Origin of the sequence: Vibrio tapetis subsp. quintayensis, from assembly GCF_030409945.1 — a bacterium.
Taxonomy (GTDB): domain Bacteria; phylum Pseudomonadota; class Gammaproteobacteria; order Enterobacterales; family Vibrionaceae; genus Vibrio; species Vibrio quintayensis.
This window is the reverse complement of the sequence record NZ_JAUFQV010000028.1, coordinates 288,357-346,027: the sequence shown is the minus strand read 5'-3', so window position 1 is coordinate 346,027 and position 57,671 is coordinate 288,357. Positions and strand designations below refer to the sequence as shown.

Here is a 57,671-nt window from a genome sequence, read left to right as displayed (position 1 = left end):
AATGTAGATGAAACCGAACATGTTTATCCTATGCAAATCAAAGGCGAAGCGATGAACAACATGTGGCTAAGTAAAACGGAGAGAACCTAATATGAGACATATCATTTCATTATTACTTGAAAACCAACCGGGTTCTTTGTCACGAGTAGTTGGGCTGTTTTCTCAGCGCGGTTATAACATTGAGTCTTTGACGGTTTCACCAACCGAAGATGAAACACTGTCCCGTTTGAATATTACGACGGCCAGTGATGCCATGGAGCTTGAGCAAATTCAAAAACAACTGCATAAGTTGATTGATGTGCTAAAAGTTCAAGAGGTTACGGATGTCGAGCACGTAGAGCGCGAATTGATGCTAGTGAAAGTGAAAGCTGACGGCTTTGCTCGTGCTGAAGTTAAACGTACTGCCGATATCTTTAGAGGACAAATCGTGGATGTCACTGCATCTCAATATACTGTGCAGTTAGCGGGTACAAGCGAAAAGCTCGATGCCTGTGTGACGGCGTTAAATGAGGTGACCGATGTTATTGAGGTTGCTCGTAGTGGTGTCGTTGGCATTGCTAGAGGTAAGCACGCCTTAAAAGCCTAGTTAGGTATCATGTAGAACCACAATTTCTATCATAAATTTAGTCAAATGCCATTTCCTAACCGAAGTGGCTTTTTTATTGAGCGTGATTCAAGGGTATAATGTCATCTTTGTTATTTTGGAGTGGTAAGTGAAACTGAAGAATGTATTAATATACTTAGTGCTCGCCTGCCTGCTATCTGGGTTGTCAGTGGCTACTTATAGTTACTACCGCTATCAAAACATCATTGAACAACATCAAGCCCAACTAATTAACGATAGCCTCAATCAACTTACGTATAGCAAACGTGAATTTCATGATATTCAAGCTCAGCTTTCTTCGACGATGGAATTGCTGGGCAATAGCCACTATTTGTTTGATTACCTAAAAGCACCCAATGAGCATAATAAGACTTTAGTCGAAGATATGTGGATTTCGGTGGCCGGTGCACAAGAGTGGTTCACCGATATACGCCTTGTTACATTAGATGGTAAGTCTGAATTGGGGGTAAGCTATGCCAATGATCTTAAGCTCACTCCGCGAAATGAATCCGACTTAGAGATCGTACCGGAGGCTTTTTTTAGTTTTGCAATGCCAACAAAAAAAGGACAGGTTGGAAGTTGGGGCGTTGACTTAAAAAGAGTCAATGGCGAATTACTCCGTCCATATCAACCTGTTTTAACGGTATTCACACCGGTTCACTACAATGGTCAGCGCTTAGGCTACATCCTGGTTAACTTGGATGTGTGGTACGTCAGTACTATTTTAGATTTCTCCCCTAAAAGTGAGTTCATTCCTGAAGTACTCACCACCAAGGGTGACTACTTGATTAGCCGCCAGCGAAATAAATTATTTGGTTATTTGCTACCAGATAGGAGTGAGCATAACTTTGCTCTTCAGAGACCAAAAGTTTGGGATGAAATGCTGCACGAACCGAGTGGCCACTATTTTGAACAAGGATCCCTGTATGTGTTTAGCAATGTAGAGTTTATGGCAGGGCACAAAGTTTATTTACTCATCAGCTTTGATGAACGAACGCTGAAAAAAGGGATGCAGCGTGAAATCGATAACCTTATGCATAAAGCTCTGTTGACGTTGTTGGGAATGCTGTTGTTCGCTTTTCCCATGACCTACATTATCCACGTATATCGAAAGCGAAGCCTTGAAAGTAAGCTAGCCAGAGCGGCGCTTCATGGTATGTCTGCTGTAATGATTTCTGATAGTCGTCATAGAATCATTAAAGTAAACAAAGAGTTTGAAAGCATGACGGGCTTTGAAAACGACGCCATTGTTGGGTGCAATGCGTTAAAACTATTGATGGAAAAACACAAGCAGTCACAGTTGATCGATCTTGCAACCGGTTTAAAGAATGGGGGGTTCTGGCAAGGTGAATTGTCGAGCATTAAAGCATCAGGCGAATCGTTTACTGCCATTACTCGCATTCAAAAAATGGTTAACTTTAAATTGCGTAGCCGATACTTCGTGACTTCGATTGTTGATATTAGTGAGCGAAAAGCATTGGAAGAACGGTTACGTCATTTAAGTGAAAGAGACGAACTAACAGGTTGCTGGAATCGACGTAAATTTGATAGTGAGTTGCAAAAGCAATCCAACTTGGTTGAGCGTTATGGTAATAAGTACCACAGCTGTTTGGTGCTGGTGGATATCGATCACTTTAAACGAGTAAACGATCAGTTTGGTCACGATGAAGGAGACAGAGTGATCCACAAAGTGGGCGATGTTCTGGGCAAACAGCTGCGTGATACGGACTTCCTCGCCCGAATTGGCGGTGAGGAATTTGCTATTATTCTGCCCAATACTGAACTCAAGTCGCTTGATGTGATGCTTAATCGCTTAAGAATCGCCGTGGAAATTGAAAAGACGATTCATGTAACCGTCAGCATTGGCGTGACAGATATTATTGGAGACACCAAACGCAGTTATAAGTTTGCGGACATTGCCTTATATGAGTCTAAGGCTGCTGGACGTAATTGCGTATCAACTTGCTTGAGTAGTAGTGATGTCGCTTAGGATTTTAGCGTTTAATAAATGAGCAAAAATGTCACAAAATGTGTACAGTTAGACTAAAGTCTAATGCTGTTCAAAATTTGAACTAAAATAATGAATGAGTACACTTACTCACCCATTTTAGTGACAGCCCATTTTTGCAACGGAAATAGCGAACGACATAAAAAGGATGTGGCATAAGAGGTTTTATTATGTACGCGCATTTTTTGGTGAGATTGACGATCGGTCTTTTGATGGTGTTAGGCATAAAGCTTAGTGCTATCTACTTCTTAGCGATGATCGTATTGCTTAATACGCATCACAAAGAGTTCTTTGGATGGTAAAAACCGAGGCGAATGCCTCGGTTTTTTTATTCAGCTTCAGCCAATTCTACTTCAATGACTTGCTCGATTTTGGCCATTGTCTCTGCAAGGTGCAATTCCAAAGTCGTTAGAGCTTGTTGCTCGTCTTTTGCCAAAACCGATTTCATCAGCTTTTCGTTCTCATCAATATTAATGAAATCTTGGCCTTCAAACTGGTTAGAGTTAAGGACGAGATGTCGGTAACGTTTAAGTTGTTGATTGATTTCTGTGAAAAAGCTAAACATTGTGTGGGCATTTGAGCCTTCAAGAAGTGCGGTATGGAAGTTGTGGTGACGTTCTTCCCATTCATGATTGTTATAGTCGCTTTGTGCGTGTTGAATTCTAGAGAGTTTATGGAAGGAAGACAGAACATCTAATTCCCAGCTTTCGTCTCCAACTTCTATAGCTTTGCGAAGTAACACTGAAGATACGACCTTAAGGCTTTCGAATAGGTCAAACAATTCGGTTTTTGAAATAGGAGCAACCCAACAGCCTTTTTGTGGTTCTAAGCGCACGTACTTGCTCCACGATAGTTGTACTAACGCTTCGCGAATTGGTGAAGCACCAACACGGTACTTATCTTTTAGCTCAGCAACAACAAGCTTTTGGCCTGGTGCTAGTTTGCCATTCAAAATATCCTCGCGGATCATTTTCGACACTTTGTCAGTAAGAGTAGGGCTCGACACGATTTCCTCGTTATTCTTTCTTTTGTATGGATTCCATTCACACTGAACATATTACGGGACAATAGATTAATAAATATGATGTCTTATCATCCTACGCTCAGTAACTTGATAATACGCCATGCGGAATATGTGGACAAGCCGTTTAATAAAAAAAGTGGGTAGGCCCTTTATATTTTTTGTCTTTATGTATAAAAGTGAACACAATTAACGATCATTTAGGCGCAGGTCACGTAGAGCAAGATATTAGAAAGAAAAAGAGGCTCACATCCTTATGATCTAATGTTGATTTCATGAGGAAGTCAGTGCTATGTGGACGTCGAAGGGAGAGGGAAATGCGACGAATAAATAAGAGGCTGGCAGCAACGTATCAGCCTCTTTTTATCTATTGAACAATGAGATTAGAAGTTGTAGGCCACCGTGGCTTTGAAGTTACGACCAACTTCATAGCTTGTGTATTTTTTTGACCCCCAAGAAATACCAAAACCTGTATGTTCTGCATATAACTTATCAAACAGATTATCAATACCAACGTTAACGCTTAAGCTCTTTGCAAAGGTTGGATTATAGGAAGCCCAGATGTTATGAACACCGAAACCTGCGCGTGAAATGGTTTCACCATCCGTGTCATCATACTCATTGCCAGGGACAAACCTTGAATCCCAACCAAATACGACTTCTTCAGTGGCTCGATACTTAGCTCCTGCCTTAACGTTGTGAATCCCAGTTTTATTCATATGGCTTGTTTTATTGTTGCTAAGAGATGTCTTGTTACCTTTGGAATAAGAATGGTTGGCGTATAAATTGATGTCATTCCAAATGTAGTTAAAAACGGTTTCTACACCCCAGACTTCGACATCATACTGATTGGCAAGTGTGGTATTGTTTTTCGTTGGGTGCATTTGATTATCGAGGTTGTAATTGAAGGCAGTAAAACCGAGTACGGCACTGTCTGATACTAACAAACTCGTTAGGTCGTAATCAAAACCACCTTCATAGTTATGGCCTGTCATTGCCTCAGTATCAGATTGTTTTACATCACTGGCTGCTTTCATCGTCAATGTTTCAGGCAACGCAGCCCCTTTAAACAAACGGCCATAACCAACGCGTAGAGTTAGGTCATCAGTTGCTTGATATTGACCTTTGAACTTAGGTGACAATTGATTGAAATTGCCTTCAAATACACCACCAAGGACGTGGGTATCATAACGCAAACCGGTAGTCAGAATAAAATCACTGATTTCGAAACGGTCTTGGATGTAAAGGCCATATGCCGTCACTGTTCCGCCATCCATACCGTATTGTTTTGTCTGGCCTTGCATTGAGCCTGAAAGGATCTGGCCTTCACCGGAGTTGATCCATTGCTTTGCTTTATAACCATCTAATCCATACGTTAATTCGTGCTCGCCAAGCCAGGAAATATTTCGGATGTCGCCACCTATTGTCGTGACGTTATATTCACGATCTGGAATAGAGATGGTGCCATCTTTTGTCCATTTACCTCCTGGACGAGTCCAATTGACGGCCACTTGAGCGTCACGATTCATATACTGGCGATTGTAGTAAACATTGGTTTTCAGGTTTACTAGATCGCTGCTCGCGTCGTAATGGTGTTGTAAGGTAATGGTGTCTCGATTGACAGAGTTAAATTTGTGTTGATCGTCTGCGTACAATGCACCGCTCTTCTCACCAGATAGCTGTCGTTCCCCACCATCACTGTATCGATTTAATGTCAGTTTGAATTCGTTGACATCATTGGGCATAAATACCACTTTGGCCATGCCTGATTTGAGTGTGCCTTGCTTTGACGTTACCGCATCTTGGTCAGGAATATGCAGTTCGCCATCTTTTGAATAGTTTGCGATACCGAGAAATTCAAGTTTGTCGTTTAATTGAGCATAGAGAGCGACGTTAGTTGTGAAACGTTCGTACCCTGTTTGGTAGCCGGTCTTCACTCGCGCTCCAATTTTTTCCCCATTTTTAAGTAAGTCGCTGGGGTCCTTAGTTTCGTAGCTAAATGTGCCGTTAATTGCTCCAGAACCAGATAAGGCAGAGTTACCTCCCAGTTCTATTTCAGCGACTTTGAGCATTTCTGGGTCAATGCTTTGATCGCCATTATGGTGGAACAATTGTCCCTCTTGTCTTGCGCCATCAATGGTGACAACGGAGAACTTGTCTTCCAAACCACGGACAAAAACCTTGCGTGAGTATCGGGCGTTACCATCGACGGTAACACTAGGCATGGTATTTAGAATGTCTTTTGTGTCAGATGCTTGCTTTTGTTCAAGAGTTTCAGAGTTAATCTGAGTTTGAACCAGTTGCTCCAAAGCTGAGCCTTTAACGACCATAGTTTCATCTGCTTCCTCTTGAGCAGATATAGCGTTAAGCGAAGTAAGAGCCAAGGAAATGGCCACTGCAAGATATTGAACTTTCATAATTATTGTGAATCCTTGAGTAAACTATCAATAATTGTATGAATGCTGAAACATTTTGTAAATGATAATTGATATCATTTACAAAATTTACATTGAGATATGCAGTGAGAACAAATGACCTTATGTATTTACTACTTAGATAAGCCAAGTGTTATTTTTCTCGAGACGACGATTTACAGGCTATCAGTTGTGGTTGAACGCTTATGCTGGGATGTATTACTGGTGCGGTCGATGAAGTGGAAGGAAAAGCAGTTTGACACAATGCAGGCGTAAAAAAAACCGAGTGAATGACACACTCGGCTTTGCTGTTTCGGCTTACGTGTTCTTATTCTTATAGAACGTGAACAGACGCAGTATTAGTTGTACCTGAAGCAACAAGTGCACCAGAAACCATAATTACGATGTCACCCTTCTTGCCTAGGCCAGAAGTTAGAGCAATTTCTTTACCGTTAACGTAGAACGCATCAGTGCTTTCGATTGAATCGACAAGTACTGGAGTTACGCCTTTAGTAAGAACAAGCTGAGCTGCCGTTTTTTGGTTCGTTGTTACAGCGATGATGTTTGCTGTTGGGAAGTACTTACGAACAGAACGTGCAGATTTACCTGCTTCAGTAGCAACAACGATAAGCGGAGCAGCCAATTTCTCAGCTGTGTCTACTGCACCTTTACATACTGCTTCAGTGATACGTAGGCGAGGGCTGTCTAGGCGAGAACCAAGTTCTGCTTTAAGAGCACCGTCAGTACGAGCACAGATTTGAGCCATGATAGTTACAGCTTCTACTGGGTATTTGCCTTTAGCTGTTTCGCCAGAAAGCATTACTGCATCAGTACCGTCCATTACTGCGTTAGCAACGTCGCCTGCTTCAGCACGAGTAGGACGTGGGTTGCTGATCATAGAATCAAGCATTTGAGTTGCTGTGATAACCATCTTACGTGCACGGTTACACTTCTCGATCATCATTTTTTGAGCGAAGATTACTTCTTCAGCTGGGATTTCAACACCAAGATCGCCACGAGCAACCATGATACCGTCAGAAGCTTCAAGAATTGAATCGAAGTTATCTACACCTTCTTGGTTCTCAATTTTAGAGATGATGTGGATGTTCTCGCCACCGTTAGCATTTAGAAGCTCACGGATTTCTTTAACGTCTTCTTCTTTACGGATGAAAGAAGCAGCAACGAAGTCAACGCCTTGCTCACAACCGAATTTAAGGTCAGCTTTGTCTTTCTCAGAAAGAGCTGGAAGTTGAACAGAAACGCCAGGAAGGTTAACACCTTTGTTTTCGCCTAGAGCACCGTTGTTAAGAACTTTACACTTAACTTCAGTTTCAGAAGTTGAGATAACTTCCATTTCAATTAGGCCGTCATCAACAAGGATAGTGTTACCAGCCGTTAGGTCTTTTGCAAAACCAAGGTAAGTTACCGCTACTTTATCAGTGTTACCAACTACCGTTGCATCAGTAGTGAAAGTGAACTCTTGACCAGCTACTAGATCAACGTCATCGCCGCCTTCTAGTTTGATAGTACGGATTTCAGGACCTTTAGTATCAAGCAGGATAGCGAGTTGCTTACCTGTTGCTTCCATTACAGAGCGGAAGTTAGAGATACGAGTACCGTGTTCTGCGAAGTCACCGTGAGAAAAGTTCAGGCGCATTACGTTCATGCCTGCATTTACTAGTTCAGTCAGCTTTTCTACAGATTCAGTTTTAGGGCCAATCGTACATACGATTTTGGTCTTTTTCATGGAAGATACTCTCCGATAAGTATAGTTTTAATTCAATTTGTGTGCTTGGCCGGTAACCGACAAAAGAAAGAAAATTACAACAAATCATAAATGTTGTATTTCTTTACTATTTTGTTATCGAGTTACGCTTAACTAAGCGAATTCTTCTAAATAGTTCAGTCTGGCACTGTGATTCTCGTGCATTTAAGACCGAAATTTCACGTTTTCTAACAATCCAACTGGTCGCAGTTGCAAAAAAATAACGAAAAATTATGTAATTTATTTTCTTTTCGGTGGAGGATTCTACCACCGAATTTTAAAAATATCACGGTTATGACTTGTCTTAGGACAAAGTTTTGTCGCAATTTAATTATTTTTTAGAGTGAAAAAAATAGACAAATTAGTTTCGAATTGATTAAAATACTTACGAATCGAAACTTATTGGATCGTAAACTGATGTCAAAACGAAACACGCAGCTTAGAAGGCATGCTATTTCTAAACTGGTAGAAGAGTGTGGAGAGGTCAGTGTAGAGCAGTTGTCCCTACAATTTGAAACCTCAGAAGTCACAATAAGAAAGGATTTGGCTACATTAGAAACTAGTGGCCTCCTATTGCGCCGTTATGGCGGTGCCGTTTCTTTGCCGAAAGAAGTCGTTCAAGACGATTTACATAATAAGGTTTCGATTCGGAAGGTAAAGCTTGCTCAAGCAGCTGCGACACTTATTCGAGACCATCATCGGATAGTCATTGATAGTGGCAGTACAACAGGAGCGCTTATCCAGCAACTCAGTGATAAACGTGGCTTAGTTGTGATGACCAACTCATTGCATGTAGCAAACGCGTTAAATGATCTGGAGTCTGAATTGACCTTGCTTATGACTGGTGGGACTTGGGATACGCATTCCGAATCTTTTCAAGGCAAAGTGGCAGAGTCGGTGCTTAGGTCGTATGATTTTGATCAACTGTTTGTTGGTGCTGATGGTGTTGATTTATTACGAGGCACAACCAGTTTTAATGAACTGCTCGGATTGAGCCAGGTGATGGCAGAAGTGTCCCGTGAAGTGGTTGTTATGATCGAATCAGACAAAATTGGCCGGAAAATACCTAATTTAGAATTGTCTTGGCAACACATTGATATCCTAGTTACAGACAGTGATATCGAAGCTGAGGCAGTAAAAACAATAGAAGCTTGTGGCGTAAGAGTCATACAAGCGAGATAAATTCTTTGTTTCCCTTTTTGCTTGCTGGAAACGAAACAAACAGAAATATAATGGAGTTAATATGTGTGGAATTGTGGGTGCGGTAGCACAACGTGATGTGGCTGAAATTTTAGTTGAAGGTTTACGTCGACTTGAATATCGCGGTTATGACTCAGCCGGTGTCGCTGTCGTTAACGAAAAAACCGAACTAACGCGCGTACGTCGCTTAGGTAAAGTTCAAGAGTTAGCTGATGCGGTTAACGCTCAGGAAGTATCTGGCGGTACTGGTATTGCTCACACCCGTTGGGCCACCCATGGTGAGCCTTCTGAAGCGAATGCACACCCACATGTTTCTGGTGATATTGCTGTTGTACACAATGGCATCATTGAAAACCACGAAGAGTTACGTATTTTACTTCAAGAGCGCGGTTACGTATTCCTTTCACAAACGGATACTGAAGTTATCGCTCATTTAGTTGAGTGGGAACGTCGTACATCAGAAACACTTGTCGAAGCACTTCAAAAAACGGCCGCTCAACTTGATGGTGCGTACGGTACTGTCGTCGTTGATCGTAAAGATCCAAGCCGCATTGTTGCTGCCCGTTCAGGTAGCCCGATTGTGATTGGTTTTGGTGTTGGTGAGAACTTTCTAGCATCAGATCAACTAGCACTACTTAGCGTAACTCGTCGCTTTATGTACCTAGAAGAGGGCGATGTCGCAGAAATTACGCGTCGTGAAGTGACCGTGATTGATGTGAATGGTCATCCGGTAGAGCGTGAAATCACCGAATCTAATGCTGAGCATGACGCGGGTGATAAAGGCAAATATCGTCACTTTATGCAAAAAGAGATTTTTGAGCAGCCAAGTGCACTGATTAATACTATGGAAGGTCGCATTACTGATAAAGCGGTAGTGACTGAAAGCATCGGTGTGAATGCGGTAGATATCCTTAAAAAAGTAGAGCATGTGCAAATTATTGCTTGTGGTACTTCTTACAATTCGGGTATGGCTGCCCGCTACTGGTTTGAATCCATTGCTGGCGTAAGCTGTGACGTAGAGATCGCATCTGAGTTCCGCTATCGTGATTTTGTGGTTCGTCCTAACAGCCTACTGGTGACTTTGTCTCAATCGGGTGAAACTGCAGATACTTTGGCGGCTTTGCGCCTTGCTAAAGAAAAAGGTTACATGGGAGCGATGACGATTTGTAACGTAGCAGGTTCGTCTCTGGTGCGTGAATCTGATTTTGCCTTTATGACCCGTGCTGGAACGGAAATCGGTGTGGCATCAACGAAAGCCTTCACAACCCAACTTGCAGCAATGCTGATGATGGTAGTATCGATTGGCCGCCTCCAAGGTCGTATGACCGCAGAACGTGAAGCCGAAATAGTGAAATCGTTGCATGAGTTGCCAGGTCATATCGAAAAGGCGCTTGCGTTTGATAAAGAAATTGAAGCTCTTGCCCCAGACTTTGCAGATAAGCACCATACTTTATTTTTAGGTCGTGGCGAGTTCTACCCAATTGCGATGGAAGCGTCTCTCAAGTTGAAAGAGATTTCTTACATTCACGCAGAAGCGTACGCAGCGGGTGAACTGAAACACGGTCCTTTGGCGCTAATCGATGCTGATATGCCTGTTGTCGTGGTTGCACCTACAAATGAACTATTAGAAAAACTAAAATCTAATATCGAAGAAGTACGTGCTCGTGGCGGCCTGCTGTATGTATTTGCTGATGAAAAAGCAGGATTTGAAGGTGATGAGAACATGAAGATCATCAAAATGCCTCATGTAGATGACATTATCGCGCCTATCTACTACACAGTACCAATGCAACTGTTGTCATATCACGTCGCGCTTATTAAAGGCACTGATGTAGATCAACCCCGAAATCTTGCTAAAGCAGTAACAGTAGAGTAAATCGTTTCTAGCAGCTATTCGTATTTTTCTAGACGAAAACGACTCTGATACATATCAATGTGAAATTCTAGATATGACAGTTTCACATTGATTAAACCCGGTTAGGCTAATTTTTAGCCTGCCGGTTTTTTTTATTAGGGTTCAATCCCGCAGCCAATCTTTTCTTATTATTGCTCTTTGCCGACGTTTTAGACTCTCCGTATTTCCATGATACTCATTTCAACACACATTACTTGATGGCCTTAATGCTCGGTCAGGTCGATCTTTGTGCATAGCTACTGTTTGATTCCGCGATGTGTGAAACGGTCTCCGTATTCCTAATTAGCCTAAGAAATAGCTGCATTAGTTTTCTATCTACTTTAAGTAGCAAAGGTAATGCCCACCATTTGCTTCAAATGAAAACTATGTCTTCGTGGTAATCCCAAGAACGACAGCCCTCATTTATCTCTTTTGACTCAAGCTCGTTTCCATTATTTAAACAAAAAAACAAAAAACGAGCGCAATTATGGAGTGTAATTAAATTACATAATTTGAATTGATGGTAATTTAGCTTACTTTTTACTCGCCATTAGCCTGATAAGTGACCTCAAAATTCAACTTGCTAGGGTTAAATAATTATAAGTGTGATGTTAATCACTAATTATTTAATTGGTTGTAATGGGTATATTGTGATCTGTATCACTAGTTATTGATAGTTATTATCAGTTGAGGGGCTGTGTAATTTAAGGACAGGCGCTAATTGTGACCTAGATCACCTTTAGTCTTGTTTGTTGTTATTTGTGGTGTGATTTAGATCTCAAAATAGGCCGTGACACTGCGTTTTGGAAAAGCTGTGTTACATTTTGATTAACTTTTGACACACACACTTTCGGCCATTTGGTCATCCAATACAATATGAGACATTACGAGGTTACCCTTATGTTATCTCCAGAAGCTAAGATCAAAGTTCAAAATTTTGGTCGTTTCCTATCCAATATGGTAATGCCTAACATCGGCGCATTTATTGCGTGGGGTTTCATTACTGCTCTATTTATTCCAACAGGTTGGTTGCCAAACGAAACGTTAGCCGCTCTTGTTGGCCCAATGATCACATACCTACTACCACTACTTATTGGTTATACCGGTGGTAAAATGGTCGGTGGTGACCGTGGTGCGGTCGTAGGTGCCATTACCACAATGGGCGTTATTGTTGGTACCGATATCCCAATGTTCATGGGTGCTATGATTGTAGGTCCACTTGGTGGTATCGCAATTAAGAAATTCGATGAAGCTGTTCACGGAAAAGTGAAGAGTGGTTTCGAAATGCTCGTGAACAACTTCTCTGCTGGTATCATTGGTATGGTTTGCGCTGTGATTGCGTTCTACCTAATTGGTCCTGCAGTCAAAATGTTGTCTGGTGGTTTAGCGGCCGGCGTTAACGCGATGGTTGAGGCAGGTCTGCTTCCTTTGGCATCTATTTTCGTAGAGCCTGCAAAAATACTATTCCTGAACAATGCAATTAACCACGGTATTTTCTCTCCTCTTGGTATTCAACAATCTGAAGAGTTAGGTCGTTCAATTTTCTTCTTGATTGAAGCAAACCCAGGTCCTGGTTTTGGTTTGCTACTTGCTTACATGGTATTTGGTAAAGGCAGTGCGAAGCAGTCAGCTGCTGGTGCTTCTATCATCCATTTCCTAGGTGGTATTCACGAAATTTACTTCCCATACGTACTGATGAACCCTCGTCTAATCCTAGCGGTTATCGCGGGTGGTATGACCGGTGTATTCGTTAACGTAATGTTCAGCTCTGGTCTTATCTCTCCGGCATCTCCAGGTTCAATCTTTGCAATTTTACTGATGACACCAAAAGGCTCTTACATCGGTGTTGTACTGTCAGTACTTGCAGCGACTGCAGTATCGTTCATCGTGGCTTCAATCTTACTTAAAACAAGCTCGCAAGATGACAGTGAAGATTCACTAGAGAAAGCATCAGAGCAAATGAAAGATATGAAATCATCTTCTAAAGGTGAAGTGTCTGGCGCTGACGTAAATCTAGCGGATGTAAAAGCAGTATACGTAGCATGTGATGCTGGTATGGGATCGAGTGCCATGGGTGCTGGTCTATTGCGAAAGAAAGTAGACGCCGCTGGTCTTAATATTACCGTTACTAACTACGCAATCAATAATTTGCCTGCTGATTCTCAAGTGGTTATTACGCACAAAGATCTCACAGACCGAGCTCGAAACACCATGCCAAGCGCAATGCACATGTCATTGAATAATTTTCTAGACGGCGCGGTTTACGACAAGCTAGTCGCTGACTTAGTAGAAGCCCAGACAGGTGGTGTAAAAAAGTCTGAAGCTTCGGTAGCTGTTGTGGAAAAGAAAGAAGAAGGCTTAGCGCTAACGAATGATGCAATCTTCCTAGGTTTAAAAGCAACAGACAAAAACGAAGCCATCAAATTTGCAGGCGAACAGCTTGTGAAGTTAGGCAATGTAGCACCTGAGTATGTGGACGGCATGTTTGCTCGTGAAGAACTTGTTACTACGTATCTTGGTGAGTCGATTGCGGTACCACACGGCACTATCGAAGCAAAACAGTATGTACAAAAAACCGGTATCGTGTTCTGTCAGTACCCTGACGGTATTCAATGGGGTGAAGAAGAGGACGATATTGCGAAAATGGTCATCGGCATTGCCGCTCAAGGTGATGAACACAATATGGTGTTGATGGCGATAACGAATTCACTTGATGACGAAGAAGCATTGGAACGCTTGCAGAACACATCTAACCCTGCCGATGTTCTGAACATTCTTAATGGATAAGAAGCGGCTTTAAGTCTAACTCCTGAGTGAACGAGGCCAGTCCCCCCTGGCCTCACCTTAAGTCTAGATAGCCTACGGTTTTGAGGTAAGTAGTTGAACCGTCTGCTATATAGATTCAACATTTGAAAGGTTTAAATTATGAAAGCGTTACATTTTGGTGCAGGTAATATCGGTCGTGGCTTTATTGGTAAATTATTATCGGATGCAGGTATTGAAGTAACTTTTGCTGACGTAAATGAGACGGTTGTTAACGCTCTAATCGAACGCAAAGAATACCCAGTAAAGATTGTTGGCGAAGAGTGTCTTGTTGAAGTAGTAAAAAACGTAACAGCAGTAAATTCAGCGACAGATGCGGTGATTGAACGCGTTGCTGAATCAGATATTATCACAACAGCAGTGGGTCCAACCGTTCTTAAAATTATTTCTAAGTCTGTGGCTTTAGGTATTGAAAAGCGTGCTGCTGCCAATAACACAGCGCCATTGAACATTATTGCAGCTGAAAATATGGTTCGTGGTACTAGCCAACTCAAGGCTGCGGTGTTTGAACATTTATCTGAAGATCTGCAAGTATTCACAGAGCAAAATATTGGCTTTGTAGACTCAGCTGTCGACCGCATTGTGCCGCCAGCGGAAGAGGGTGAAATGGATCCATTAGCAGTAACGGTCGAGACGTTCTGTGAGTGGATCGTCGATCAGACACAATTTAAAGGTGACATTCCTAATATTCCCGGCATGGAATGTACCGATAACTTGATGGCGTTTGTTGAGCGAAAACTGTTTACACTCAATACCGGCCATTTAATCACGGCATATCAAGGTGTTTTAGCTGGGCACGAAACGATTAAAGATTCGATTGAAGATGATGCCATTCGTGCAGAAGTTACCGCGGCAATGGAAGAGAGTGGCGCGGTGTTGATCAAGCGATACGGTTTTGATCCTGATGCTCACGCGGCTTATATCCAAAAAATCCTCGGTCGTTTTGCGAACCCATATTTGCGCGATGAAGTTGACCGCGTTGGCCGTCAGCCAATTCGTAAGCTCAGCCCACAAGATCGTTTAGTAAAACCACTAAATGGCACACTTGAATATGGCCTCCCAAACCAGCATTTACTTAATGGTATCGCCGCTGCATTCCATTACAAGAATGAAGACGATCCGCAAGCGGTTGAACTTCAGGATATGTTTGCAGAAAAAGGCTTTGCTGAGACATTGGCCCACTATTCTGGGCTGGATAAAGACGCAGAAGTTGTTAAACTAGCGCTAGAAGCTTATCAAGCATTAAAGTCTTAACCCTAAACAGTGTCACGAAAGTGGCACTGTCTCTTTTTAGAATAGCCATGCCAATACACACAAGACACGAATCGGAATTATTAGAAGAACTTGCAGAGTCCGTAAATGCTGCGGAGTGTTTGTTGTGTGCCTACGATGTTTTGGAAGACATGCTTGATGCCTTGCTGAAAAGTATTTTCCATAAAGACGATTACGCGGTGAAATTTGTCGTTGATCCACTTTTAACCAATGATGGTCCGCTCGGTGAAATTCTCGTACGGACAAAATTGTTGCTTGGCTTAGGTGTTATTAGTAAAGGTGTTTACGACGATATTGAAGTGTTCGTTACTCTTAAAGAGTGGGTGAAAGTGCAGGAGGGAAAAATTGACTTCTGGGATCAAGACATCGTCTTTGAGCTTAACCGCATTAATGCAATTCAAAAAATGATGCCAATCGATTACTCTCCTGAGCTGGTTGACGGCATGTCGGAAGAGATGAAAATGATGTTTTTAGAGCGTCACTTTCAAAAGGTCCGCTCTACCATTGTTCTCGCAGTAAATGATATACATCAACAGCTTTCTCGAGATAATTTGCTTACTTCTTAGTGTTGCATCCGGTTTATTTGTATCTTTTAACGCTTAACCTGCGATACCCACTCTTCACACTGAACCAGTAGTTTTTTTAAAAATAATATTGGATCAGCCAGTTTTTCTGACTCTCTCGCATCTGAGCTGATGGCATGCCAAAACTTGTTAGTAACGAGGTTTCTTTGGTAGATGAAATTTGATATTTCATTAATTGAAAGTGGCAGTTTATCGGCAAGCTCTTTCTGTAATAGAAGTAATGTTGGCTTAACCTCAACAGATGTTCCTTTTAAAAACTGATCTGAAGTCATCGCTTTAATTACTTGGATGTCAGTTGAATGATGATCTTTGCAAAGACCGTGAATCACCTTGTAAAGATGGTATTCAACTTCTTGAATTGAAACGAGAGCAGAGCCAAGTAGAGGCAGTAATTCATTATCCAAATTTTTTAAATTGTCGGTCTGTGGTGTCATGTCTTAAACCTTAAATTAATTCACTAGAAAGGTGAGGGTCGAATCTACTTGCTGCTAATTAACGCTTCTTCTGCAGTAAACTTGTTGGCATCAAAAATTATGTAATCACCCTCAAGGGTTTTGGTGTATTGAGCTACGCCTTTGAACCCGATACTGCTCAATTTTTCCAATATAAGGCTTCCTGCTTTATCGTATACGACATTGAGGAAAGGTAAGCTGTTAGAGTGAACGCGTCCTTGAGCGTTAAAAGTATCCATAGCTTGTGACAGATGATCGGTGTCAGTCATTTCAATAATTTCGACAATATCGTTCAACAACATTTCTTTCCCTGTTAAATTTGTGGTTACCTTGCTGCATGTTACTCATTTACCAATAAATACTAAATATCTGATTGAGAAATTGGTCAAATAATTTTGGTTGGCTGTCGGAGTAATCATACCGATATCCTGGTGATATTGAATAAAAAAACCACTTCATTATGAAGTGGTTTTTAGGCAGTCATTAAGCAAAATAGGCTTATAGGTCTTGGATGTTTTCAGCTTCAAGATCTTGGAAGTATTTTAGTGTCTTCACTTTAAGCTCTTGTTGTGCAGGTTCATCCGCAACGATAACGGCTTTTTGATGCATTTGAAGTGCTGTGACGGTCCACATGTGGTTTACAGAACCTTCGATAGCCATTTGAAGTGCTTGAGCTTTGTTGTGACCTAGAGAAAGGATCATCACTTCTTCTGCGTCCAATAGAGTCGCTACACCGATGGTTAGTGCGAATCTTGGCACTTGATTCATATCGTTATCGAAGAAACGAGAGTTAGCGATACGTGTATCTGGTGTTAGCGTCTTGATACGAGTACGAGAAGACAGAGAAGAGCCTGGCTCATTAAATGCAATGTGACCGTCGATGCCAACACCACCCATAAATAGGTTGATTTTGCCGTAAGAGCGAATTTTTTCTTCATATGCAGCACAGTGTGCTTCGATGTCATCAGCAAGGCCATCAAGTAGGTTGATGTTCTCTTCTTGAATATCAACGTGGTTGAAGAAGTTGCTGTACATGAAAGTGCGGTAAGACTCAGGGTGATTTGGTTCAATGCCTACATATTCGTCCATGTTGAAAGTCACAACATGTTTGAAACTAACTTCACCCGCATTGCAAAGTGCGATTAGCTCTTTGTATGTTGTTAGAGGTGTACCGCCAGTTGGCAGGCCAAGAACAAATGGACGATCTGCTGTTGGGTTAAATGCGTTGATCTTACTTGCAATGTGACGAGCTGCCCATTTACCAACTTGTGCAGCGTTATTTAGAGGAATCAGTCTCATTTGTCTTTTCCTATAGAAGATATGATTAGGCTTATTTCTTAATTTGCATTGTAAAATAAGATTAAGGGATTAGCTAGTATTTTTGCGGCACAAACCATATTCCAATCCTGTTTCAGATCAAAATATAGCCATTCTTGTGGCTTGTCGAAGATAATTAGTGAGCTTTTTAGTCACATTAAATAACTGGATTTAATAAAAAAGCCACATTAAATGTAAGTGGCTTTTTCATTGAGGTGCATACTATTTAGATGACGTTGTGAACTTTGATACCACTCTCCTCGACTCCCGCATCGCTTGAAGCCAAGTACATTGTGTATCTAGGCACACCTAATTGGCATTTAGATAGGCTTGAGAGGAGATGTTTGTCCACTCGCGCATTTTTGCCAGATAAGCTGCTTGAGACTGCAAAATGGTTTTTGCTAACGGGTCGCTTTCTGATTGCTCTTTTAGCAGTTCGGCATTGGCCTGGCGCAGTGCATCCATCACTTCAACCGGGAAGTCTCGTACTTTAATATTAGGGTACTCACTTTGCATGGTTGCCCAGCTATTGGCATTTTCATGTAGCGCCTGGGCATACATGTCGAACGCCGCTACGCGAAAGGCTGTTTCGAGTATGACTTGCAAGTCTTGTGGTAGTTTGTCCCATACTTTTTTGTTTACCAAAAATTGAGTCTCAGATCCTGGCTCATGCCATGCGGTGTAGTAGTAAGGGGCAATTTTTTGAAAACCCATGCGTAAGTCAAAAGCAGGGCCTACCCATTCTAATGCATCGATGGTTCCACGTTCTAAAGACGTATAGAGCTCACCAGGTGCAATGTTGGTAGGTTTTGCGCCGACACGAGCAAGTATTTCTCCGGCAAAGCCAGGGATGCGCATTTTCAAGCCCTGTAGATCTTCAACACTGTTGATCTCTTTTTTAAACCAGCCACCCATTTGAATGTCTGAATTTCCGCCAGGGAAAGAAAGCATGTTATGAGGGGCATAGACCTGCTGCATCAACTCCATACCGCCACCTTGATAAAACCAAGCGTATTGCTCGGTGCTCATCATGCCAAATGGCATTGATGAGAAGTACAAGGTATTCGGTACTTTGCCTTTCCAGTAATACGAGCTGGAGTGCCCTAGGTCATACTGGCCGGATTTGACCATATCAAACACACCTAATGGAGCTTTGTGCTTGTTGGCAGAATCAATTCGGATTTTAAGGCGGCCATTCGACATTTGATCGGCTAGCTTTGCCATATTTTTTGTCGCATCACCCAGTATTGGAGTATTTGGTCCCCATGTTTCAGCAAGTTTTAAGCGATAAACTTTATCTGCCGCATGCGTAGACAATGCGATAAAAGGCAGTGTCAGTAACATGAGTAGTTTTGGTACTTTGCGGGTAAAAAGCTGAGCGAGGGTCGGTAGAGGTTTCATTATTGTTATTCCTATCAGACTGTTTCGAGCTTTAGAGTATCGGTTCTATACAGTGGATAAAAACTGGCGAATTAGGATTTCAAAGTAGGCTGTGATGATATTTTGAACAATAGAAGGTGGATATGGCAGCATTAAAAGTATAGTCAGGATTAACCACTAATATTATCAATAGATTCGGAGGTTTGTTATCAATTTAAAACTGATAACAAGGTCACTGTATTGGTCGTTAATCTTGTCAGGTAACGGTTATTGCCAAGGAAAATTCGGTTTCTGGCGAGGTTTACGCTTTTTGGCGACATCAACGCTACACAGGTAGTCTTCATGAAAACTTTCCGTTTCTAAAAATTGAGCGGGCACATATAGGCGTATTCGCGACCCGGCCAATATGATGGTTTTGTCTTCATCGGTGACTAAGCGGGCGAGATCACCAGCCATTAAGCGCATGCCCTTGTGCAGTGTGACTTTGTTGTTACTCGCCACTGATTTGATTAATGGGTAGCCAAACAGCGTTAAAGGCTTATTGTAGACGGTAATGGTTTCTGTGAATGTTGCCTCTACATAGATTGACTCTGATTGAATCACTTGTGCCAGTTCGTCTACTTCATTTTGTACGGCAATAGAGAACACCCACTCACCGAGGATTGGTTCCCACTTCCCGCCTAAGCGTAAACATTTGGTGTAGATGAACGTGTTTTTGCGCCCCGTTGCTAGGGTACAAATGCCTACTTCGCCTTGTCGCTCAAATGGCAATGTCAGTCTAAATATGCTGTCCTTGCCATAGTGCTGGTATCTGTCTGATATTTCTTCCACATGCAGCATGGATTTCCCCAGCGGTAAATTCTGGCTGTTTTCATCAATTACAATGCGGCAGTAACCGCTCTGTTTCTGGCAGATAAAGTAGGATTCTTTGCGTTCTAATACATCGAACTCGAGCATGGAGACTCCAAACACCTGACGACATCAGGTGTTAAATATATGAAAGGCAGGGCTTAACTACGTTGTGTACTGCGATATCGCTTATTCAATCTCTTCGATTGATTGGGCGCTTTGTTTTCTCAATTTCTCGATATTTTCCATGATGCCGCCTAACGACCCGGTGAGCTTGTAATCGTTAGCTACCATGTCATCTATGCGTTTGTCGGTCTTGTTTTTTACCCCATCACCCATTGCGCTTTGTACTTCGGACTCTTGTGCATTCAAAGTCTTATCTTGGTCGTACAGGATGACTTCCTCAAACGCTTCAAGGTAAAGCGTGCGGAACTCTTCAACGATGTATTTTTCCGATAAAGTCCTAAGTTTTGCTGACTTACGCTGCTTAATGTAGATTTCTACTCGGCTAACGGGCTGTTTAAGCGTCAGGATATTAGTTCTGGCTTCCAATACTTCTCTGTCGGTCGGTGTATCTTTTAAGGTTTTGAATACCGCAAACGAGGGTGGCCACTCTTGACCTTTCTTGAGTCGCTCTTCTAAGTTGTCTTTCAAGCGAAGATAGCTGTTCTCAGTTAATGAGGCTGCAAACATCATAATATGACGATCTGGCTCATCACCAAACTCTTGGCGGATTTTTCCTTGACCAAAGCTTAAGGTCATTTCGTACCAAAATTTGAGAATTTTTTTCTGTTCGACGCCTTTAAAATTAGCCATTAAAGCTTGAGTTTTCGGGCTGAAAATCTTCAGATCATTATCTGAAAGGCTAAAGTCAGAGGATAACGCTTGCCCACCAGTTTGAGCCGCTAGTGGTTGAGAACGGTTAGAAACCGTAGGAGCTTGATGTTTTTGAGCCGTTGGAGATGAACCAGTTTTGGCCTTCACTCGAGTGAGGTAGCCTTCAAAGGACTCCGACATGTTTTTAGGGCTACTCATAGTATCGCGCTTCCTTAATTATCATCATTGAAGTTGAAGTTAGATATTTTCTCTTCTAATACATCAAGCGCCGAGTGCTTAACTTGTTGTTTGGCTGCTTGTTTTCTGGAGCTAGGCTGCCTATATGTTTTCTCTGAATGAAGGTGAGAATGCAATCGACTGGTTAGCTCATCTAATGTGTACAACTGCCTGTTGGGCGTTTCTTTTATACGTTCGACGAAGGAGGCCCAGACGTTAGTTTGCCCCACAAACCCGCTTTTGAACATGATCATCTCAGCCCAATCTTCGACGACACTCGGAGAGAGTTCCATAATGTTGATAGACTTACCGGTTATGGACTTATTAATCGGTGCAACCTGAGAGCGATGAAAGCTCGATAAGCGATTGGCATTACGATACGTATCTTGTGGTTGTGGTGCAGACGGCTGCTGAACTTGTTGCTGATGCTGGTTGGAGTAGCCGGTATTTTGTTGCCCATAAGAAGCCGTGTGCTCGCTAGGTGTCACGTAGGTGTCGAAATTCAAGCGACCTTTAATTTTCCCTTCAGAGCGGTAAGCTGGCGTGCTTTTGTTGGTGCCCACAAGTGTTTGTTCCACTGAAAGCTTGCTGATCAAGTTATCCAGAGAGCGTTCAGAAGCGCACATCATTGCCTTTAATTCCGTCATGCTGGTGATAAACGCGCCGTCTCTGTCAGATAGCTCTGCCAAGGCTACTATCAAGAGTTTTTCATCCATGGATACGGTTTGATAACACCATGCTTTTTCGAGATATTTTGACGACATTAGATTCTATACCATCCGGTTTAAGGAGAAACAGGCAGTTTCAGGATTGCGCTTGGGCCTCGTATTATAGCAAAGTCTCCGTCGCGTACCATGATACTAATTAACATAAGTATAGTGCGATTTGTCAGTAGTAGAGTAAAGCATGCAAGCCAAAGTCGAATATGAGGAGGTCAACATAAACTGGGGCGATGTTGACTTTGTTTAGCGTTATATCTGCACATAGGTTTGTTACAGGTAAGCTCTTATTCAATTCCATTCTGTTTTTGAGCTGCAAGTAATCTTATTACTAGCTGATCATACACTGAGCCATCGAGAAAGTTTGTCAGAGAAATATGGAGTGCGTTTGGGGCATGTTGGCGAGCCAAGTCAGTCAGGTCTTCATGGGTCACAACGATGTCAACATCTGCTGGCAGATTGTTTATGGCAAGATTAATTACGTCAATATCTAAACCTGAATCCTGAACTTTTTTGAGTAATAGACTGGCCCCCATCGCACTTGACCCCATGCCCGCATCGCAAGCAACGATGATGCTCTGCACCTTAGACAGGTTCATATCATTAGCACTCTCTGTCGCGGGTTGTCCTTTTGATGCTGATTTCATGTTGTTCATTCTTGATGTTGCGATTCTGAGTGCTGAACCACCTTCATCATCTGCTGATGTTTGAGTCTTCAGCAATAATGCAGCGACAGAGAACGACACACAGGCCGATGAGATAATCGAAGCCAGAACACCAATCAAAGAGGTTTTTTGCGTCATTAATAAGACGGCAAAAATAGAACCAGGAGAGGCTGCTGAAACTAGGCCAGCGTTGAACAGCGTAAGGACAAAGACACCGGTCATACCGCCAGCAATTACCGCCAGAATAAGGCGTGGGTTCATCAAAATGTAAGGGAAATAAATTTCGTGAATGCCACCAAAGAAGTGGATGATCGTCGCGCCACCTGCCGTCTGTTTCGCGATACCTTTACCAAATAGCATATAAGCCAGAAGAACACCTAAACCTGGACCTGGGTTTGCTTCAATTAAAAAGAAAATTGATTGACCGGTTTCGGAAGCTTGTTGAATACCAAGTGGAGAGAAAATGCCGTGGTTAATCGCATTGTTGAGGAACAGGATTTTAGCTGGCTCAACGAAAATTGAAGTCAGAGGGAGTAAGCCAACTTCGATGAGAAAGTTTACACCGGCAGCAAGACCACCAGAGAGTATTTTAACAAATGGGCCAATGAATAAGTAAGCTAAAATAGCGCACAACATACCAATGATGCCGGATGAGAAATTGTTCACCAACATTTCGAAGCCGCTTTTTACTTTACCGTCGACAGCTTTATCGAAATTCTTAATGGCGAGGCCACCCATCGGTCCAACAATCATTGCTCCCATGAACATTGGAATATCGGTACCTGCAATAACCCCCATTGTCGTGATTGCCCCCACTACGGCGCCCCTTTCACCACCGACTAATTTACCACCGGTAAACCCGATGAGTAGTGGTAATAGATAGGTAATCATTGGGTCAACCAGAGAGGCCAGAGTTTCATTTGGAACCCACCCTGTTGGGATGAAAAGTGCCGTTATAAAGCCCCAAGCGATGAACGCACCGATATTCGGCATAACCATGTTTGATAAGAATCGACCGAAATTTTGTACTTTGAGCTTGGTATCTGCTGATATCATGAAGAACCCTATTCTTGTTGTTCTGTTTCTTTTGATTTACTTGAGATATAGCTAAGCGATTCCAGTTTTAGTTATTGTTAATGAAATTGGATTTGGCTACGCGTCATTTATATAAACTTAAATTCACCACCACAAGTGATGGTGATCACTATTATGTTATTTTCAGGTTAAAAATGAAATAATTCTAGTCTCATCTTATTTATTCAAAACACTCGACTTACGAGATCTAATGTCGTTTTCCCTTTCTGATTTTATATTAATTAAAATGCTAAGCGTATTGGAGAGACCAAAATGAAACGGTTTACTGGGTGCTGGGAGGAAGTGTTTACTGTGAAAGTGGTATGGTAAAAAAGGCTCAAATTGTGCTTAGTTGAGCCTTTGTGTGATTACATAATTTTTGATTAGTATCTTAGGAGCAAGATGATCATCGGTGTCACTAAGCCAAGGCCCGCAGCCATAGAAAAGTAAAAGGCGAATGCAAGCTTATCTTTCTTTGAGTCCATGGGAATTCCTTAAAATACATGCTTTAAATAGTTTTTAGACAACCATTTAATGAAGTAAGGATTTTAATAGCCATGAAGTTGCATGTCAAATGCAGCTTAATATTTGTATTAGTTTTAATGCCGCGTAAAGTTTTGCATCCGATAAGTGGAGACTGCTAGTTAGTTTTTCAGCATGAATCGAATATGAAGCGAAATAATAGTCACTATTCATACCTGGTATGTATAATAGTGTGATTATAACGAATCATCTGAATTTTCCATTATCAACTGCAGTGAGCCCATTACTTATGAATCCAGTGTTCAAAATTACATGTTTAGTTGCACTATCTGTACTTCCTTTTTTATCTAACGCATCAGCATCAGTACAAGCGGCATCAAATTTTAAAACGCTTTGTGTTGCATGCCATGGTGAGTTAGGTCACGGAGACGGTCCTGCAGGAGCTGCATTAGCTGAAAAGCCCTCAAACATATATCAAGGTCTTAATTCATGGTTTGAATCTAGAGATGAGCTTATCGATACCGTTCTAAAAGGAAACGAAGAAATGCCCGCTTGGGGGGCGATGCTATCGCCACAACAAGTCGAAGAGATCTTTGTTTATATCGAGACAATAAACGACCCTAAGAACTAGAATTGAAGATCTTGGCTCTTACTCGGGTTCGTTAGCTCAACGAGTAATCGGTAAGTGTTACGTAGAAATAAAGCAGAAAGGAAAAAGCCCCGAGAAACGATTGTTTCTCGGGGCTTTTCTAAATTTGGTGGCCCCTCGCAGACTTGAACTGCGGACCAATCGATTATGAGTCGAGTGCTCTAACCACTGAGCTAAGGGGCCGATAGGGGAGTGATTATAGGGTATGGAAGTGAACGTGTCTAGATGCTAGAGGGTTGATTTGCGCCTAGTTTTTAGCCGTTCAGTTCACGGAAAATAAAAAAGGTGAGCATTTGCTCACCTTTTAATCAACTTTCGAATTGTAAAGCAGTAGCTTATTCGTCTAAGAAGCTGCGCAGAGTTTCTGAGCGGCTAGGGTGACGCAGTTTACGTAGTGCTTTCGCTTCGATTTGACGGATACGTTCACGTGTAACGTCAAATTGCTTACCCACTTCTTCTAGAGTGTGGTCGGTGTTCATGTCGATACCGAAACGCATGCGAAGTACTTTCGCTTCACGTGGCGTTAGGCCAGCTAGAACGTCTTTAGTTGCTCCGCGTAGGCTAGTAGCCGTTGCAGAATCTAGAGGCAGTTCTAACGTTGTATCTTCGATGAAATCACCTAGATGCGAATCTTCGTCGTCACCGATTGGTGTCTCCATAGAGATTGGCTCTTTAGCAATTTTCAGTACTTTACGGATTTTGTCTTCCGGCATTTGCATGCGTTCAGCCAATTCTTCCGGCAGTGGCTCACGGCCCATCTCTTGAAGCATTTGACGCGAAATACGGTTCAGCTTGTTGATGGTTTCGATCATGTGTACAGGGATACGAATCGTACGTGCTTGGTCAGCAATCGAACGAGTAATCGCCTGACGGATCCACCAAGTTGCGTAAGTCGAGAACTTGTAACCACGACGATATTCAAACTTATCAACCGCCTTCATTAGGCCGATGTTACCTTCTTGGATTAGATCCAGGAATTGTAGGCCACGGTTGGTGTATTTCTTAGCGATAGAAATAACCAGACGTAAGTTTGCTTCAACCATTTCTTTCTTCGCACGACGAGCTTTCGCTTCACCGATAGACATACGACGGCTGATATCTTTGATGCTTTGTACCGGAAGAGAAGTTTCACCTTCGATTGCTTTCAGCTTTAGAATGCAACGACGGATGTCATCTTCACTACGGCGAATTTTTTCTGCATACGGCTTATCTGAGGCTAGGATTTGATCTAACCAAGCTTCAGAAGACTCGTTACCTGTAAATAGGGCTACGAAAGACTTCTTAGGCATTTTGCCATATTCAACACAAGTACGAATAATTAGACGTTCTTGTGTGCGAACGCGATCCATAGAGGTGCGCAGTTCTCTAACTAGGTAGTCAAACTGTTTTGGGATCAAACGGAACTGACGGAAGGTATCCAATAGCTCTGTTTTTAATTCCGAAGCCATTGCCACATCGCGGCCTTGCTCATTAATAGCAAGTTGCAGGTTTTGATAAGCGTTACGCAAATCTGAGAACTTCTCAGCAGCAAACTCTGGATCAATACCTGTGTCTTCTTCTTCCTCGTCTTCGTCGTCTTCCGTTTCTGCTTCTTTATCTTCGTCTTCTAAATCTTTTTCAGCAAGTTCAGAACCGATGTGAGTCGCAGTTGGAGCCGTTGTACCATCATCATCAGGATCAACAAATCCTGCGATAAGGTCGGTAAGACGAAGTTCTTCAGCTTGAACTTTATCAAATTGTTCTAAGATGTATGAGATGGTACCAGGGTACTCAGCAACAGAGGCTTGTACCTGGTTAATGCCATCTTCAATGCGTTTCGCAATATCGATCTCGCCTTCACGAGTCAACAGCTCAACGGTACCCATTTCACGCATGTACATGCGCACTGGGTCGGTAGTTCGGCCGATTTCACTTTCTACGCTTGAGAGGGCAGCCGCTGCAGCTTCAGCTGCATCTTCGTCTGCGACCGCTTCATTCATCATGAGGTCATCAGCATCGGGTGCTGTTTCAACAACTTGGATACCCATGTCATTGATCATCTGAATGATGTCTTCTACCTGCTCAGAATCTACGATTTCTTGCGGTAGGTGGTCATTTACTTCGGCGTATGTCAGATAGCCTTGCTCTTTGCCTTTAGCGACAAGTAACTTTAGCTGTGACTGCGGATTTTGATCCATAGACGATATCCAACTTATAGTCAGGTGATGAATTTAGTTTTGCGAAATGCAAACCGCCAATTTTAACAAATATTTTGCACGCTGCCTATGTTAACTTTGCATAGTAAGTCGACAATTTGTGACCGTATCTATGCTTTTAGGTCTAGCATGAGGGCTACTAATTCCCTTTTTTCGTCGGCACTTAGGCCAACGCTTCTATCTTTCGCTTGAAGCGATTCAATTTGTTTTTCAACGCATTGGGCAATAATGTTGTCCAATGAGTCTAAAAATATGTCTTGCAGGTCATTATCTTCGCCTAATGGGATTTCCCAACCAGCTAATCGAGATAACAACGGACTGCTTTGTTCGTTACGCCAGTGCTCTAGGAGTTGACCTGTGTTTATATTGGGATGCGCACGGCACTTATCAAGTACCTGAACAAATAAACTTAATCCGGGTAGGGCAATATGCCCAATGCTTGATAAATCTGGTACCAATTCACTATAGCTCGGATTTTGTAATAAGAGTGCTATTACGACGCGCATTGGCGTGCGTTTAATATCTTTATGTGGCTGAGATCGTGCCGTTTCTTCGCTTGGTAGCGTCGGCTTTTTATAGATGCCAGTTTTTTGTCCGAGTAGCTTTAGTAACTGGGATTGCAGCGCGTTATCAGGAATCTTACTAATTAATGGCAATGCCAAGGCTTCTAACGCTGCTTTTCCTTCATCGTTACCGACGTCAACTTGTGACAGTAGATTGTTAAAAAGATACTTTGATAAAGGCTCAGCATCACGTACTTGGGTTTCAAACTCTTCTTTGCCAAATTTACGGATATAGCTATCAGGGTCTTCTCCATCCGGCAAAAATAGAAATTTTAAAACATGACCACTCTTTAGAAAGCTGAGTGCGTTTTCGAGCGCTCGCCATGCCGCTTCTCTACCCGCTCTGTCACCATCATAGCAACACACTACGGTGCCTGTTTGACGAAACAGTAATTGCAGGTGGTCACCAGTGGTAGAGGTGCCAAGTGAGGCGACCGAGTAGTCTACGCCATATTGCGCAAGGGCTACCACATCCATGTAACCTTCAACCACTAATATCTGTGGCGGTTCACGGTAAGCTTGTGTCACTTCATAAAGGCCGTACAGTTCCTTACCTTTATGGAAAATTGGGGTTTCTGGGGAGTTTAAGTACTTAGGTGTGCCATCGCCAATTACACGACCACCAAAACCAATAACACGGCCACGACGATCGCGAATTGGAAACATCACTCGGCCTCGAAAACGGTCGTAGCGGTTGCCTTTGTCGTTTTCAATTAACATACCACCAGAGACAAGCATCTCTTGCGCGGCAGGAGTTTGACCAAAGTTTTTTCGTACTAAGTCCCATTCGTCAGCAACAAAACCAATACCGAACTTTTGTACCACTTCGCCTGATAACCCTCTGTCTTTCAGGTAATCAATGGCGACTTTACTGCTCGACTGTTTCAGTTGAGAGCGGTAAAACGCAGATATGCTGCCCATCATGTCGTATAGGCTACGCTTTTGTTCGGTATTGGCTTTTGGTGCTGTTGAGTATCCACCACTGCGTTGTTCACGTGGTACTTCTACGCCTACAAATGAGGCCAACTCTTCGATACTTTCAACAAACTCTAAGCGCTCGTACTCCATTAAGAAGTCGATGGCGTTACCATGGGCTCCACAGCCAAAACAGTGGTAAAACTGTTTTTCTTGGCTGACACTAAAAGAGGGTGTTTTCTCATTGTGAAATGGGCAACACGCGCTGTAGTTTTTGCCTTTTTTCTTCAGTTTTACTCTCGGATCGACAATATCGACGATATCGACTCGTGCGAGTAAGTCATCAATGAAGGAACGTGGAATTTGTCCGGCCATATAACCTGATAAAAGTAAGAGTGGATTTATTAGCTTGCGGATACAAACAAGCCGTGCGCTCCATCAGGATAGCACGGCTTGCTGAATTTTTTTCTGGGTTTAAGCGAGTTTAGAGCGAACTAAACCACTAACTTTACCCATGTCTGCACGCCCTTGAATTTGTGGTTTCAAGATAGCCATCACTTTACCCATGTCTTGCATGCCCGCTGGGTTAGCTTCAGTAATTGCGCTATCAACTAGTGCACTTACTTCTTCATCACTTAGCGGTTGAGGCATAAAGCCTTCAAGTACAGTAATTTCTGCTTTCTCCACGTCAGCAAGATCTTGACGATTCGCTGATTCGTATTGAGCGACAGAATCGCGACGTTGTTTAACCATTTTTACCAGCACAGCAAGAATGTCGTCATCAGAGAGTGTAATACGCTCATCAACTTCACGTTGCTTGATTGCTGAAAGGGCTAAACGAATTGTGCCAAGGCGCGGTTTGTCCTTGGCTTTCATCGCTAGTTTCTGCTCTTCTTTGAGTTGGTCAATCAGAGCCATAACTCAGTCCTTATGGATTAAGTTATTAGTACAGACGAACGCGACGTGCGTTTTCGCGAGCAAGCTTCTTAGCGTGACGCTTTTGAGCTGCTGCTTTAGCGCGTTTACGTACTGTAGTAGGTTTTTCATAGTGCTCACGACGACGCACTTCAGAAAGGATACCTGCTTTTTCGCAAGAGCGCTTGAAACGACGTAGAGCTACGTCGAACGGTTCGTTTTCACGTACTTTAACTACTGGCATATGCCTTTCACCTCAGGGGTTATTCGTTAACGCTGGTACTTTACTAACCAATCACAAATATGAAAGGTCTTTAACCAGCTTGATCAAAATGGTGCGGAATTTTAATCCGATCCCAACCCTTTTGTAAAGTATTATCGCAGTCAGAACTGGTTAATTTTTTTCCTAAGCGGTAAACTTGCGCCAATTCTAGCTAATACTGAGAACGTAATGCGCATTTTAGGTATCGAAACTTCCTGTGATGAAACAGGCATTGCCATCTATGATGATGAGAAAGGCCTCCTTTCACACCAATTATACAGCCAAGTAAAACTGCATGCCGACTATGGTGGTGTAGTGCCTGAGTTGGCTTCACGTGATCACGTTAAAAAGACGATTCCTCTTATTAAGGCCGCGATGGCCGAAGTGAATTTAACGCCTGCTGACATCGATGGCATTGCTTATACTGCAGGCCCAGGCCTTGTAGGTGCTTTGCTTGTAGGTGCCACGATTGGTCGTAGTATCGCTTACGCTTGGGATGTACCAGCGGTGCCCGTGCACCATATGGAAGGCCACTTACTTGCCCCTATGCTTGAAGATACGCCACCGTCATTCCCGTTCATTGCTCTGCTGGTTTCTGGTGGTCACACCATGATTGTGGAAGTGAAAGGCATCGGTGAATACAAAATATTGGGCGAGTCAGTCGATGATGCGGCTGGGGAAGCGTTTGATAAAACCGCTAAACTCATGGGGCTAGATTATCCAGGAGGCCCACTACTATCGCGTTTAGCGGAAAAAGGCACTCCTGGCCGCTTTAAGTTCCCTCGTCCTATGACTAACGTCCCCGGTTTAGATATGAGCTTCTCTGGTTTGAAAACCTTTGCTGCAAATACCATTGCTGCCAATGAAGAAGACGACCAAACCCGCGCGGACATTGCCCATGCATTCCAAGAGGCGGTGTGTGCTACTTTGGTTATTAAATGTCGCCGTGCACTAGAACAAACAGGTATGAAGCGAATTGTGATAGCCGGCGGTGTCAGTGCAAACAAACAATTGCGGGCTTCATTAGAGCAATTGGCGAAAAAAATTGGCGGTGAAGTTTTTTACCCAAGAACTGAATTTTGTACCGATAATGGTGCAATGATCGCTTATGCGGGAATGCAACGTCTAAAAAACGGTGAAGTGTCTGACCTTGGCGTCGAAGCCAAACCAAGATGGCCGATTGATCAACTTGAGTCGATTAATCGCTAAATAAAATAGAGTTTAAAAACACGGCAGCTTATCGATATAAGCTGCCGTTTTCATTTGGATTGAACAACAGAAAACGCTAATCAAGCATAAGGAAATATCATGGCTATATTCTCTCGTCACAATCACAACATGCATTATTTAGATGTAGGCAAGGGACCGGTATTGCTTTTCGGCCACAGCTACCTTTGGGATAGCAAGATGTGGGCTCCTCAAGTAGAAGCCTTAAGCCAGAATTATCGTTGTATTGTGCCGGATCTATGGGCGCACGGTGAGTCAGAAGCACTACCAAAGCAAACCACCAACTTGCAAGACTATGCAGCAGATTTGTTGGCGTTAATGGATCACTTAGAAGTGGAACACTTCAATGTTGTTGGCTTATCTGTTGGTGGCATGTGGGGCACGGAATTGGCGTTATTGGCTCCTCAGCGTGTTAAGTCTTTAGTTATCATGGATACCTTTGTTGGTTTAGAGCCGGAAATTACGCATCAGCGGTACTTCGCCATGTTAGATGGAATAACGGCAGCGCAAAGCGTTCCTGCTCCCATTGTAGAAGCGGTGGCGCCACTGTTTTTTGCCAATGATGCAAAACAAGACAATCCGGAATTAGTGGCTGGGTTTGAAGGTTATTTAGCAAGTCTTAAGGGACAAGCGGCGGTTGATGTGGCGCGAGTAGGCCGAATTGTATTCGGACGTCGTGATCAGTTTGAAGATATCGAAAAGTTGGCGCTGCCTGTGCTGATCATGGCCGGTGACCAAGATAAACCAAGGCCGGTTTTTGAATCTTACTTAATGCAAGATGCCATTACAGGTAGTGAGTTAGTGGTGATCCCAAATGCGGGACACATCAGTAACTTAGAGCAACCTGAGTTTGTGACAGATAAATTGGTTAATTTTTTAGGCACTCACGCGGTATAAAAACTCGTCGCTTGCTAAAGTAAATCAGGCTTTTGAGGTGAGGTACGGTGACCGACTTTGGGCTCCGTACCATCATACAAGCGTCGAATATTTTGATGATGACGCAAGATGATCAAACAGCACAGCATTGAGACGGGCAAGGTATAATCAGGCGCGACCCACCAAGTAAATAAAGGGGCAATTAACGCGGTGACGATGGCCGCAAATGATGAATAACGGGTCACAAATATAACCACGAGCCACGTACTCATCAGCATGGCCGTTAAATCTAGCCCCATGGGAGCCATGGCACCTAATGCGGTTGCGACCCCTTTTCCACCTTGAAAGTGAAAAAACAGCGGGTACATGTGGCCCAAACAGGCTGCGATACCGACCAAGCCTAATATAATGTCATCAACATTGAGGTACCAACTCAGCCAAACGGGTATGGTGCCTTTCAACATATCACATAACAATACCGCCGCTGCTGCTGGCTTTGAGCCACTACGAAGTACGTTGGTTGCGCCAGGGTTTTTTGAACCCGTTTTTCGTGGGTCTTCAATTTTCAGCAGTCGACAAATCAAAACCGCACTCGAAATCGAACCTAATAAATAGGCCAATATGATCATAATTAGTGCAGTAGCGGTCATTGCTTTCCTTATGCAGCAAAGTTAATGCTGAATAGCTGGATGATTTTTAGTATATTTTACGGGTTTTTCTTTCAAATGGGTATCCGACCTGTAGAAGAGTTGATTAAGGATCAAAAATGGCACTGGACAAAGTTTTTATTGAGCAATTGGAAGTTATTACTACGATCGGTGTTTACGACTGGGAACAAGAGATCAAACAGAAGCTGGTTTTGGATCTCGAAATGGCTCATGACAACCGCCCTGCAGGAAAAAGTGATGATGTTGTTGATGCGCTGGATTACTCAAAAGTGAGTGAAGCCGTGCTGAATCATATTGAAACAGGTCGCTTTTTATTGGTAGAGCGAGTGGCTGAAGAAATTGCAGAATTGATCATGACTCAGTTCTCAGTGCCGTGGATCAAGATTCGTTTGACTAAACCCGGCGCAGTACCGCAAGCAAGTGGCGTTGGTGTGATCATCGAACGAGGCACTTTATGATAACGACCTACATTGGAGTAGGATCAAACATAGAGCGTGAAAAGCACGTTCGTGTTGCGTTAGAAGAGTTAGAACAGCTTGGTGAAGGTCTGCGCTGTTCAACGATATACGACTGCGCGGCGGTCGGCTTTTCGAGTCATTCTTTCTACAATTTGGTCGTGGAACTGAAAACGTCATATTCCTTACGTAATTTAATGCAAAAATTACGTGAGATTGAATTGAAGTGGGGCAGAGAGCCCGATGCTCAAAAACTGCAAGATCGCACGTTAGATTTGGATATCATTTTGTTCGGTGAGCAAGTATCAGCAGCTTGCCCACAATTACCACGAGACGATATCTTTAAGTTCGCTTTTGTTATTCAACCATTATACGAATTGTGCCCCAATCGAGTCATTCCACAAGATGGCCGAACGGTGGCGCAAATTTGGCAAACCCATTCTGATTTAGATTCACTGATCGCAGTGGATCTTTTTAAATAGTGAAGATGCAATGAGTTATTTTGAAGCCTTTATGTTAGCGCTTATTCAAGGCCTAACGGAATTTTTACCTATTTCGAGCTCTGCTCACTTGATCCTACCGTCTGCAATTTTAGGTTGGGAAGATCAAGGTCTAGCTTTTGATGTGGCGGTTCATGTTGGTACCTTACTGGCCGTTGTGATCTATTTCCGCAAAGAAGTGATTACGTTATTTGGGGCGCTATTCGGTTCCATATTTAAAGGTGACCGCAGTAAAGAAGCCAAATTAGCATGGATGATTGTGCTAGCGACGATCCCTGCCTGTGTGTTCGGCTTGTTCATGAAAGACATTATCGAGCTGTACTTACGCAGTGCGTGGGTGATCGCCACCACTACTATCGTGTTCGCTTTACTCCTTTGGTGGGTGGATAACAATGCCAAGTTAACGGATGACGAATACGTGGCAGATTGGAAAAAGTCGCTGTTTATTGGTCTGTCTCAAGCCTTGGCGATTATCCCGGGTACGTCTCGTTCTGGCGCAACCATTACGGCCGCGTTGTATCTTGGCTTTACTCGTGAAGCTGCCGCACGTTTTTCATTTTTAATGTCTATCCCGATCATCACTCTCGCAGGTGGTTACTTGGGCTTGAAGCTAGCCATGAGCGGTGATCCTATACATTTAGGCTTCTTGCTAACCGGCATTGTTACGTCGTTCGTGAGTGCGTATATCTGTATTCATTACTTCTTGAAGCTGATCTCACGTATGGGCATGTTGCCATTTGTTATCTATCGTCTGATTTTAGGCTTCGGTCTGTTTGCTTTCTTGATGATGGGATAAAAGCCGAATACAGAATTCGCTTTGCTCACGAAAGTACAGAGTTCTAGAAACAACAAGAGCCTAAAGGTTTTACACTTTTAGGCTCTTTTTTTCTGTATTCTCAGGGCAAAGCCCGTCTCTGGATTCGCTCTTTTCTGCTCTATCGCTTTATATCTGCAATCGCTTCGATTCTTCGCTTATCCAACTCGTCCCGAATTGCTTTGCCTTGAAAACCATCTGCGACCACCTGTTGCACGTCTACTGCCATTGCGGCTTCATATGCTAAGAGGAACATCCCGCTTTGTTCGTAGGGCATGTTTTCACAGCCTAGGCGACCTAGGTGATCAGCCTCACAACAGAGTAGTATTTGTTTAAAACGGTCGGGCTTACGCCATGCATCCATTTTGTTGAGAATTTTTAGCATGGTACTTGGCTTAAGTTCTGGCGCTCGATGCACATTGGTGTGGTGTTCACAAACCAGTAAAGCTAAATCTCGATAATCGTTGGGTACTTTGATTCGAGTGCACAAGGCTTTAATAATTTTCAGCCCAGTATGGCAATGCATTTTGTGACTAGGCCATTCACTTTCAGGCGTAATGCCTTTTCCTAAGTCGTGTACTTGAGCAGCAAACCGAACTATAGGTGACGAGCTAAGTTTTGCAGCTTGGTCTGCCACCATCAAAGTATGAATGCCTGTGTCTATTTCTGGGTGCCATTTTTCAGGCTGCGGCACACCAAATAGGCAGTCAAACTCTGGCAATACTACGGCCAGTGCCTGGCAATCACGTAACGCGCTTAAGAATACACTGGGCTTATCACTAACAAGAGATTTTTGCCATTCTTGCCATACACGTTCAGCGGTAAGGTGCGCCAACTCTCCACTGATCACGATGTCGGTCATTAACTGGTTGGTTGAAGCATGCACCTGAAAGCTAAGGGGGGATAATTTGGCGGCGAAACGTGCCACTCGCAATACTCGTAACGGGTCTTCACTGAATGCAGGAGAAACATGACGTAACAGGCGAGCGTCAATGTCGTTTTGCCCTCCGTAAGGGTCGATGAGTTCACCGGTTGCGCTTTTTGCTATGGCATTGATGGTTAAATCGCGTCGGATTAGATCTTCTTCCAATGTTACATCGGGAGCGGCGTAACACTCAAAGCCTGTGTAGCCATGGCCTGATTTTCGTTCTGTACGGGCCAATGCATATTCTTCATTAGTTTTTGGGTGTAGGAAGACAGGGAAGTCTTTACCGACGGTTTGAAAGCCTTGGTTAAGCATTTGTTGTGGGGTTGTTCCCACTACCACCCAATCGCGGTCATGCACTTTTAAACCGAGTAATTGATCACGAACGGCTCCACCAACTAAATATACTTCCAACTTTGAGCTCCTAAATGAGACAGATGCTTTACTTTCCATCCTGCAATGGTAGTTTGCTTGAATCTTAGCGAAGAGACATGAGTATGTATAAGGATTTTTTTGGCTTTGCGGAAGCGCCGTTTTCAATCGTGCCTAACGCCCGTTATATCTTTTTGAGTGAGCGTCACCGGGAAGCCATTAACCATTTACAGGCAGGGCTTGGAAACGGTGGTGGTTTTGCCATGCTAACAGGCGAGGTAGGTACGGGTAAAACAACCGTATCCAAAGCCATATTGGCAGGGCTCCCTGATGACGTCCGTGCTGGGTTATTATTAAACCCCACCTATTCGTGTTCTGATTTATTGGAATCAATCTGTGATGAGTACAATCTGGCTTATCCAGAAAACGCATCGCTAAAAGTACTCACTAAAGCCATTCATCAATATTTGTTGGGTAACCATGAGCAAGGCGCACAAACTTTGTTGGTGATTGATGAGGCGCAACACTTAGCGGTTGATGTACTCGAACAATTAAGGTTACTGACTAATTTAGAAACCGATACTGAAAAACTACTCAAAGTCTTGCTCATTGGCCAGCCGGAATTACAGGCAAACTTGCAAACTACCGAGCTGCGCCAGCTTGCACAACGAATTACTGGACGTTATCACCTGTTGCCTTTGAGCCAAGAAGAAGTGCTGCAGTATATCGAGTTTCGTTGTATGAAAGCGGGGGGAAAGGCTCAGCCATTTTCCGTCGGTGCGATGAAAGCGATTGCGAAATCCACTCAAGGCGTCCCACGTTTGATTAACCTTATTTGTGATAAGTCGCTGCAATACGCATATCAATCTGGTGAAAGTAAGATCAACACAAAGTTAGCGGTATTAGCTTGCCAAGACGTCATGGCGTTTCAGGCTCCTATTTCACCATCGTTGGCTAAAAGCGCCGTGTCTAACGCCGGAAATAAGCCAAGGTTTGGGTCTTTATCTACTTTGGTCCGGTTTTCCTTTACTGGGTTGGTTAGTGCTGGCTTAGCGGCTGGTACGTATGTGGCAACCCCTCAAGTGTTGGCGTGGTATCAGGGGCAGAATTCTTCTCAAGTCGTGGTCGCCTCTCACGTCGAACAACCAAAAGTAATCAGTGTTGAAACGAGTTTACAACCTTACTTATCCCGGGCTTTGGATCAAGTTGCAGCAGTGCAAGAACTGTATAAGTTATGGGGACTGAAAGCCTCCATTGTTGATGCCAGTTGCAGCGAAAAAAGTGCTGGGCCTTACTACTGTGAACAAGCAAGAACAGACCTCGCACAAATCGTGAAAGCCGATCGCCCTGTTGTATTAAAAATGCGTGTATCAGAGCAAAGTATCTATTCGGTACTCTACCGAGTTGAGGGTGAAAGCGCTGAATTATTAATTGCAAACAAGCGCATTCAAGTACCAAGGCAATGGCTAGAAGACAACTGGCAGGGCGAGTATCAGTATGTGTGGTTTAGCCCTATTAATCAGACGTTGAAACCCGGCCAACATGGCGAGTTGGTGAGAGTGCTGGATCAGCAGATTTCTCTGGCCATTGGTGAACCTGAGTCTGGGACCGATCGATTTGATGCAGGCTTAAAAAGTAAGGTGGAAGCGTTTCAACGTTGGCAGGGGTTGGATGTCGATGGCATAGCCGGACGGCACACCTTGATTAAAATGGATAGCATCATCAACAAAGATGCGCCTCGACTTAGCGTTGAACAAGGAGGGGCGTTATGAGTCTATCAATAAAACAAGCCGCTATCGTATTACTGCCTAGCGTCATTGCTGTCGCTATTGGGTACACACAGTATCAGCCCGTACAGCCTCAACCTCCGGTGCTGATTGAATCATCTGAATTGGCGCCCATCAGCTTGATAAAAGTGATGCCTTATCCAGAGTTTGATAATTTAACCCTGATTGCAAGGAAACCAAATTACATCGGAGCCAATGCGGTAGCAGTAGCCACACCAGTAAGCTTTGTTAACGGTGAATTGGTCGATAGTAAAGCGATGGATGAGTCTTTGGTTTCAAGAGAGTCGTCTAAGCCTGTTCCAGCCAAATCGACCAGCCAGGCTGACGATGGGGTTGAATTTGAAGAATTGGATTTGTCTTCCCTTTCACCTGAATTGGCGAAACAAATACAAGATGCCTTTGCTTCAACCGACGCATTAAACTCCAATGATACCTATAGTGAGCGAGAAGAAACTCCAAAGATTTCTTTGCCTGATGAAAGTGCGAGGTTTACGGGTAAGTTGCCTGCCATGAACTTGCAGACCCACATGTTCGCTTCTAATCAACAAAGCCGCTGGATTAAAGTAAACGGTAAAGAAGTGTATGAAGGAGAATGGATTACCCCTCAGGTGCAGTTGGTAACCATTAACCCACGTAACGTCGTGATTCGCTATGAAGGTGAACAAATAGAAATGCCTGCATTGTATGAGTGGCGTGGGTAGAGTCGACTTGCTAGATATGTAGGAAACGGACAATAAAAAGGCGACCAATGGTCGCCTTTTTATTGTCTGTCACTACGCTAATGGTTTAGCTCCAACCATTAGGTGATTTTTTTCGGCTTGGGATCATGTGGGGCAGTAATAAACCAAACAACAAACCTAGGCCAGCAACACCACCACCATACATAAAGTATTTAAGTAGCAAATCTTCTTTTTGAGTGTCTAGCTTAGCGCGCAATTCACGAACTTCGTCTTGCGACGTAAGAAGTTGCTTGTTCATTTCACTTTGGCTCGACTCTAGATCTTTAATTTGAGTATTACGAGCAGAAAGAGATTCCACTAAGCCAGCTTTAGCTTCATCAGAAGTTTGACGAGCCGTAGCCAGTTTCTCTTTTACTTCGGCTAGTTCTTTTTCTAACAGCGGTAAACGTTCAGCCATGCTAGGCACTTTAGATACAAACTTACTTTCAACCCAACCTTTACGACCTTTAGAGTCGACAATTTGACTGTAGCCTGCTTTGCGATCAGAGTTGACTAGGTCGACTTTATCACCTGCATTCACACTGCCAATAATGCGAAACTGATTACTTGGGCCAGCATGCATGTAAGTAAATAGGTTATCTGCAATGTAGCGGTTTTGAGCGAAACTGGTAGGCACTAGGAAAAGTGTCATGACAATCAAGCTAAATAGTTTTTTCACAATATGTCCCTTAATTGATACTTGTGCGAGACGACGGCGTAGGAAGATGCCGTTCTAATCAAAATACAATGAGGGAATAGTAAGAAGTTTCGAGGCTTGGTGCAACAAAAGAGGGAGGCAAAGCCTCCCTTTATGTGCGTTTGAGTCAATTAATGACACAACCCTTACATGGGTTAAGAGAATGCAGCTTGTAGACCGTAGAAGAAAATCACAGCCAATAGCGCACCTGCAGGAAGAGTAACAACCCAAGATGCAACGATGTTACGAACAACGCCAAGGTTCAATGCCGCAATACCGCGAGCAAAACCTACCCCTAATACAGCACCAACCAGAGTTTGTGTTGTTGAAATTGGAAGACCAGTACCTGACGCCAATACAACGGTAGATGCTGTCGCAAGTTGCGCTGCAAAGCCGCGGCTCGGGGTTAATTCAGTAATACCAGTACCCACGGTCGCCATTACTTTGTGACCCATGGTCGCGAGACCAACAACGATACCAATACCACCAAGAGGAAGAATCCACCAAGCAATAGAACTTTTCGCTGTGATTTCACCTAAGTTATCAACCGTTGAAACAACCGCTGAAAGTGGACCGATCGCATTTGCTACATCGTTCGAACCATGAGCGAACGCCATCGCACAAGCTGTGATAACCATTAACACAGTAAATACGCTTTCTACACCAGCGAAGCTATGGTCATTCTCTTGATTGGCAAATTTCTTCTGAATGTAGAAGTAGCCGCCAACCATAATAAATGAAGAGAAGCCTGCAGCCCAAAGCCATGCTTCAGCACCTTCTAGGTGCAAACCAACGTGCTTAAGACCTTTTTTAATGGTTACAAGCGAAATCACCATTGTGGTAATAAACATGTAAATAGGAACAAAACGTTTAGCATTAACCAATGGATTTTCAGTATCAAAAATCAGTCGCTGAGCACTGACGAAAATCGCATAGGCAAAGAAGCCTGAAATTAACGGGGTAACAATCCAGCTACCAACAATCCCTTGAACCGACGCCCAGTCTACCGCTTCAGTACCTACTGATACACAAGCAAACCCGACGATTGCACCAATGATGGAGTGCGTCGTAGAAACAGGCCAACCCATGTACGATGCAAGTAATAACCATGTACCTGCTGCAAGCAGAGCAGACATCATACCAAACACCAATACATCTGGTTGATGGGTGAAGTACGACATCTCAATTACCCCTTTACGGATAGTATCTGTCACTTCACCACCCGCAAGGTATGCACCTGCGAATTCGAATATCATCGCAATGATGATGGCTTGCTTTACTGTTAGCGCTTTAGAGCCAACAGAGGTACCCATGGCATTGGCTACATCATTGGCACCGATACCGATCGCCATCATGAAACCAAATAGAGCTGCAATAATAATGATCACAGTGCCGTAGTTCTGAAGGATATCCATTGTAATACCTAGTTTGTTGAAAACTGTTGAGTATATTTTCGTGCACGCACGCATAAGAGTAGTGTCTTGTTTTGGTAAACACTACTCAGTAATCATACTCGTTGTTATTAAGTTAAAGTTAGATTAAGAACGAGAGAGCATGAGTTCAAGACGCGAGCCTACACGCTGCGCTTGATCGGCAATGCCGCCCATCCATTCTAAAATCTTGTACAAGAACATGACATCGATTGGGTTGTACTTAGATTCTATCGCCATTAATTGTTGACGAAGTTCGATCTGAAGTGCATCCGTATCATCCTCGATGACATCAAGTTGATTGATCATTTCAGCTACTAATGTAACTTCGCGACCTTTGAAGCCCGTTTCTAAAAGCTCATCGAGTTCGTTGATAACGTTTTGTGCTTGATCAGCAGCATCGAGACAACGTTTCACGTAAGCGATGAAATTCTCTTGAAGAGGAGCTGGGATTTGAAGTTGACGACCTACAACACGACCTGAAATGTCTTTTGCAAGGTTTGCCAGCTTGTCTTGCTGTGTTAGCAATTCAAGCATGTCAGTGCGGTCTACAGGCATAAATAATCCACGTGGGAGCTTTAAGCGGATCTCACGTTTCAATACATCAGCTTCTTTCTCTAAATGAGAAATTTGCGCGCGAATTTCGGCTGCTTTATCCCAATCACCCTGAGCACAAACTTCAAAGAAGTTAACAAGGTGGGAACAACATTCGTTTACGCACACAACGTGACGCTGCAAAGGCTTAATTGGGGACTTTGCAAATAACCCCATAATTGTATTCACTGGCATGGTCATTCAACCTATTTAAAATATAACCTGATAAAGAAACATGCACCATATGACGGCGAATTCTTAAGCGGTGGCTATAAAGTCGCGCATGTTAACCCAATCACCCTGTCATTAAAACTGTTTTAGATCATTATTAGGGTGATAAATCCCACTTGCTCGGGTGGGGTTTAAGCCATATGCTGTCATGGTCATCCGTTAAAGGTAGAGCTATGGAAACCGAGATAGAACTGAAGTTTTTTGTTTCACCAGATTTTTCAACAAGTTTGGTAGAAAAACTAGCAAATGAAAAAGTCCTTCAGCACAGTTGCCGAGACTTAGGCAACACCTATTTTGATACCCCAGATAACTGGTTACGTCAGCATGATACGGGACTACGAATTCGTCGATTCGATGATGTTTTTGTACAAACAGTCAAAACCGCGGGTCGTGTCGTCGCTGGATTGCACCAACGACCAGAATACAATGCTGAACATACGAACAATACGCCCGACCTTTCTCTCCATCCTAGCGACATTTGGCCATCAGGCAAAGACAATCAGGTGCTTCAAAGTGAGCTAGTTGGCATTTTTTCTACTGATTTCACTCGAGAGCAGTGGTTAGTGAACATGACAGATGGCAGCCAAGTTGAAGTGGCTTTCGATCAAGGGCTTGTGACCGCTGACGGAAAGCAGACGGATATATGCGAAGTCGAGCTTGAGCTTAAGTCAGGTCAAACCGATGCACTGTTTAACTTGGCACGAGTATTATGCGCGGAAGGTGGCATTCGTCTTGGTAATTTAAGTAAAGCGGCCAGAGGCTACCGGTTGGCGTACGATTATCAAGGTGATAAAGAAAAGCCATTGAGCTTAGTGGATACCAGTGCCACTGATAACGTGGAATATTGTTTTATTCAGTCACTCGAACATGCGTTGGAGCACTGGCACTATCACGAACAAATTTATTTTGAGCGGGATTCATTTGAAGCCTTGCATGAAATTGCCCATGCGATTTGCTTTATTCGTCAAACCTTAACCGTTTTTGGTGGCATTGTCCCAAGGCGTGCGAGTGCCATCATTCGTCAAGAATTAAAGTGGCTTGAGGAAGAACTTACTTGGCTTAAATCCGCCGACTATCTCGAAGAGTTGATGGATGATAAAGGGCACGTATTACGCAAGCTGGATGCACAAAAAGAGTTAGTGGAACAATTGAAAGTCCAGCGTAAAGCGCTACCTGAAAGAGAAGAGCTGCTTAAGCTGTTCCAATCAGCCAGATACACTAAGCTGTTGCTCGATTTAAGCCGTTGGATTTTAACTCGCGGTTGGCAGCCATTTCTGGATGAGAAAGCTCGCAATAAAATGGCGCAAAGCATTCGACCTTTTGCCGTTCAACAGCTTGATCGAACATGGGCTGAATTAATGGAGGCTTTCCCTCCAGAGCGAGAACTTGGCCGCCAAGAATACATAGATCAAAAGTATCGTCTGATCCGAAATTTATACACTGGGATCTGCTTTGCTTCGTTGTTTGATGTAGCGGATCGAAACAGCTTTCGCTTGCCGTGGGCTGATTTACAACAGGGCATTGATGACTTATTGATGCTGGAGCCACTTCAGAAATTATTAAGTTCGTTTGACGGTGATGAACAAAAACAGCTCGAAAAATGGTTAAAACGCCAAGAATACTCCATATTGCATGCCATGGAGCAAACTCGCTCAATGGGCATTGAAGCCGAACCGTACTGGCAATAAACGATAAATACCGATCCCAATTAAAAGCTAACCTAGTGTTAGCTTTTTTTATGCCCGCTCTCCTTATATATTTTACTTTGCAGCTCAATTGATTGATTAAAAGTTAACCGTGTCACACTTGCTATCATCATGAGTTAAGTTCTGTTGCTTCCTGCCGCTGACTTTAGTGATAACAAATGGTAGCGAAAACACGAACAATAAGAATTGGATCACAATTAGCAAAAACAAATGGGTAAAAACGATCAGTAAGACAAAGCTGTCTAATTGATTTTGCTATCATGCCGTATTCATACGAAGCGTGAAATAAATACTAAGTACCGAGAATTAGCTTCAAAAATGGGATGCTGTGTCGTAACGCAGATCGGATAAAAACAAAATAATTGGAGTGCCGTCTATGGCAAGCTTGACGTTTAGGCCTTGGGAAAGAATCATTACCGATATTAAATTGGTACCCAAAATGGTGATGTTAATGGTGTTCAGTTCACTGTTGATCATTGGCAAACAACTTTGGGATGCGAATACATTTTACGATTCGTTGATTCTTGTCCAAAAAGACCAAGTGATGGAAGTGTCTAACGCACAAGCTAATTTCTTCAATGACATCATTGAGGATAACAACGAGCAAGGTAAATTGCTCGTTGAGCGCTCCATGTCTTCTCAAAGCCATTCTAACAGTAGCCAATACATGTACTTAGTAGAGCGTGATACGGGCAAAGTTATCGGTCACCCTAAAGCACAACGTATCTCTGATTTATCGAATCAAACAGACTCTGGTGCGCGTCTTTCAGAGTTGTTGGGCAAGGTATCACCGCAGGGTGTCGGTTATGAGTTGGTTGGGGGCGAGCGTTTTGAGTTCGCCAAGCAAATTGACGGTGTAAACTGGATTATTGTTGCTTCGCAAGGTACTGACACCGCACTGAATATTTACAACGACTACTTAATTCAAATGGTTTGGCAGACAGTCGTAATGATTGCCATCTTTGTCGTTATCTTATTGGGCGCAGCCAAAGTGATGTTGCGTCAAACCTTATATATTGCAGAAAGCATCCAAAACCTAGCCAATAAAGATTTGTCTGAAGCCATTGATATGGACTGTAAAGACGAATATGGCGACTTAGCAAGAGAGTTAGAAAAAACTCGTAAGCAGCTTCATGATGTTATCGCGACGCAAGTGGCCTCTTCACAAGAGCTATTCTCGTTGACCGAGATTATGACCATTAGCATGTCTGAAACCAAAGATTCAGCGCAAGAAGAGTTCAATGAAATTGACCAGCTTGCAACAGCCATGAGTGAAATGACCACCACAGTTCAAACGGTTGCCGATCATGCGCAAAGCGCTTCAAGCGTAACGGAAAGTGCTTCAGAGCAAGCCGAGAAAGGCCAACGCTTTGTGATGGACTCTGTAGGTAAAATGAATGAGTTATCCAGTGATATCTCTCAATCTGCTCAAGCGGTAAATGAAGTAGAAGAGCGTGTTGATGCTATCGGCAGTGTCGTTGGCACAATCCAAGGGATCTCTGAGCAAACTAATTTACTGGCGTTAAACGCTGCCATCGAAGCGGCTCGTGCTGGTGAAGCTGGCCGTGGATTTGCCGTGGTTGCAGATGAAGTACGAAATCTAGCCCAGCGGACTCAACAAGCAACGGTTGAAATTCAAGACATGATCTCTCAACTGCAAAGCAGTGCTAACAGTGCGGTAGAGCTGATGGAGAAAAGCGTGGTTGAAGCAGCCGACGGCGTTGAGTTAGTGACCAATGCTGGTTCAGAGCTTGGAGGTATCGTTGAACAAGTGACTCAAATTAACGAAATGAACTTCCAGATTGCAACCGCCGCAGGGCAGCAAAGTACCGTGGCCGAAGAGATGAACCAAAACCTGACTAACGTACGTGAATTGGTTGAGGCGTCTGTGGTGGTCGTTACTGAGTTGCTTGAAACTTCAGAAATGATGGAGTCTAACGCCGCGGAATTAGATACCAAGATCCAATCTTTTAAAGTCTAAAAACGCTTAAATAGATCAAACAATTGACGCCCACATAGCCTATGTGGGCGTTTTTTTATGTTACTGTTTTGTCTCGCCGCAAAGACAAGGATAGACGATGACCTTACCCGCCCCGCTAAACGCTCAATCACAACAAGCTAGAGAGCAAATTGAACAGCAGTATCCCAATGTGTTCGACACATGGCCTCAAGCCAAGTTAACCGAGCTGGATCTCGTGTTAGGTTTGAGTGACTTCATTGCCGATTCATTGCAACGAGACGAGAAGCTGTGTCAACGCCTGCCTGAAATGCTAGCGGTGCAAAATCGATCTACTGACTATCGTGAAAAATTAAAGCGTCAGTTAGCCAAATGCGAAGACGAAGCGAGCTTGAATCGCAAACTGCGGCAATTCAGGCGTAGAGAGATGTGTTATATCGCTTGGCGAGATTTTGTTGGTTCATGGTCGCTAGAAGCGAGTTTAATGCACCTGTCTGAACTGGCAGAGGCCATGATTTTTGAAAGCTATCATTGGCTTTACAAAACCTGCTGCCAAGAGTGGGGCACACCGTGTAATGCTGAAGGCGAAGCACAGCCATTACTAGTGATCGGAATGGGTAAACTTGGCGGAGGTGAACTCAATTTCTCTTCTGATATCGATCTGATTTTCACTTACCCTGAAAATGGCGAAACTCAAGGTGTTCGCCGTACGATTGCTAACGCTCAGTTCTTTACTCGCTTAGGTCAGCGATTGATTAAATCGCTAGATCAGCCGACATTCGATGGCTTTTGCTATCGGGTAGATATGCGCTTACGTCCGTTTGGTGAAAGTGGTCCTCTCGTCATGAGCTTTGCTGCGCTTGAAGATTATTATCAAGAACAAGGCCGAGATTGGGAGCGCTATGCCATGGTTAAAGCCAGGGTCATGGGCAGCGAAATGTACCCTCAATATCAAGAATTACGTCAGATGCTAAGGCCGTTTGTTTTCCGTCGCTATATGGATTTCAGTGCGCTGCATTCTTTGCGCCGAATGAAATCGATGATCACCAGTGAAGTTCGCCGCCGAGGCTTGAGCAACAATATAAAATTAGGCGCTGGTGGTATTCGTGAAGTCGAGTTTATTGCTCAAGTTTTTCAGCTCATTCGTGGCGGACGTGAGCCAAGCTTAAGAGGGCGAGGATTGCTGGAAACCCTAACCGCGATAGAAGATCTCGGTCAGCTAGAAAGGGCTGAAGTCGAACAGCTAAGATCCGGCTACCTGTATTTGCGTAAAATGGAAAACCTAATCCAAGCGCTGGCAGATAAACAAACCCAAACATTACCCGATTCAGAAATCGACCAACAACGTTTGGCTTATGCGATGAAGTTTGAGTCTTGGGATGACTTACTCACTCAAACTCAAGCCCACATGAATAACATCCATCAAGTTTTTGAAGATCTTATCGGTGAGGAAGAAGAAGACGGCGATGCTATTCCAAAGCATTTCAGTGAACTGTGGGATATGGCGCATTCGACAGAAGTGATCGAACAAATCCTTGAACAAGATTTACATATGGAACAGCCAGAAGAGATGGTGAATACCATTGTTCAGTTTAAGGCTGATTTAGCGAAGAAAACCTTAGGGCCACGGGGGCGTGAGGTATTAAACCGGTTGATGCCTAAAGTCTTTAGTGCGCTTTACCAGCATAAAGATGCGCAGTTTGGTTTATCGCGGGTGTGTTTTCTACTGACCAATATTTCAACTCGAACTACTTATTTAGAGTTACTCGATGAGCACCCTGCAGCACTCGTGCAGCTTGTACGCTTGTGTACCGCAAGCCCAATGATTTCGGAGCAATTGGCTCGTTACCCGATATTACTTGATGAGCTAATAGATCCGCAGCAACTTTATAACCCCATTCCTCTGTCGGCTTATAAATCGGAGTTGCGCGACTATTTAGCACGTATCCCGCAAGATGATATGGAACAGCAGATGGAAGCCCTGCGTCAGTTCAAGCAGATTTGTATTCTGAAAATTGCCGCCGCCGACATCGCAGGGGTACTGCCTGTGATGAAAGTGAGTGATCACCTGACGTATTTGGCAGAAGCCATCGTTGATGCGGTGATTAGCCAAGCATGGTTACAAGTGACGGAAAAATTTGGTGAGCCGACTCATTTGAAAGACCGAGGCAGCAAAGGCTTTGCGGTGATTGGCTACGGAAAAGTAGGTGGGTGGGAGCTGGGCTATAACTCGGACTTGGATATCGTGTTTATGCACGACTGCCCAGTGTCGGCAAATACCGATGGCAATAAAGAAATTGATGGTAGGCAGTTCTACCTGCGCTTGGCTCAACGAGTCATTCATATTTTTTCAACTCGAACGGCATCAGGGATCTTGTACGAGGTCGATACTCGTTTGAGGCCATCAGGCGTTTCTGGGTTACTAGTCAGCCCAGCAGAAGCATTTGATGAATATCAGTTGTCAGATGCGTGGACATGGGAGCATCAGGCTCTGGTTAGAGCAAGGGCCATTTATGGTGACGAACCTTTAATGGATGCATTTAATAGCACGAGAACCAAAATACTGGCGCTAGAGAGAGAGGAAAAAACGCTGCAGAAAAGCGTCGTTGAAATGCGTCATAAGATGCGAGAGCACTTGGGAAGCAAGAAAGCGGGCCGCTTTATGCTTAAGCAAGATGAAGGTGGTATTACCGATGTTGAATTTTTGGTGCAATACTTGGTCTTACACTTAAGCAAGACATATCCAGAGCTGATTCGATTCTCTGATAATGTTCGTATTTTAGAAGTTGCGGCGCAATTGGAACTATTACCTGAGTCGCAAACAAGGCAATTGATTTCGGCCTATACAACGCTTCGTGATGAGATTCATCATAGAAATTTATTAAACCAAGATGCAGACGTCGATGAAGGTCGATTCCTCGAAGAGAGGCAAGTGGTGACAGAAGCTTGGAATGCTTGGCTTGGTAAACAACAATAGTTATTTTTTGATGGTTTGGGGTTGTGTTACCATGCCCCCAGATCTGATGTATTGGAGACAGTTATGAAACCCATTTTGCCTGATTACGCTCAATCTGGTGTATTGATCGTCGGCGACGTGATGCTTGATCGCTATTGGTATGGCCCAACAGGACGCATTTCCCCTGAAGCGCCAGTGCCAGTCGTTAAAGTAGAAGAAAACGAAGAGCGTCCGGGCGGCGCGGCTAACGTAGCAATGAACATTGCGGCGTTAGGAGGCAAAGCACACTTGGTTGGATTGACCGGTCAGGATGAACCTGCACGAGTACTCACCGATAAACTGTCATCACTGAAAGTAAAGTGTGACTTTGTTGAGCTGGCAGACTTTCCAACCATTACCAAACTTCGTGTTATGAGCCGTGGTCAACAGTTGATCCGTCTAGACTTTGAAGACAGCTTTAAGAGTGTTGACTCTAGCCACGTGCTTACTCGCATGGAACAAGCCCTGCCAAACGTGAAATCGGTGATTTTGTCGGATTACGCCAAAGGTGCATTGGAACACGTTCAAGCGTTTATTCAGAAAGCTCGCGCGGCTAAAGTACCAGTATTCATTGACCCTAAAGGCGCGGACTTTGAGCGCTACCGTGGTGCAACCTTATTGACGCCAAACATGGCTGAATTCGAATTAGTTGCCGGTAAGGTTGAAGATGATGCTGACTTGGTGGCCAAAGGCCTAGCTCTGATTGAAGAATTTGAATTTGAAGCATTGCTAGTGACTCGCAGTGAGCACGGCATGACACTACTTCGCCGTGATCAAAAGCCGTTCCACTTACCAACGCAAGCACAAGAAGTGTATGACGTAACCGGTGCAGGCGATACGGTTATCTCAGTTCTTGCGGCATCGGTTGCGGCGGGTAAGCCGTTTGAAGAAGCTTGTGCTTTGGCTAACGCTGCGGCGGGTGTCGTGGTAGGTAAGTTAGGTACTTCTACGCTGTCTACCATCGAATTAGCAGAAGCGGTTCATGGCAGCCAAGATACGGACTTTGGTATTATTAGCGAGAATGCACTCATCGAAGCGGTGAAGAAAGCACGAGCTAAAGGCCAAAAAGTGGTGATGACCAATGGTTGCTTTGATATTTTACACGCAGGTCATGTGTCGTATTTGAATCATGCTGCTGAGCTGGGTGACCGCTTAATTGTGGCGGTTAACACCGATGAGTCTGTTCGTGCGTTAAAAGGCCCTGGTCGTCCTGTAAACCCAACCGATCGCCGTATGGCGGTATTAGCAGGCTTAGGCGCTGTTGATTGGGTTGTACCGTTTAATGAAGAAACACCACAACGCTTAATTTCAGAAGTGTTGCCAACCTTGCTAGTGAAAGGTGGCGATTACAAACCGCATGAAATTGCTGGTGGCGAAGAAGTGATTGCCGCAGGCGGCGAAGTTCGAGTACTAAACTTTGAAGATGGCTGCTCTACGACTGAAATCATCGAAGCGATTAAAGGCGGAAAAGGATAGGATTCGCTGCGCGAAGCCCGTCTCTGTATTCTACTCAAAAAAAACGACGCATCACGCGTCGTTTTTTTATTCTTCAGCTTTTAGTACTTAGCTTTTAGTACTTAACCTTCAGTACTTATTAACCTGCAGCCTTAAGACCCGCATTAATATCAAGGATATCTTGCTCGCTCAGCGTACCAACCGCTTGACGCAGTTTCAGTACACTTAAGATGTAATCGTAACGTGCGTTAGACAGGTTACGGTTCGCATCGTATAGACGACGAGTTGAATCGAGAACATCAACGATAGTACGTGTGCCCACATCAAAGCCGGCTTCGGTTGCTTCAAGTGCTGACTCTGCAGAAATTACAGATTGGTCATAAGCACGGATAGCACCGATAGTCGCTGAGATGTTGTTGTTTTGTGCGCGAACGTCTTTTACTACGCTACGGTATACTTTCTCAAGATCTTGACTCGCTGCAACGTATTTTGATTCAGCTTGTTTTACTTGAGATGTGGTGTTACCACCAGTGTATAGCGGAACGGCCAATTGAACACCGATGTTAAAGTCGTTGTTAGATTGGTTCGATGATTGTGGGTACGCTTTGTCTTTATCTGAATACTGGTAACCACCGCTTAGACTTAACGACGGTAGATGCCCAGAGCTTGCTAGCTTGATTGTGTCTTTCGCGATGTCTTGCGCAATACGCTGTGCCAACAAGCTCAAGTTTTTCTCTTGCGCTTCCTTTACTAGCTCCGCAGATGGTGTGTCCGATTTGCTTGCAGAAAAACGCTCTGTATCCAATACGTCTAGGTTTGCGTGCTCTTGGCCTGTGATCTCACGAAGGGATTCGTAGCTGTTGATCAAGGTGTTGTCTGCAAGAACCTCTGAGGCCAATACGCTGTCGTATTGAGCTTGTGCATCGTGCACATCGGTAATGGCAGAGAGACCCACTTCAAAGCGTTGTTTCGTTTGCTCTAATTGACGAGCAACGGCTGCTTTTTCAGCGCGAACGAATTCTAGGCTGTCTTGCGCACGCAGTACTTCAAAATAAGCTTGAGAAACACGAAGGATCAAACCTTGTTGTTGTGCGGCATAAGTGGAGTCCACTTGACGAGCACTCATTTCAGCTAATTCTAGGTTTACCCAACTGCTGCGTTGGTACAACTCTTGAGTAAAACCAACACCGGCTGAAAGTACGTTGCTTTCACGCTCTGGGCGATCAGCACTAGTACGAGCAATGTCGTAACCCGCGGTCAGGTTAATTTGTGGCAGTAGGGTACTACGAGAGCTGTTTACTGCTTCAAATGCCGCTTCGCGAGATGCTGCAGCACTAAGTAATTGAGGATCATTCTGTTTTGCTAAGTTGTAGATCTCAGTGATGCTGTCAGCAGTTGCTGTTGCAGATAAACTGCCAAGTGCAGCACTGATAAAAATTGGAAGCAGCTTTTTCATCTTGCTTTTCCTTTGCCTTAAATTAGTAAATGACGCCACACGAGTGTAACTTATATTGTTGCTTATTGTGCAAGCAATAGTGTTATTTGTCACTATATAGTCCACTCGTATAGCAAAATAATCGAATCTCTAAATTTTTTTTGCAATGATTGTCAAAAAAGTTGAGCGCTGTCATTGGTCATTGGGCATAACTACGAGTATTATTTCTACTTCTCGGAGGGATCTATGCGCCAGTCAGACAACAAGTTCAAGCAGTTTACTCATAGTGATGTAAAAATCATCTCAAAAACCACGCTTTTTTCAGGTTTTTTTAAGGTAGTTAAATATACTTTTCAACATAAACTATTTGAAGGTGGCTGGAGTAGCAAGGTTCAACGTGAAATGTTTGAGCGCGGTCACGCGGCAGCCCTTATTCCATATGATCCAGTGACCGACCAAGTCGTTATGATCGAACAAATTCGAGTGGGTGTATTGGAACATGATAACCCTTGGCAACTTGAAATAGTGGCAGGTATCATTGATGTGAATGAGTCCCCAGAAGACGTCGTAAAACGTGAAGCGTTCGAGGAAGCTGGCATTGAAGTGAGAACCGTCGAAGCCATCACCAGTTACTATCCATCTTCGGGTGGGTGTTCTGAGAAACTGGATGTATTTGTAGGCTTAGTGGATGCAACAAGCGCATCTGGAGTTCATGGCTTAGACTATGAAGATGAAGACATCAAAGTACATGTTTTCTCTAGATCCGACGCTTATCAGTTGGTCAAAGATGGAAAAATTGAGAATGGTGCCTCAATAATGGCATTACAATGGTTAGAATTGAACCATGAAGAATTAAAGTCTAGGTGGGTAAAGTAGTGAAAACAAAACCATACCATGTTGATCTCGCTGAGTTGATGCGTGTGTATGAAACAAACTATGCCAAACTCAACGCTTTATTGCCGAGTCAGCCGAGCGTAGGAGATGTACGCTCTTACCAAGTTGAACAAATGGTGTATCAGATCGAAGTGTCTGAAATCACCAAATATACGACGGTGGTTGATATCTGCCAATGTGAAGAGTTACCTATATTCCCATTGCCTAAAATGGCCGTGCGTTTGTATCACGATGCTAGGGTTGCGGAAGTCTTTGCAAGTGAATTGATGGTTAGAGTGAAAGCTAAATACGATTACCCAAATTCAAAAATGGCACAAAAAGATGAAAAGTTTCAGCTTAATCGTTTCCTAGGTGAATGGTTAACCTTTTGCTTGCGTAAGGGCATTAGCCGTGCGCCGGTTTATTAAATAGTCAGATAGAGCACTAAAGAGAATTAGTCAGGTTTTATATTTTGAGATTGGCATTAGAATCAACGGAAAGCATTAAGCTTATACAAATAACAGATACTCATCTGTTTGAACCAGTGGATGGCTCCTTATTGAGTGTAACTACGCTCGATAGCTTTCACGCGGTTGTCGATGCTGTTCAAGCGACTGAATTTGACTATTCCGCTATTCTAGCGACCGGTGACATTTCTCAAGATCATACCGATACTTCCTATCATCGCTTTGCCGACGGTATTGCCCCGTTGAAAAAGCCGTGCTTTTGGTTGCCAGGCAATCACGATTACAAGCCAAGTATGCAAAGTGTGATGCCATCTGCTCAAATCGTAGCGACCACACATGTATTGCTAGGTGAGACTTGGCAGATCATTTTACTTGATAGTCAAGTAGCTGGCGTCCCTCATGGCCGGCTAAGTGATGAGCAACTGGCATTGCTGGACGAAAAGCTTACAACGCACAGTGACAGACATAGCCTAGTGTTGCTGCACCATCATCCTATTTTAGTTGGCAGTGCGTGGCTTGATCAGCATACGTTACAAGAATCTGAACAGTTATGGTCGGTAATCGGTAAGCATAGTAATGTAAAAGGCATACTATGCGGCCATGTACATCAGGATTTTGATGTTAAGCATCAAGGCGTACGAGTGATTGCCACCCCGTCAACCTGTGTTCAATTTAAGCCAAACTCTGCTGATTTTGCTCTTGATAACCAGTCGCCGGGTTGGCGTATGTTAGAGTTGTTTGCAGATGGCGAACTAAAGCTTGAAGTCGGCAGGCTAGAATCTGACAGTTTTTTGCCTGATTTCACTTCAGCAGGTTACTAATTTATCGTGACACCTCGAGGAAAAGAGCTAGTGAACACATCAGAAAAGCCGTCGCTGTTGCTCTATATTCATGGCTTTAACAGCTCGCCTAACTCTCTTAAGGCACAGTTGATGAGCGAGTATTGTCAACAATATCGACCAGACATCAAAGTGGTTATCCCTCAGATCTCTTGTTATCCAGAAGCGGCAAGCCAGCAGCTTATCCAGCTCATAGAGTCTCATATACACGATTACAAAATAGGGCTCGTTGGTAGCTCTTTAGGCGGTTACCTATCCACGTGGTTAAATAGTCGTTATGGGCTAAAAGCTGTGTTGGTGAATCCTGCTGTGCGACCATATGAATTATTGGCCGATTACTTAGGTGAGCAAGTTAACCCTTACACCAATGAAATGTACGTGCTCGAAACCGCGCACATGAGTGAACTCAAAGCGTTAGAAGTTGCACAGCTAGCTCAACCAGCTGATTTTTGGTTGCTGCAACAAGAAGGCGATGAGGTATTAGATTATCGTCAAGCGGTCGATAAATATCAGTTGAGCCGAAAAACAGTCGAGGCTGGTGGTGATCATAGCTTCGTTGGATTCGAACGATACCCAGAACAAATCATCCAATTTTTAGAACTATAGAAATATTGACTCCATCAACGCAATGGGTATGGGGTCATAAATTTATCCTTTAGTTTCGTCTCTCACTTGACATCACTTGGTCTGTTCCAGACTATGTCTCATCATAGTTTCGAACACTGCGTATTTGCTGCCTTTTTCTTCTATCAGGCTTATTTTCCAACAGTGTCCAGTATAAAACTTAACAATCTAGCTGCGAACGACAATTTGTGGCCCAAATCATTTGAGTATAAATCCGTATTATGGCTGAACAATATAATGCGAAAGACCTTTCGGTTCTTGAAGGTCTTGACCCAGTAAGACATCGCCCTGGCATGTACACTGAAACCGATCGCCCGAACCATCTCGCTCAAGAAGTGATTGATAACTCGGTAGATGAAGCGTTAGCAGGGCATGCAAAGAAGATAAAAGTCATTCTTCACGCTGATCAATCACTGGAAGTGATCGATGATGGGCGTGGTATGCCTGTTGATATCCACCCAGAAAAGGGGATCTCAGGTGTGGAACTTATTATGACCAAGCTGCATGCTGGTGGTAAGTTCTCTAACGATAACTATAAGTTTTCCGGTGGCTTGCACGGCGTAGGCATCTCTGTTGTGAATGCCCTATCAACGCGTGTTCAGGTAACAGTGAAGCGTAATGGCGAAGTCCATGAGATTGCCTTTGAAAGCGGTAACACGGCGTCTCCATTAACGACAACCGGTACGTGTGGTGTGAGAAACACCGGTACATCTGTTCATTTTTGGCCTGACCCTAAATACTTTGATAGTTCTAAATTTTCCGTATTGCGCTTAGTCAATAACCTGCGTGCAAAAGCGGTGCTTTGTTCTGGCTTGGAAATCACCTTCAGCGATAAAGTGAATGGCGACGAGTATAAGTGGCTTTACGAAGACGGCTTGAACGACTACCTAGCAGAAGGTGTGAAAGGTTATACCGTTCTACCTGAATCACCTTATATTGGTGAATTTGTCGCAGAAACAGAAATGGCAACGTGGGCGATCATTTGGCAGCCTGAAGGCGGTGAATTGATCACCGAGAGCTACGTAAACTTAGTACCAACCAAACAAGGTGGTACGCATGTGAACGGTTTGCGCCAAGGTTTGCTTGATGCCATGCGCGAATTCTGCGAGTTCCGTAACTTGTTACCTCGCGGAGTTAAGCTCACGGGGGACGATGTATTTGATCGTTGTTCTTATGTATTGTCGGTCAAAATGCAAGAGCCACAGTTTGCAGGGCAAACCAAAGAACGTTTGTCTTCTCGTCAGTGTGCAGCTTTTGTTTCTGGTGTGGTTAAAGATGCCTTTAGCTTGTGGTTGAATGAAAAGCCACAGCTAGCTGAATTGTTAGCTGAATTGTGTATTGCCAATGCGCATCGCCGTATGCGAGCAAGCAAAAAAGTGGTCCGTAAAAAAATCGCTTCTGGCCCGGCATTACCGGGTAAGCTGACCGATTGTTCAGTACAAGATTTAAACCGTACCGAAATTTTCTTTGTGGAAGGTGACTCGGCAGGCGGTTCTGCGAAACAAGCTCGTGACCGAGAATTCCAAGCAGTAATGCCTCTACGCGGTAAAATTCTGAATACTTGGGAAGTGTCTGCTGATCAAGTCTTGGCCTCTCAAGAGGTACATGATATCTCAGTCGCTTTGGGTATTGACCCTGACAGCGATAATCTAGAAAGCTTACGTTACGGTAAGATCTGTATCCTTGCGGATGCGGATTCCGATGGTCTTCACATTGCGACCTTACTTTGCGCTTTATTTACGCGTCATTTCCGTTCTTTGGTTGAAGCGGGTCATATTTATGTGGCGATGCCTCCTCTATTTAGAATCGATTGCGGCAAAGAAGTGTTCTACGCCTTGGACGAAGATGAAAAAGATGGCGTTTTAGAAAGATTAAGTAAGAAAAAAGCCAAGATAAACGTTCAGCGATTTAAAGGACTGGGTGAGATGAACCCACTTCAATTGCGTGAAACCACCATGGATCCAAATACTCGTCGTTTAGTGCAACTTACGATTGATGATAATGCGGAAACCGATGAAATGATGGATATGCTGCTAGGTAAAAAGCGCGCCGATGATCGACGCACTTGGTTACAAAGCAAAGGCGACTTGGCAGAGGTTTAATAGATGTCTACAGAAATTACATTTGATGGCGTTGAACAGCAGCCAATGCGCAAGTTCACCGAAGACGCTTATCTCAATTACTCCATGTATGTAATCATGGATCGCGCGTTGCCTTATATTGGTGACGGCTTAAAACCAGTACAGCGCCGTATCATTTACGCGATGTCAGAGTTAGGCTTATCAGCCGCGTCAAAATATAAAAAATCCGCTCGTACCGTAGGTGATGTACTGGGTAAGTACCATCCACATGGTGACTCTGCGTGTTACGAAGCCATGGTGTTAATGGCTCAGCCGTTCTCTTACCGTTACCCATTAGTTGATGGGCAAGGTAACTGGGGGGCGCCAGATGACCCTAAGTCTTTCGCAGCAATGCGTTATACCGAAGCGAAGCTGTCTAAATTTGCTGAAGTTCTACTGGGTGAATTAGGCCAAGGCACAGTTGAGTGGCAACCAAACTTTGATGGCACAATGAAAGAGCCACAAATGTTGCCTGCTCGCTTACCTCATATCCTGTTGAATGGCATTACAGGTATTGCGGTTGGTATGGCGACAGATATTCCTCCGCATAATGTGCGTGAAATTGCCAAGGCAACCGTTCACCTGATCGATAACCCTAAAGCTGAACTAAGCGACATTATGAGCTTTATTCAAGGGCCGGATTATCCAACAGAAGCGGAAATTATTTCTCCTTCTTCTGATATCGAAAAAATCTACCGCACAGGTAAAGGCAGTATTAAAATGCGTGCGGTATGGCACAAAGAAGGCAGCGATATTGTCCTGACTGCTTTGCCACACCAAGTATCGGGCTCTAAGTTATTAGAGCAAATCGCCGCTCAAATGCGAGCGAAAAAATTACCGATGGTCGACGATCTTCGTGATGAAGGCGATCATGAAAACCCGACTCGTATCGTTATTGTGCCGCGTTCTAATCGTATTGATTGCGATCAGTTGATGAACCACTTATTTGCCTCAACCGACTTAGAAAAGAACTTCCGCGTTAACTTGAATATGATTGGCCTAGACAATCGCCCTCAAGTTAAAGGCTTAGTAAAAATCATTTCTGAGTGGATTGAGTTCCGCCGAACGACAGTACGCCGTCGCTTGCAGTATCGATTAGATAAAATTCTTGCTCGTTTACACATTTTAGAAGGTTTGTTGGTTGCTTATCTCAATATTGACGAAGTCATTGAGATAATCCGCACTGAGGATGAACCAAAAGGTGTCTTGATGCAGCGCTTTGGTATCAGTGATATCCAAGCAGATGCCATTTTAGATATTAAACTGCGTAACTTAGCTAAGTTAGAAGAGTTTAAGATCCGCGGTGAGCAAGAAGAACTAGAGAAAGAGCGCGATAAACTGCAATTGCTTCTTGGCTCTGAGCGCCGTATGAATACGTTGCTTAAGAAAGAAATTGAAGCGGATGCTGAAAAATACGGCGATGACCGTCGCTCTCCTATTGTTGAGCGTGCAGAAGCAAAAGCAATGACTGAACGCGATTTAATCCCAAGTGAAACAATCACCGTTGTTTTATCTGAGAAGGGTTGGATACGTCACGCGAAAGGTCATGATGTTGATGCGTCTACTTTGAATTTCAAATCCGGTGATAACTACCTTGCGCATGCAAGAGGTAAGAGTAACCAGCAAGCGGTGTTCTTAGGCAGCGATGGCCGCAGTTACTCGTTGGAGTCACATTCCCTGCCGTCTGCACGAAGCCAAGGTGAGCCAATTACAGGTCGCTTGAACATCAGTCAGGGTACTTCGGTGACTCAGGTGATCATGGGCGAAGATGAGCAGTTGTGGTTAGTGGGCTCCGATGCGGGCTATGGCTTTGTTTGTAAAGGCAGTGACTTGTTGTCGAAAAACCGCAGTGGTAAAGCTCTGGTTAACTTACCAGCAAGCTCTGAGTTAATGGCGCCAAGTGCGATTAATAACTTAGACAATGATGAGATTTTAGCAATCACGAATCAAGGTCGAATGTTGATGTTCCCGATGAAAGATTTACCACAATTGGGTAAAGGTAAGGGCAACAAAATCATTAATATTCCATCGGCTAAGTCAAAAGCTCGTGAAGAGATGGTGTCGCATTTGATTTCCATCCCGCAAGGCGCAACGATCACTCTTTATGCCGGTAAACGTAAGCTTGGTTTGAAACCCGCAGACCTAGAGAACTTCCGTGGTGAGCGTGGTCGTCGTGGCGGTTTACTGCCAAGAGGGCTGCAACGAGTTACGCGCATTGAAATTGATTCTGACGAAGCTAATATCGAAGATGTTCAAGAATAAGTGTTTATAACGCGCTAAACGAAAAATCCCCGGCTTGTCAGCTGGGGATTTTTATATTTGGCTAAAGGCTAAAGGCTAAAGGCTAAAGGCTAAAGGCTAAAGGAATAGGCCGAATCCGGTCGTTTGCTTAACGTGGCCTTATGTATGTTACCCTTGAGGGTCATCGCCAACCGTTACATTTAGTTTAATTTCTTCGCCTTTTCTTAGTACTGTCATGGCCACTTCAGTACCTGGTCTTAGTCCTGCTACAATCTCTAATACACTGTCTCGACCTTTTACTTTCTGGTCATCGATCATCAAAATTACGTCTTGCTTTTGAAAACCAGCCAATGCAGCAGGCCCGGTTGGGTCAATACCCATTACGATAATTCCGCCTACGTAGTCACCGCCCAATAAGCGAGAAGATACGGCGTTAATGTCCTGTCCATCGATACCTATGTAGCCTCGAATGACTCGACCGTCCGCTATGATTTTTTCCATAATGGTATTTGCCAGTGAGTAGGGAATGGCAAAGGAAATACCGTAGGTTTCAAGATCGGTGGCTTGCTGAAAAGAAGCGGTATTGAT

General features: G+C 43.7%; 48 protein-coding genes, 1 tRNA gene and 1 pseudogene (2 of these 50 cut by a window edge). 27 read left to right on the top strand and 23 right to left on the bottom strand.

Annotation, left to right across the window (positions count from 1 at the left end; translation table 11 throughout):
- From QWZ04_RS14935 to QWZ04_RS14920, 4 genes are all read left to right on the top strand, one after another.
- Nucleotides 1-90 carry the 3' end of an acetolactate synthase 3 large subunit gene (locus tag QWZ04_RS14935; protein WP_290329058.1) on the top strand. 1,632 nt of this gene lie to the left of the window's left edge, so 90 of the gene's 1,722 nt are visible here — the last part of the coding sequence; its start codon lies beyond the left edge, outside the window; its stop codon occupies nucleotides 88-90.
- A 1-nt stretch (nucleotide 91) separates the two neighbouring features.
- Nucleotides 92-586 (top strand): acetolactate synthase small subunit, encoded by a 495-nt coding sequence (gene ilvN, locus QWZ04_RS14930; RefSeq protein ID WP_102521054.1) that lies wholly within the window; start codon nucleotides 92-94, stop codon nucleotides 584-586.
- A 127-nt stretch (nucleotides 587-713) separates the two neighbouring features.
- Nucleotides 714-2,594: a sensor domain-containing diguanylate cyclase gene (locus QWZ04_RS14925; protein WP_290329057.1), complete on the top strand. Its 1,881-nt coding sequence runs from the start codon at nucleotides 714-716 to the stop codon at nucleotides 2,592-2,594.
- Between the two features lie 188 nt (nucleotides 2,595-2,782).
- Complete coding sequence (locus QWZ04_RS14920; protein ID WP_290329056.1) at nucleotides 2,783-2,914, top strand: hypothetical protein; 132 nt, start codon at nucleotides 2,783-2,785, stop codon at nucleotides 2,912-2,914.
- Nucleotides 2,915-2,940: 26 nt separating this feature from the next.
- On the opposite strand, the gene QWZ04_RS14915 is transcribed toward QWZ04_RS14920, so the two are convergent.
- The 3 genes from QWZ04_RS14915 to pykF form a co-directional block, all read right to left on the bottom strand.
- The gene (locus QWZ04_RS14915) at nucleotides 2,941-3,618 is read right to left on the bottom strand and encodes a GntR family transcriptional regulator (protein WP_290329055.1); all 678 of its coding nucleotides are present in this window, start codon (nucleotides 3,616-3,618) and stop codon (nucleotides 2,941-2,943) included.
- Nucleotides 3,619-4,016: 398 nt separating this feature from the next.
- Entirely contained in the window at nucleotides 4,017-6,050 is a 2,034-nt protein-coding gene (locus tag QWZ04_RS14910; RefSeq protein WP_290329054.1) for a TonB-dependent receptor domain-containing protein, read from the bottom strand.
- Nucleotides 6,051-6,381: 331 nt separating this feature from the next.
- Nucleotides 6,382-7,794 carry a pyruvate kinase PykF gene (gene pykF / locus QWZ04_RS14905; protein WP_290329053.1) on the bottom strand — a complete coding sequence of 471 codons (1,413 nt, stop codon included), beginning with the start codon at nucleotides 7,792-7,794 and terminating at the stop codon, nucleotides 6,382-6,384.
- A 435-nt stretch (nucleotides 7,795-8,229) separates the two neighbouring features.
- On the opposite strand from pykF, the gene QWZ04_RS14900 reads away from it, so the two are divergent.
- The 5 genes from QWZ04_RS14900 to QWZ04_RS14880 all read left to right on the top strand — a co-directional run bounded on the left by QWZ04_RS14900 (nucleotide 8,230) and on the right by QWZ04_RS14880 (nucleotide 15,567).
- The gene (locus QWZ04_RS14900; protein WP_290329052.1) at nucleotides 8,230-8,994 is read left to right on the top strand and encodes a DeoR/GlpR family DNA-binding transcription regulator; all 765 of its coding nucleotides are present in this window, start codon (nucleotides 8,230-8,232) and stop codon (nucleotides 8,992-8,994) included.
- A 61-nt stretch (nucleotides 8,995-9,055) separates the two neighbouring features.
- Nucleotides 9,056-10,888, top strand: a complete 1,833-nt coding sequence (gene glmS, locus QWZ04_RS14895) for a glutamine--fructose-6-phosphate transaminase (isomerizing) (RefSeq protein ID WP_290329051.1) — start codon at nucleotides 9,056-9,058, stop codon at nucleotides 10,886-10,888.
- 918 nt (nucleotides 10,889-11,806) lie between these two features.
- On the top strand, nucleotides 11,807-13,693 hold the full coding sequence (locus QWZ04_RS14890; RefSeq protein WP_290329050.1) for a PTS mannitol transporter subunit IICBA: 1,887 nt from the start codon (nucleotides 11,807-11,809) through the stop codon (nucleotides 13,691-13,693).
- 138 nt (nucleotides 13,694-13,831) lie between these two features.
- Nucleotides 13,832-14,983, top strand: coding sequence for a mannitol-1-phosphate 5-dehydrogenase (locus QWZ04_RS14885; RefSeq protein WP_290329049.1), 1,152 nt, complete (start codon nucleotides 13,832-13,834; stop codon nucleotides 14,981-14,983).
- A 47-nt stretch (nucleotides 14,984-15,030) separates the two neighbouring features.
- On the top strand, nucleotides 15,031-15,567 hold the full coding sequence (locus tag QWZ04_RS14880) for an MltR family transcriptional regulator (RefSeq protein ID WP_290329048.1): 537 nt from the start codon (nucleotides 15,031-15,033) through the stop codon (nucleotides 15,565-15,567).
- Nucleotides 15,568-15,593: 26 nt separating this feature from the next.
- Here QWZ04_RS14880 and QWZ04_RS14875 read toward each other — a convergent pair whose 3' ends face one another.
- The 8 genes and pseudogenes from QWZ04_RS14875 to QWZ04_RS14840 form a co-directional block, all read right to left on the bottom strand.
- Nucleotides 15,594-16,019 (bottom strand): glucosamine-6-phosphate deaminase, encoded by a 426-nt coding sequence (locus QWZ04_RS14875; protein ID WP_290329047.1) that lies wholly within the window; start codon nucleotides 16,017-16,019, stop codon nucleotides 15,594-15,596.
- Nucleotides 16,020-16,063: 44 nt separating this feature from the next.
- Nucleotides 16,064-16,339 (bottom strand): hypothetical protein, encoded by a 276-nt coding sequence (locus QWZ04_RS14870; protein WP_290329046.1) that lies wholly within the window; start codon nucleotides 16,337-16,339, stop codon nucleotides 16,064-16,066.
- 196 nt (nucleotides 16,340-16,535) lie between these two features.
- On the bottom strand, nucleotides 16,536-17,336 hold the full coding sequence (gene nagB, locus QWZ04_RS14865; protein WP_290329045.1) for a glucosamine-6-phosphate deaminase: 801 nt from the start codon (nucleotides 17,334-17,336) through the stop codon (nucleotides 16,536-16,538).
- Between the two features lie 327 nt (nucleotides 17,337-17,663).
- The gene (locus QWZ04_RS14860) at nucleotides 17,664-18,698 is read right to left on the bottom strand and encodes a TRAP transporter substrate-binding protein (RefSeq protein ID WP_290329185.1); all 1,035 of its coding nucleotides are present in this window, start codon (nucleotides 18,696-18,698) and stop codon (nucleotides 17,664-17,666) included.
- A gap of 303 nt (nucleotides 18,699-19,001) precedes the next feature.
- Entirely contained in the window at nucleotides 19,002-19,691 is a 690-nt protein-coding gene (locus tag QWZ04_RS14855) for a hypothetical protein (protein ID WP_290329044.1), read from the bottom strand.
- Nucleotides 19,692-19,772: 81 nt separating this feature from the next.
- The gene (locus QWZ04_RS14850) at nucleotides 19,773-20,618 is read right to left on the bottom strand and encodes a hypothetical protein (protein WP_290329043.1); all 846 of its coding nucleotides are present in this window, start codon (nucleotides 20,616-20,618) and stop codon (nucleotides 19,773-19,775) included.
- Between the two features lie 14 nt (nucleotides 20,619-20,632).
- A complete protein-coding gene (locus QWZ04_RS14845; RefSeq protein WP_290329042.1) occupies nucleotides 20,633-21,400 on the bottom strand; it encodes a hypothetical protein in 768 nt (255 codons plus the stop codon).
- A 254-nt stretch (nucleotides 21,401-21,654) separates the two neighbouring features.
- A pseudogene (locus QWZ04_RS14840) lies at nucleotides 21,655-23,076 on the bottom strand (PTS mannitol transporter subunit IICBA); the annotation flags it as partial.
- Nucleotides 23,077-23,866: 790 nt separating this feature from the next.
- Between QWZ04_RS14840 and QWZ04_RS14835 the strand changes: the two are divergent.
- On the top strand, nucleotides 23,867-24,208 hold the full coding sequence (locus QWZ04_RS14835; protein WP_290329041.1) for a c-type cytochrome: 342 nt from the start codon (nucleotides 23,867-23,869) through the stop codon (nucleotides 24,206-24,208).
- Between the two features lie 125 nt (nucleotides 24,209-24,333).
- On the opposite strand, the gene QWZ04_RS14830 is transcribed toward QWZ04_RS14835, so the two are convergent.
- The 5 genes from QWZ04_RS14830 to rpsU form a co-directional block, all read right to left on the bottom strand.
- Nucleotides 24,334-24,409: transfer RNA gene (locus QWZ04_RS14830), tRNA-Ile, on the bottom strand.
- Nucleotides 24,410-24,561: 152 nt separating this feature from the next.
- Nucleotides 24,562-26,403, bottom strand: a complete 1,842-nt coding sequence (rpoD, locus tag QWZ04_RS14825; protein WP_290329040.1) for an RNA polymerase sigma factor RpoD — start codon at nucleotides 26,401-26,403, stop codon at nucleotides 24,562-24,564.
- 128 nt (nucleotides 26,404-26,531) lie between these two features.
- The gene (gene dnaG / locus QWZ04_RS14820) at nucleotides 26,532-28,274 is read right to left on the bottom strand and encodes a DNA primase (protein ID WP_290329039.1); all 1,743 of its coding nucleotides are present in this window, start codon (nucleotides 28,272-28,274) and stop codon (nucleotides 26,532-26,534) included.
- A gap of 99 nt (nucleotides 28,275-28,373) precedes the next feature.
- Nucleotides 28,374-28,817, bottom strand: coding sequence for a GatB/YqeY domain-containing protein (locus tag QWZ04_RS14815; protein ID WP_290329038.1), 444 nt, complete (start codon nucleotides 28,815-28,817; stop codon nucleotides 28,374-28,376).
- A 25-nt stretch (nucleotides 28,818-28,842) separates the two neighbouring features.
- Nucleotides 28,843-29,058, bottom strand: coding sequence for a 30S ribosomal protein S21 (rpsU, locus tag QWZ04_RS14810; protein ID WP_001145625.1), 216 nt, complete (start codon nucleotides 29,056-29,058; stop codon nucleotides 28,843-28,845).
- A gap of 207 nt (nucleotides 29,059-29,265) precedes the next feature.
- On the opposite strand from rpsU, the gene tsaD reads away from it, so the two are divergent.
- Together tsaD and QWZ04_RS14800 are read left to right on the top strand one after the other, a co-directional pair.
- A complete protein-coding gene (gene tsaD, locus QWZ04_RS14805) occupies nucleotides 29,266-30,285 on the top strand; it encodes a tRNA (adenosine(37)-N6)-threonylcarbamoyltransferase complex transferase subunit TsaD (RefSeq protein ID WP_290329037.1) in 1,020 nt (339 codons plus the stop codon).
- Nucleotides 30,286-30,384: 99 nt separating this feature from the next.
- The gene (locus QWZ04_RS14800) at nucleotides 30,385-31,200 is read left to right on the top strand and encodes an alpha/beta fold hydrolase (RefSeq protein ID WP_290329036.1); all 816 of its coding nucleotides are present in this window, start codon (nucleotides 30,385-30,387) and stop codon (nucleotides 31,198-31,200) included.
- 14 nt (nucleotides 31,201-31,214) lie between these two features.
- Here the strand turns inward: QWZ04_RS14800 and plsY are convergent, their stop codons facing one another.
- Nucleotides 31,215-31,829: a glycerol-3-phosphate 1-O-acyltransferase PlsY gene (gene plsY, locus QWZ04_RS14795; RefSeq protein WP_290329035.1), complete on the bottom strand. Its 615-nt coding sequence runs from the start codon at nucleotides 31,827-31,829 to the stop codon at nucleotides 31,215-31,217.
- A 116-nt stretch (nucleotides 31,830-31,945) separates the two neighbouring features.
- Between plsY and folB the strand changes: the two genes are divergently transcribed.
- The 3 genes from folB to QWZ04_RS14780 are packed head-to-tail and all read left to right on the top strand — an operon-like array spanning nucleotide 31,946 to nucleotide 33,598.
- A complete protein-coding gene (folB, locus tag QWZ04_RS14790) occupies nucleotides 31,946-32,305 on the top strand; it encodes a dihydroneopterin aldolase (protein WP_102521084.1) in 360 nt (119 codons plus the stop codon).
- Nucleotides 32,302-32,784, top strand: coding sequence for a 2-amino-4-hydroxy-6-hydroxymethyldihydropteridine diphosphokinase (folK, locus tag QWZ04_RS14785; RefSeq protein WP_290329034.1), 483 nt, complete (start codon nucleotides 32,302-32,304; stop codon nucleotides 32,782-32,784). The genes folB and folK overlap by 4 nt, the downstream gene beginning before the upstream one ends.
- 10 nt (nucleotides 32,785-32,794) lie before the next feature.
- Nucleotides 32,795-33,598 (top strand): undecaprenyl-diphosphate phosphatase, encoded by an 804-nt coding sequence (locus tag QWZ04_RS14780; RefSeq protein WP_290329033.1) that lies wholly within the window; start codon nucleotides 32,795-32,797, stop codon nucleotides 33,596-33,598.
- Between the two features lie 139 nt (nucleotides 33,599-33,737).
- Here QWZ04_RS14780 and QWZ04_RS14775 read toward each other — a convergent pair whose 3' ends face one another.
- Nucleotides 33,738-34,955, bottom strand: a complete 1,218-nt coding sequence (locus tag QWZ04_RS14775; RefSeq protein ID WP_290329032.1) for a multifunctional CCA addition/repair protein — start codon at nucleotides 34,953-34,955, stop codon at nucleotides 33,738-33,740.
- 83 nt (nucleotides 34,956-35,038) lie between these two features.
- Here QWZ04_RS14775 and QWZ04_RS14770 point away from each other — a divergent pair, with 83 nt between their 5' ends.
- Together QWZ04_RS14770 and QWZ04_RS14765 are read left to right on the top strand one after the other, a co-directional pair.
- A complete protein-coding gene (locus tag QWZ04_RS14770; RefSeq protein WP_290329031.1) occupies nucleotides 35,039-36,685 on the top strand; it encodes an ExeA family protein in 1,647 nt (548 codons plus the stop codon).
- Nucleotides 36,682-37,401, top strand: coding sequence for a general secretion pathway protein GspB (locus tag QWZ04_RS14765; protein WP_290329030.1), 720 nt, complete (start codon nucleotides 36,682-36,684; stop codon nucleotides 37,399-37,401). Before QWZ04_RS14770 ends, QWZ04_RS14765 begins: the two co-directional genes overlap by 4 nt.
- Nucleotides 37,402-37,486: 85 nt before the next feature.
- Here the strand turns inward: QWZ04_RS14765 and QWZ04_RS14760 are convergent, their stop codons facing one another.
- The 3 genes from QWZ04_RS14760 to QWZ04_RS14750 all read right to left on the bottom strand — a co-directional run bounded on the left by QWZ04_RS14760 (nucleotide 37,487) and on the right by QWZ04_RS14750 (nucleotide 40,335).
- Nucleotides 37,487-38,098: a TIGR04211 family SH3 domain-containing protein gene (locus tag QWZ04_RS14760; RefSeq protein ID WP_290329029.1), complete on the bottom strand. Its 612-nt coding sequence runs from the start codon at nucleotides 38,096-38,098 to the stop codon at nucleotides 37,487-37,489.
- Nucleotides 38,099-38,271: 173 nt separating this feature from the next.
- A complete protein-coding gene (locus QWZ04_RS14755; RefSeq protein ID WP_290329028.1) occupies nucleotides 38,272-39,531 on the bottom strand; it encodes an inorganic phosphate transporter in 1,260 nt (419 codons plus the stop codon).
- A gap of 123 nt (nucleotides 39,532-39,654) precedes the next feature.
- Nucleotides 39,655-40,335 carry a TIGR00153 family protein gene (locus QWZ04_RS14750; RefSeq protein ID WP_172443044.1) on the bottom strand — a complete coding sequence of 227 codons (681 nt, stop codon included), beginning with the start codon at nucleotides 40,333-40,335 and terminating at the stop codon, nucleotides 39,655-39,657.
- A 209-nt stretch (nucleotides 40,336-40,544) separates the two neighbouring features.
- Here QWZ04_RS14750 and QWZ04_RS14745 point away from each other — a divergent pair, with 209 nt between their 5' ends.
- The 4 genes from QWZ04_RS14745 (at nucleotide 40,545) to hldE (ending at nucleotide 48,505) form a co-directional block, all read left to right on the top strand.
- Nucleotides 40,545-42,059, top strand: a complete 1,515-nt coding sequence (locus QWZ04_RS14745; RefSeq protein ID WP_290329027.1) for a CYTH and CHAD domain-containing protein — start codon at nucleotides 40,545-40,547, stop codon at nucleotides 42,057-42,059.
- 394 nt (nucleotides 42,060-42,453) lie between these two features.
- The gene (locus QWZ04_RS14740; RefSeq protein WP_290329026.1) at nucleotides 42,454-44,058 is read left to right on the top strand and encodes a methyl-accepting chemotaxis protein; all 1,605 of its coding nucleotides are present in this window, start codon (nucleotides 42,454-42,456) and stop codon (nucleotides 44,056-44,058) included.
- Nucleotides 44,059-44,155: 97 nt separating this feature from the next.
- Nucleotides 44,156-47,011 (top strand): bifunctional [glutamate--ammonia ligase]-adenylyl-L-tyrosine phosphorylase/[glutamate--ammonia-ligase] adenylyltransferase, encoded by a 2,856-nt coding sequence (glnE, locus tag QWZ04_RS14735; RefSeq protein WP_290329025.1) that lies wholly within the window; start codon nucleotides 44,156-44,158, stop codon nucleotides 47,009-47,011.
- 63 nt (nucleotides 47,012-47,074) lie between these two features.
- Entirely contained in the window at nucleotides 47,075-48,505 is a 1,431-nt protein-coding gene (hldE, locus tag QWZ04_RS14730; protein ID WP_290329024.1) for a bifunctional D-glycero-beta-D-manno-heptose-7-phosphate kinase/D-glycero-beta-D-manno-heptose 1-phosphate adenylyltransferase HldE, read from the top strand.
- Nucleotides 48,506-48,623: 118 nt separating this feature from the next.
- Here hldE and tolC read toward each other — a convergent pair whose 3' ends face one another.
- Nucleotides 48,624-49,940: an outer membrane channel protein TolC gene (gene tolC / locus QWZ04_RS14725; protein ID WP_290329023.1), complete on the bottom strand. Its 1,317-nt coding sequence runs from the start codon at nucleotides 49,938-49,940 to the stop codon at nucleotides 48,624-48,626.
- A gap of 225 nt (nucleotides 49,941-50,165) precedes the next feature.
- On the opposite strand from tolC, the gene nudF reads away from it, so the two are divergent.
- From nudF to parC, 6 genes are all read left to right on the top strand, one after another.
- Nucleotides 50,166-50,795, top strand: coding sequence for an ADP-ribose diphosphatase (gene nudF / locus QWZ04_RS14720; RefSeq protein ID WP_290329022.1), 630 nt, complete (start codon nucleotides 50,166-50,168; stop codon nucleotides 50,793-50,795).
- A complete protein-coding gene (locus QWZ04_RS14715) occupies nucleotides 50,795-51,220 on the top strand; it encodes a DUF1249 family protein (protein WP_435433620.1) in 426 nt (141 codons plus the stop codon). Before nudF ends, QWZ04_RS14715 begins: the two co-directional genes overlap by 1 nt.
- Nucleotides 51,221-51,264: 44 nt before the next feature.
- Nucleotides 51,265-52,080, top strand: coding sequence for a 3',5'-cyclic-AMP phosphodiesterase (gene cpdA, locus QWZ04_RS14710; protein ID WP_290329020.1), 816 nt, complete (start codon nucleotides 51,265-51,267; stop codon nucleotides 52,078-52,080).
- 30 nt (nucleotides 52,081-52,110) lie between these two features.
- Complete coding sequence (gene yqiA / locus QWZ04_RS14705; RefSeq protein ID WP_290329019.1) at nucleotides 52,111-52,704, top strand: esterase YqiA; 594 nt, start codon at nucleotides 52,111-52,113, stop codon at nucleotides 52,702-52,704.
- A gap of 239 nt (nucleotides 52,705-52,943) precedes the next feature.
- A complete protein-coding gene (gene parE, locus QWZ04_RS14700; protein WP_290329018.1) occupies nucleotides 52,944-54,824 on the top strand; it encodes a DNA topoisomerase IV subunit B in 1,881 nt (626 codons plus the stop codon).
- Nucleotides 54,825-54,827: 3 nt separating this feature from the next.
- Entirely contained in the window at nucleotides 54,828-57,104 is a 2,277-nt protein-coding gene (gene parC / locus QWZ04_RS14695; RefSeq protein WP_290329017.1) for a DNA topoisomerase IV subunit A, read from the top strand.
- A 147-nt stretch (nucleotides 57,105-57,251) separates the two neighbouring features.
- Here parC and degS read toward each other — a convergent pair whose 3' ends face one another.
- Nucleotides 57,252-57,671 carry the 3' portion of an outer membrane-stress sensor serine endopeptidase DegS gene (gene degS, locus QWZ04_RS14690; RefSeq protein WP_290329016.1) on the bottom strand. It continues 645 nt past the right edge of the window, so only the last 420 of its 1,065 coding nucleotides appear in the window; its start codon lies beyond the right edge, outside the window; its stop codon occupies nucleotides 57,252-57,254.

What these genes read in the sequence shown, in the direction of transcription:
- ilvN (WP_102521054.1), top strand. Translation starts at nt 92, where the DNA reads ATGAGACATATCATTTCATTATTACTTGAAAACCAACCGGGTTCTTTG.
- QWZ04_RS14920 (WP_290329056.1), top strand. Translation starts at nt 2,783, where the DNA reads ATGTACGCGCATTTTTTGGTGAGATTGACGATCGGTCTTTTGATGGTG.
- QWZ04_RS14910 (WP_290329054.1), bottom strand. Translation starts at nt 6,050, where the DNA reads ATGAAAGTTCAATATCTTGCAGTGGCCATTTCCTTGGCTCTTACTTCG.
- pykF (WP_290329053.1), bottom strand. Translation starts at nt 7,794, where the DNA reads ATGAAAAAGACCAAAATCGTATGTACGATTGGCCCTAAAACTGAATCT.
- QWZ04_RS14900 (WP_290329052.1), top strand. Translation starts at nt 8,230, where the DNA reads ATGTCAAAACGAAACACGCAGCTTAGAAGGCATGCTATTTCTAAACTG.
- glmS (WP_290329051.1), top strand. Translation starts at nt 9,056, where the DNA reads ATGTGTGGAATTGTGGGTGCGGTAGCACAACGTGATGTGGCTGAAATT.
- QWZ04_RS14890 (WP_290329050.1), top strand. Translation starts at nt 11,807, where the DNA reads ATGTTATCTCCAGAAGCTAAGATCAAAGTTCAAAATTTTGGTCGTTTC.
- QWZ04_RS14885 (WP_290329049.1), top strand. Translation starts at nt 13,832, where the DNA reads ATGAAAGCGTTACATTTTGGTGCAGGTAATATCGGTCGTGGCTTTATT.
- QWZ04_RS14880 (WP_290329048.1), top strand. Translation starts at nt 15,031, where the DNA reads ATGCCAATACACACAAGACACGAATCGGAATTATTAGAAGAACTTGCA.
- QWZ04_RS14875 (WP_290329047.1), bottom strand. Translation starts at nt 16,019, where the DNA reads ATGACACCACAGACCGACAATTTAAAAAATTTGGATAATGAATTACTG.
- QWZ04_RS14870 (WP_290329046.1), bottom strand. Translation starts at nt 16,339, where the DNA reads ATGTTGTTGAACGATATTGTCGAAATTATTGAAATGACTGACACCGAT.
- nagB (WP_290329045.1), bottom strand. Translation starts at nt 17,336, where the DNA reads ATGAGACTGATTCCTCTAAATAACGCTGCACAAGTTGGTAAATGGGCA.
- QWZ04_RS14860 (WP_290329185.1), bottom strand. Translation starts at nt 18,698, where the DNA reads ATGTTACTGACACTGCCTTTTATCGCATTGTCTACGCATGCGGCAGAT.
- QWZ04_RS14855 (WP_290329044.1), bottom strand. Translation starts at nt 19,691, where the DNA reads ATGCTCGAGTTCGATGTATTAGAACGCAAAGAATCCTACTTTATCTGC.
- QWZ04_RS14850 (WP_290329043.1), bottom strand. Translation starts at nt 20,618, where the DNA reads ATGAGTAGCCCTAAAAACATGTCGGAGTCCTTTGAAGGCTACCTCACT.
- QWZ04_RS14845 (WP_290329042.1), bottom strand. Translation starts at nt 21,400, where the DNA reads ATGTCGTCAAAATATCTCGAAAAAGCATGGTGTTATCAAACCGTATCC.
- QWZ04_RS14835 (WP_290329041.1), top strand. Translation starts at nt 23,867, where the DNA reads ATGAATCCAGTGTTCAAAATTACATGTTTAGTTGCACTATCTGTACTT.
- rpoD (WP_290329040.1), bottom strand. Translation starts at nt 26,403, where the DNA reads ATGGATCAAAATCCGCAGTCACAGCTAAAGTTACTTGTCGCTAAAGGC.
- dnaG (WP_290329039.1), bottom strand. Translation starts at nt 28,274, where the DNA reads ATGGCCGGACAAATTCCACGTTCCTTCATTGATGACTTACTCGCACGA.
- QWZ04_RS14815 (WP_290329038.1), bottom strand. Translation starts at nt 28,817, where the DNA reads ATGGCTCTGATTGACCAACTCAAAGAAGAGCAGAAACTAGCGATGAAA.
- rpsU (WP_001145625.1), bottom strand. Translation starts at nt 29,058, where the DNA reads ATGCCAGTAGTTAAAGTACGTGAAAACGAACCGTTCGACGTAGCTCTA.
- tsaD (WP_290329037.1), top strand. Translation starts at nt 29,266, where the DNA reads ATGCGCATTTTAGGTATCGAAACTTCCTGTGATGAAACAGGCATTGCC.
- QWZ04_RS14800 (WP_290329036.1), top strand. Translation starts at nt 30,385, where the DNA reads ATGGCTATATTCTCTCGTCACAATCACAACATGCATTATTTAGATGTA.
- plsY (WP_290329035.1), bottom strand. Translation starts at nt 31,829, where the DNA reads ATGACCGCTACTGCACTAATTATGATCATATTGGCCTATTTATTAGGT.
- folB (WP_102521084.1), top strand. Translation starts at nt 31,946, where the DNA reads ATGGCACTGGACAAAGTTTTTATTGAGCAATTGGAAGTTATTACTACG.
- folK (WP_290329034.1), top strand. Translation starts at nt 32,302, where the DNA reads ATGATAACGACCTACATTGGAGTAGGATCAAACATAGAGCGTGAAAAG.
- QWZ04_RS14780 (WP_290329033.1), top strand. Translation starts at nt 32,795, where the DNA reads ATGAGTTATTTTGAAGCCTTTATGTTAGCGCTTATTCAAGGCCTAACG.
- QWZ04_RS14770 (WP_290329031.1), top strand. Translation starts at nt 35,039, where the DNA reads ATGTATAAGGATTTTTTTGGCTTTGCGGAAGCGCCGTTTTCAATCGTG.
- QWZ04_RS14765 (WP_290329030.1), top strand. Translation starts at nt 36,682, where the DNA reads ATGAGTCTATCAATAAAACAAGCCGCTATCGTATTACTGCCTAGCGTC.
- QWZ04_RS14755 (WP_290329028.1), bottom strand. Translation starts at nt 39,531, where the DNA reads ATGGATATCCTTCAGAACTACGGCACTGTGATCATTATTATTGCAGCT.
- QWZ04_RS14750 (WP_172443044.1), bottom strand. Translation starts at nt 40,335, where the DNA reads ATGCCAGTGAATACAATTATGGGGTTATTTGCAAAGTCCCCAATTAAG.
- QWZ04_RS14745 (WP_290329027.1), top strand. Translation starts at nt 40,545, where the DNA reads ATGGAAACCGAGATAGAACTGAAGTTTTTTGTTTCACCAGATTTTTCA.
- QWZ04_RS14740 (WP_290329026.1), top strand. Translation starts at nt 42,454, where the DNA reads ATGGCAAGCTTGACGTTTAGGCCTTGGGAAAGAATCATTACCGATATT.
- glnE (WP_290329025.1), top strand. Translation starts at nt 44,156, where the DNA reads ATGACCTTACCCGCCCCGCTAAACGCTCAATCACAACAAGCTAGAGAG.
- hldE (WP_290329024.1), top strand. Translation starts at nt 47,075, where the DNA reads ATGAAACCCATTTTGCCTGATTACGCTCAATCTGGTGTATTGATCGTC.
- tolC (WP_290329023.1), bottom strand. Translation starts at nt 49,940, where the DNA reads ATGAAAAAGCTGCTTCCAATTTTTATCAGTGCTGCACTTGGCAGTTTA.
- nudF (WP_290329022.1), top strand. Translation starts at nt 50,166, where the DNA reads ATGCGCCAGTCAGACAACAAGTTCAAGCAGTTTACTCATAGTGATGTA.
- parE (WP_290329018.1), top strand. Translation starts at nt 52,944, where the DNA reads ATGGCTGAACAATATAATGCGAAAGACCTTTCGGTTCTTGAAGGTCTT.
- parC (WP_290329017.1), top strand. Translation starts at nt 54,828, where the DNA reads ATGTCTACAGAAATTACATTTGATGGCGTTGAACAGCAGCCAATGCGC.